41 protein-coding genes and 2 riboswitches (2 of these 43 cut by a window edge) are annotated in these 57,671 nt (G+C 71.8%); of the genes, 14 read left to right on the forward strand and 27 right to left on the reverse strand.

Annotated features, from left to right (window positions below; translation table 11 throughout):
- Positions 1–273 carry the end of a diguanylate cyclase domain-containing protein gene (locus tag ABD332_RS25120; RefSeq protein ID WP_344504549.1) on the forward strand. Its footprint begins 2,100 nt before the window's first position, so 273 of the gene's 2,373 nt are visible here — the last part of the coding sequence; its start codon lies beyond the left edge, outside the window; its stop codon occupies positions 271–273.
- A 1,184-nt stretch (positions 274–1,457) separates the two neighbouring features.
- Positions 1,458–4,115 carry a discoidin domain-containing protein gene (locus tag ABD332_RS25125; protein ID WP_344504550.1) on the forward strand — a complete coding sequence of 886 codons (2,658 nt, stop codon included), beginning with the start codon at positions 1,458–1,460 and terminating at the stop codon, positions 4,113–4,115.
- Between the two features lie 96 nt (positions 4,116–4,211).
- Here the strand turns inward: ABD332_RS25125 and ABD332_RS25130 are convergent, their stop codons facing one another.
- Positions 4,212–5,399, reverse strand: coding sequence for a polysaccharide lyase family 7 protein (locus tag ABD332_RS25130; RefSeq protein WP_344504551.1), 1,188 nt, complete (start codon positions 5,397–5,399; stop codon positions 4,212–4,214).
- Positions 5,400–5,734: 335 nt separating this feature from the next.
- Between ABD332_RS25130 and ABD332_RS25135 the strand changes: the two genes are divergently transcribed.
- Together ABD332_RS25135 and ABD332_RS25140 are read left to right on the forward strand one after the other, a co-directional pair.
- Positions 5,735–9,346 carry a CARDB domain-containing protein gene (locus ABD332_RS25135; RefSeq protein ID WP_344504552.1) on the forward strand — a complete coding sequence of 1,204 codons (3,612 nt, stop codon included), beginning with the start codon at positions 5,735–5,737 and terminating at the stop codon, positions 9,344–9,346.
- Positions 9,347–9,501: 155 nt separating this feature from the next.
- A complete protein-coding gene (locus tag ABD332_RS25140; protein WP_344504553.1) occupies positions 9,502–10,386 on the forward strand; it encodes an AMIN-like domain-containing (lipo)protein in 885 nt (294 codons plus the stop codon).
- A gap of 511 nt (positions 10,387–10,897) precedes the next feature.
- On the opposite strand, the gene ABD332_RS25145 is transcribed toward ABD332_RS25140, so the two are convergent.
- Positions 10,898–11,590: an FHA domain-containing protein gene (locus ABD332_RS25145; protein ID WP_344504554.1), complete on the reverse strand. Its 693-nt coding sequence runs from the start codon at positions 11,588–11,590 to the stop codon at positions 10,898–10,900.
- A 233-nt stretch (positions 11,591–11,823) separates the two neighbouring features.
- Here ABD332_RS25145 and ABD332_RS25150 point away from each other — a divergent pair, with 233 nt between their 5' ends.
- Positions 11,824–13,257: a cellulase family glycosylhydrolase gene (locus ABD332_RS25150; RefSeq protein ID WP_344504555.1), complete on the forward strand. Its 1,434-nt coding sequence runs from the start codon at positions 11,824–11,826 to the stop codon at positions 13,255–13,257.
- A gap of 53 nt (positions 13,258–13,310) precedes the next feature.
- On the opposite strand, the gene ABD332_RS25155 is transcribed toward ABD332_RS25150, so the two are convergent.
- The 5 genes from ABD332_RS25155 to gcvT all read right to left on the reverse strand — a co-directional run bounded on the left by ABD332_RS25155 (position 13,311) and on the right by gcvT (position 19,321).
- Positions 13,311–14,420, reverse strand: a complete 1,110-nt coding sequence (locus ABD332_RS25155; protein ID WP_344504556.1) for an amidohydrolase family protein — start codon at positions 14,418–14,420, stop codon at positions 13,311–13,313.
- Positions 14,421–14,522: 102 nt separating this feature from the next.
- Entirely contained in the window at positions 14,523–15,575 is a 1,053-nt protein-coding gene (locus tag ABD332_RS25160) for a lytic polysaccharide monooxygenase auxiliary activity family 9 protein (protein ID WP_344504557.1), read from the reverse strand.
- A 934-nt stretch (positions 15,576–16,509) separates the two neighbouring features.
- A complete protein-coding gene (locus ABD332_RS25165; RefSeq protein ID WP_344504806.1) occupies positions 16,510–17,856 on the reverse strand; it encodes an L-serine ammonia-lyase in 1,347 nt (448 codons plus the stop codon).
- 5 nt (positions 17,857–17,861) lie between these two features.
- Positions 17,862–18,254: a glycine cleavage system protein H gene (locus ABD332_RS25170; protein ID WP_344504558.1), complete on the reverse strand. Its 393-nt coding sequence runs from the start codon at positions 18,252–18,254 to the stop codon at positions 17,862–17,864.
- 5 nt (positions 18,255–18,259) lie between these two features.
- A complete protein-coding gene (gcvT, locus tag ABD332_RS25175; RefSeq protein ID WP_344504559.1) occupies positions 18,260–19,321 on the reverse strand; it encodes a glycine cleavage system aminomethyltransferase GcvT in 1,062 nt (353 codons plus the stop codon).
- A gap of 51 nt (positions 19,322–19,372) precedes the next feature.
- Positions 19,373–19,478: riboswitch (glycine riboswitch) on the reverse strand.
- Positions 19,479–19,572: riboswitch (glycine riboswitch) on the reverse strand.
- Positions 19,573–19,700: 128 nt separating this feature from the next.
- On the opposite strand from gcvT, the gene ABD332_RS25180 reads away from it, so the two are divergent.
- The gene (locus tag ABD332_RS25180; RefSeq protein ID WP_344504560.1) at positions 19,701–21,728 is read left to right on the forward strand and encodes an RNA polymerase sigma factor; all 2,028 of its coding nucleotides are present in this window, start codon (positions 19,701–19,703) and stop codon (positions 21,726–21,728) included.
- On the opposite strand, the gene ABD332_RS25185 is transcribed toward ABD332_RS25180, so the two are convergent.
- Positions 21,703–22,056 carry a hypothetical protein gene (locus tag ABD332_RS25185; RefSeq protein ID WP_344504561.1) on the reverse strand — a complete coding sequence of 118 codons (354 nt, stop codon included), beginning with the start codon at positions 22,054–22,056 and terminating at the stop codon, positions 21,703–21,705. The two genes, ABD332_RS25180 and ABD332_RS25185, sit on opposite strands and share 26 nt — an antisense overlap.
- A 15-nt stretch (positions 22,057–22,071) precedes the next feature.
- Between ABD332_RS25185 and ABD332_RS25190 the strand changes: the two genes are divergently transcribed.
- On the forward strand, positions 22,072–22,374 hold the full coding sequence (locus ABD332_RS25190) for a hypothetical protein (RefSeq protein WP_344504562.1): 303 nt from the start codon (positions 22,072–22,074) through the stop codon (positions 22,372–22,374).
- Between the two features lie 1,244 nt (positions 22,375–23,618).
- Here ABD332_RS25190 and ABD332_RS25195 read toward each other — a convergent pair.
- Positions 23,619–24,272, reverse strand: a complete 654-nt coding sequence (locus tag ABD332_RS25195; RefSeq protein WP_344504807.1) for a methyltransferase domain-containing protein — start codon at positions 24,270–24,272, stop codon at positions 23,619–23,621.
- Between the two features lie 214 nt (positions 24,273–24,486).
- On the opposite strand from ABD332_RS25195, the gene ABD332_RS25200 reads away from it, so the two are divergent.
- Positions 24,487–26,355: a DUF6311 domain-containing protein gene (locus ABD332_RS25200; protein WP_344504563.1), complete on the forward strand. Its 1,869-nt coding sequence runs from the start codon at positions 24,487–24,489 to the stop codon at positions 26,353–26,355.
- Here the strand turns inward: ABD332_RS25200 and ABD332_RS25205 are convergent.
- The 3 genes from ABD332_RS25205 to ABD332_RS25215 form a co-directional block, all read right to left on the reverse strand.
- Positions 26,352–27,707, reverse strand: coding sequence for a condensation domain-containing protein (locus ABD332_RS25205; protein WP_344504564.1), 1,356 nt, complete (start codon positions 27,705–27,707; stop codon positions 26,352–26,354). The genes ABD332_RS25200 and ABD332_RS25205 overlap by 4 nt on opposite strands.
- A 113-nt stretch (positions 27,708–27,820) precedes the next feature.
- Entirely contained in the window at positions 27,821–28,885 is a 1,065-nt protein-coding gene (locus ABD332_RS25210) for a hypothetical protein (protein ID WP_344504565.1), read from the reverse strand.
- Positions 28,882–29,406, reverse strand: coding sequence for an RNA polymerase sigma factor (locus ABD332_RS25215; RefSeq protein ID WP_344504566.1), 525 nt, complete (start codon positions 29,404–29,406; stop codon positions 28,882–28,884). Before ABD332_RS25215 ends, ABD332_RS25210 begins: the two co-directional genes overlap by 4 nt.
- Positions 29,407–29,491: 85 nt before the next feature.
- On the opposite strand from ABD332_RS25215, the gene ABD332_RS25220 reads away from it, so the two are divergent.
- Both ABD332_RS25220 and ABD332_RS25225 read left to right on the forward strand, forming a co-directional pair.
- Complete coding sequence (locus tag ABD332_RS25220; protein ID WP_344504567.1) at positions 29,492–30,865, forward strand: hypothetical protein; 1,374 nt, start codon at positions 29,492–29,494, stop codon at positions 30,863–30,865.
- The gene (locus ABD332_RS25225; protein ID WP_344504568.1) at positions 30,862–31,821 is read left to right on the forward strand and encodes an ARPP-1 family domain-containing protein; all 960 of its coding nucleotides are present in this window, start codon (positions 30,862–30,864) and stop codon (positions 31,819–31,821) included. Before ABD332_RS25220 ends, ABD332_RS25225 begins: the two co-directional genes overlap by 4 nt.
- Positions 31,822–32,135: 314 nt before the next feature.
- Here the strand turns inward: ABD332_RS25225 and ABD332_RS25230 are convergent, their stop codons facing one another.
- The 4 genes from ABD332_RS25230 to ABD332_RS25245 form a co-directional block, all read right to left on the reverse strand.
- The gene (locus ABD332_RS25230; RefSeq protein ID WP_344504569.1) at positions 32,136–34,088 is read right to left on the reverse strand and encodes a hypothetical protein; all 1,953 of its coding nucleotides are present in this window, start codon (positions 34,086–34,088) and stop codon (positions 32,136–32,138) included.
- Between the two features lie 84 nt (positions 34,089–34,172).
- Positions 34,173–34,595: a helix-turn-helix domain-containing protein gene (locus ABD332_RS25235; protein WP_344504570.1), complete on the reverse strand. Its 423-nt coding sequence runs from the start codon at positions 34,593–34,595 to the stop codon at positions 34,173–34,175.
- Positions 34,596–34,701: 106 nt separating this feature from the next.
- The gene (locus ABD332_RS25240) at positions 34,702–35,985 is read right to left on the reverse strand and encodes an MAB_1171c family putative transporter (RefSeq protein WP_344504571.1); all 1,284 of its coding nucleotides are present in this window, start codon (positions 35,983–35,985) and stop codon (positions 34,702–34,704) included.
- A complete protein-coding gene (locus ABD332_RS25245; RefSeq protein ID WP_344504572.1) occupies positions 35,975–36,505 on the reverse strand; it encodes a hypothetical protein in 531 nt (176 codons plus the stop codon). Before ABD332_RS25245 ends, ABD332_RS25240 begins: the two co-directional genes overlap by 11 nt.
- 181 nt (positions 36,506–36,686) lie before the next feature.
- Between ABD332_RS25245 and ABD332_RS25250 the strand changes: the two genes are divergently transcribed.
- Positions 36,687–38,105 (forward strand): lectin, encoded by a 1,419-nt coding sequence (locus ABD332_RS25250; protein WP_344504573.1) that lies wholly within the window; start codon positions 36,687–36,689, stop codon positions 38,103–38,105.
- A gap of 29 nt (positions 38,106–38,134) precedes the next feature.
- Here the strand turns inward: ABD332_RS25250 and ABD332_RS25255 are convergent, their stop codons facing one another.
- The 6 genes from ABD332_RS25255 to ABD332_RS25280 form a co-directional block, all read right to left on the reverse strand.
- The gene (locus tag ABD332_RS25255; RefSeq protein ID WP_425552280.1) at positions 38,135–39,151 is read right to left on the reverse strand and encodes a LacI family DNA-binding transcriptional regulator; all 1,017 of its coding nucleotides are present in this window, start codon (positions 39,149–39,151) and stop codon (positions 38,135–38,137) included.
- Between the two features lie 275 nt (positions 39,152–39,426).
- Positions 39,427–40,452 carry a LacI family DNA-binding transcriptional regulator gene (locus ABD332_RS25260; protein ID WP_425552281.1) on the reverse strand — a complete coding sequence of 342 codons (1,026 nt, stop codon included), beginning with the start codon at positions 40,450–40,452 and terminating at the stop codon, positions 39,427–39,429.
- Between the two features lie 19 nt (positions 40,453–40,471).
- Positions 40,472–41,287 carry a carbohydrate ABC transporter permease gene (locus tag ABD332_RS25265; protein ID WP_344504576.1) on the reverse strand — a complete coding sequence of 272 codons (816 nt, stop codon included), beginning with the start codon at positions 41,285–41,287 and terminating at the stop codon, positions 40,472–40,474.
- Positions 41,284–42,144, reverse strand: a complete 861-nt coding sequence (locus ABD332_RS25270; RefSeq protein WP_344504577.1) for a carbohydrate ABC transporter permease — start codon at positions 42,142–42,144, stop codon at positions 41,284–41,286. The genes ABD332_RS25265 and ABD332_RS25270 overlap by 4 nt, the downstream gene beginning before the upstream one ends.
- Positions 42,145–42,201: 57 nt before the next feature.
- Entirely contained in the window at positions 42,202–43,500 is a 1,299-nt protein-coding gene (locus tag ABD332_RS25275) for an ABC transporter substrate-binding protein (protein WP_344504578.1), read from the reverse strand.
- Between the two features lie 111 nt (positions 43,501–43,611).
- Positions 43,612–44,625, reverse strand: coding sequence for a LacI family DNA-binding transcriptional regulator (locus ABD332_RS25280; protein WP_344504579.1), 1,014 nt, complete (start codon positions 44,623–44,625; stop codon positions 43,612–43,614).
- A 122-nt stretch (positions 44,626–44,747) separates the two neighbouring features.
- On the opposite strand from ABD332_RS25280, the gene ABD332_RS25285 reads away from it, so the two are divergent.
- A complete protein-coding gene (locus ABD332_RS25285; RefSeq protein ID WP_344504580.1) occupies positions 44,748–47,096 on the forward strand; it encodes a glycoside hydrolase family 2 protein in 2,349 nt (782 codons plus the stop codon).
- Positions 47,093–48,004 (forward strand): ROK family protein, encoded by a 912-nt coding sequence (locus tag ABD332_RS25290; RefSeq protein WP_344504581.1) that lies wholly within the window; start codon positions 47,093–47,095, stop codon positions 48,002–48,004. The genes ABD332_RS25285 and ABD332_RS25290 overlap by 4 nt, the downstream gene beginning before the upstream one ends.
- 55 nt (positions 48,005–48,059) lie before the next feature.
- On the opposite strand, the gene ABD332_RS25295 is transcribed toward ABD332_RS25290, so the two are convergent.
- The 5 genes from ABD332_RS25295 to ABD332_RS25315 form a co-directional block, all read right to left on the reverse strand.
- A complete protein-coding gene (locus ABD332_RS25295; RefSeq protein ID WP_344504582.1) occupies positions 48,060–49,508 on the reverse strand; it encodes a hypothetical protein in 1,449 nt (482 codons plus the stop codon).
- A 40-nt stretch (positions 49,509–49,548) separates the two neighbouring features.
- Positions 49,549–50,658 carry a cellulose binding domain-containing protein gene (locus ABD332_RS25300; RefSeq protein WP_344504583.1) on the reverse strand — a complete coding sequence of 370 codons (1,110 nt, stop codon included), beginning with the start codon at positions 50,656–50,658 and terminating at the stop codon, positions 49,549–49,551.
- 83 nt (positions 50,659–50,741) lie between these two features.
- Entirely contained in the window at positions 50,742–52,328 is a 1,587-nt protein-coding gene (locus ABD332_RS25305) for a ThuA domain-containing protein (protein WP_344504584.1), read from the reverse strand.
- The gene (locus tag ABD332_RS25310; RefSeq protein ID WP_344504585.1) at positions 52,325–55,576 is read right to left on the reverse strand and encodes a carbohydrate-binding protein; all 3,252 of its coding nucleotides are present in this window, start codon (positions 55,574–55,576) and stop codon (positions 52,325–52,327) included. Before ABD332_RS25310 ends, ABD332_RS25305 begins: the two co-directional genes overlap by 4 nt.
- 192 nt (positions 55,577–55,768) lie before the next feature.
- Positions 55,769–56,407, reverse strand: coding sequence for a DUF4328 domain-containing protein (locus tag ABD332_RS25315; protein ID WP_344504586.1), 639 nt, complete (start codon positions 56,405–56,407; stop codon positions 55,769–55,771).
- A gap of 97 nt (positions 56,408–56,504) precedes the next feature.
- Here ABD332_RS25315 and ABD332_RS25320 point away from each other — a divergent pair, with 97 nt between their 5' ends.
- Positions 56,505–57,671, forward strand: the 5' portion of a protein-coding gene (locus tag ABD332_RS25320) for a glycosyl hydrolase family 18 protein (protein ID WP_344504587.1). 1,116 nt of this gene lie beyond the right edge of the window; the window shows 1,167 of its 2,283 coding nt (coding positions 1–1,167); its start codon is at positions 56,505–56,507; its stop codon lies beyond the right edge, outside the window.

Here is a 57,671-nt window from a genome sequence, read left to right on the forward strand (position 1 = left end):
TTTCCCGCAGACGTCCGCTTCGCCGCTGATGCTCCCTTTCGAGCAGATCACCCCTTTTCTCCGGGTAGCCCCTTCTCCGCGGACGACCTCGACCGCCGCCGCGATGCCCTCGTCGACGCCGTGGCCCGACTGGTCGCCGCAACGGGCGTAGAGACGGTGATCAGTGGCGTCAGCGACCCTGGCCAGGTGGCGCGCCTACGGCACCTCGGGTTCACGCTTGGCTCGGGCCCAGCCGTCACCGCGGTCGGCGACCTCCGCCTTTCGAGCCACTGACGCAGGCGCCTCGCGCCGGCGGTCGAGGCCATGCGGCGAGCGGAGGGGTACGCCCGTTGCGGCGGCCAGACGGGCCGCCGAAGCCACTCGGGCCCGGCCTGCACCACCCCCGAGCCCGGCCTGGCACTGCCGCGCCCGCCCGTGTCCGGAACCGCCGGCCTCGCCCGTGAACCGCCGGCCTCGCCCGTGTCCGGAGACTGCCGCGCCTGCCCGAGTCCGGCCAGCCTGCCCGCTGCCGCTGTCACCCGAGCCGCCGGCCTGAAACCACCCAGGTCACTGCCTCGAAGTCACCCACGCGCAGAGTCCGAGCCGACCGGGCCGCCGGCCTGAAATCGCTCAAGCCCGGCCCGAAGTCACCCGAGCCGCTGATCGAGGCCGCAGCTCGGGCTGCTGCCTCGGCGCCCTCCAAGGGCCGCCGACCCGCGGAACCTCCCGGCGCCTGCCGGAAGTCTCTTTGCGCCATTGATCCGGAGCTCTCCCGGCTGCTGACCCGACCACTCCGGAACCCTCCCGAGCCGCTGGTCCGACCGCGGGCCCGACCCGACCGCGGGCCCGACCCGACCGCGGGCCCGACCCGACCGCGGGCCCGACCCGACCGCGGGCCCGACCCGACCGCGGGCCCGACCGACCGTGGGGTCGCGATGTCGCGCGCGTGGCCCGCGCGGGCGTCGCGGGCGACCGGGCGGCTGGGTGGTGCGGGGGAGGCCTTGCTGCAAGCTGCTGCGACCACCCCATGGCGGAGGACGGCCGGAGGTTCTCGGTGGCGGCGTTCCTTCTTCAACACCGTAACGCATGCCTGCAAATCGTGACTACGGCGAGGAATGAGTCACGTGCGGAACGTAGCGGGCCAGTACAGGCGCCGCGAGCAGACGCAAACAGTCACCGGCAGTCACAAGAGAGCGCTCTCCAGTGATCGGCGCAGTGGGGGGAGGGTAATGGGCAGGTCGGAGGCATCACGCTTCGTACGGATCGAAAAATAAGTGGCGCGCGGGGTGGCTGACCTCTTGACAGGGCCGCTCGATCGGGCAACCCTCGTCCTTGGAGAGCGCTCTCCCACCCCGACTCCGGAGCCGCCGTTCACGGTCCCGGAGTGACACACCCCCCCCGGATGGCCGGACCGAGCACCACCGTACCCCTACGGTGGCGCTGCCGGCTGCCGCCCGCCCTGAAACCGGGAGCAATTGATGCTGACCGCCGCACGACCGGCGCGCCGCCGCCGCCGGAATCTGATCATCGCGTCCGCCGCCGCCATGCTCATGCTGGCGACGTACGCGGTGACCACGACCTTGACGGCCTCCGCGGCCGACACCCTCCTCTCGCAAGGCAAGACCGCGCTGTCGTCGTCCGACGAGAACGGCGGCACCCCCGCCTCCGCCGCGTTCGACGGCAACACGACCGGCACCCGCTGGTCGTCGGCCGCGTCCGACCCGCAGTGGCTGCGTGTCGACCTGGGCCAGACCGCGACGATCACGCAGATCAAGCTGTACTGGGAGACCGCGTACGCGACGGCGTTCAAGCTGCAGACCTCACCGGACGGCAACACCTGGACCGACATCAAGTCGGTGACCGGGGCGACCGGCGGAGCGCAGACCTACGACGTGACCGGCTCCGGCCGGTACGTGCGGATGTACGGCACCGCCCGCGCCACCGGCTACGGCTACTCGCTGTGGGAGTTCCAGGTCTACGGATCGTTCGGCGGCACCAACCCCGGCACCTGTAACACGACGGCGAACGCCGCGCAGGGCAAGCCCGCCACGGCGTCGAGCGCCGAGAACACGGGCGCCAACGCCGCCGGCGCGGCCGTGGACGGCAACACCGGCACCCGCTGGTCCAGCCAGTTCAGCGACCCGCAGTGGCTGGCCGTCGACCTCGGCAGCAGCCAGTCGATCTGCCAGGTGACGATCAACTGGGAGGCCGCGTACGGCAAGGACTTCCAGATCCAGACGTCGCCGGACGGCAGCACGTACACCACGATCAAGACCGTGACCGGCGGCACCGGCGGCATCCAGACCCTCGACGTGACCGGCACCGGTCGCTTCGTCCGGGTGTACGGCACCGCCCGCGCGACCGGCTACGGCTACTCGATCTGGGAGTTCATCGTCCGGACCGGCACCGGCCCGACGTCGAACACGCCGTCGCAGCCGACGTCCCCGTCCCCGTCGACGACCCCCTCGACGTCCACCGGCCCGATCCAGGGCGGCGGCGACCTCGGCGCCAACGTGATCGTCTTCGACCCGTCGCAGTCCAGCGCGACGATCCAGGCGAAGCTCGACCAGGTCTTCACGCAGCAGGAGACCGCGCAGTTCGGCCCCGGCCGCATCCAGTTCCTGTTCAAGCCCGGCACGTACAGCGGCCTCAACGCCCAGATCGGTTTCTACACCTCGATCAACGGCCTCGGCCAGAACCCGCAGGACGTCCGGATCAACGGTGACATCACCGTCGACGCCGGCTGGTTCGGGGGCAACGCGACGCAGAACTTCTGGCGCTCGGCGGAGAACCTGTCCGTGTACCCGGTCAACGGCATCGACCGGTGGGCCGTCGCGCAGGCCGCCCCGTTCCGCCGCATGGACATCCACGGCGGCATGACCCTCGCGTCGCCGAACTGCGGCTGGGCGTCCGGCGGCTACATCGCCGACTCCCGCGTCACGGGCAACATCAACCCCTGCTCGCAGCAGCAGTGGTTCACCCGTGACAGCACGATCGGCAGCTGGAACGGCTCGGTCTGGAACATGGTGTTCTCCGGCGTGCAGGGCGCCCCGGCGAACAGCTTCCCGAACCCGCCGTACACCACGATCAACCAGAGCCCGATCACACAGGAGAAGCCGTACCTGTACATGGACGCCTCCGGCGCGTACCGGGTGTTCGTGCCGTCGCTGCGCACCAACAGCAGCGGCGCCACCTGGATCAACGGCCAGACCCCGGGCACCTCGCTCGCGCTGACCCAGTTCTACGTCGCCAAGCCGGGCGTCACGGCCGCGACCCTCAACGCCGCCGTCGCGCAGGGCCTCAACCTGCTCTTCACCCCCGGCGTGTACCACCTGAACAGCACCGTCAACATCAACCGCGCCAACACCGTGGTCCTCGGCCTCGGGTACGCCACGATCGTCGCGGACAACGGCGCCCTGCCGATGGCCATCGGCGACGTCGACGGGGTCAAGATCGCCAGCCTGCTCTTCGACGCCGGCCCGACGAACTCCCCGGCGCTGCTGCAGGTCGGCCCGAACGGCGCCAGCGGCAACCACGCCACCGCCCCGAACCTCATCTCCGACGTGTTCCTGCGCGTCGGCGGCGCGGGCGCGGCCAAGGCGAGCGCGGCCCTGATCGTCAACAACAACAACACGATCATCGACCACATCTGGGCGTGGCGCGCGGACCACGGCGACGGCGCGGGCTGGACCTCCAACCCGTCCGACAACGGCCTCATCGTCAACGGCCAGAACGTCCTCGCCTACGGCCTGTTCGTCGAGCACTTCAACAAGTACAACGTGGTCTGGAACGGCAACGGCGGCCGCACGATCTTCTTCCAGAACGAGCTGCCGTACGACCCGCCGTCGGCCGCCGCCTGGTCCCACGACGGGATCGTCGGCTACGCCGCCTACAAGGTCGGCGCCAACGTCACCAGCCACGAGGGCTGGGGCATGGGCAGCTACTGCGTGTTCACCACGGACTCGTCGATCGCCGCCTACCACTCGTTCGAAGTGCCCAACACCCCGAACGTGAAGTTCCACAACATCATGACCGTGTCCCTGGGCAAGGGCTCCATCACCCACGTCATCAACGACACGGGCGCCCCCGCCCTCCCGTCCGCGGTGACCCCGTCCAACGTGATCAGCTACCCCTGATCACGACCTGATAGCAAGCAGGACCCGCACAGCACACCGAGGGCCGGTCTCCCGAACGGGGAGGCCGGCCCTCGGCCGTCGCGGCACGCCGGCAGATCAGGCGTGTGAGACGGTCAGGGCGTAGAACTTGACCTTCGCGCCGTTGGTGGTGCTGTCGGAGGAGGACTGGTTGTAGGAGCCGGCCTTGAAGTACATGCCGTACTGGTTGAACGACGACGGGATCGGGTAGCTGGTGGTGCTGCCGTTGACGGTCAGGTTGATCCGGTTGCCGCCGGAGATGGCGATGACGTAGGACCACTTGACGCCGAGCGGGACGTTGCCGACGAGGTGCAGGGTCTGGCCGCCGTCGGGGGAGTTCTCGGTGCCGAGGTAGATGTCGCCGTTGGGGCGGTAGTACAGCTCCAGCAGCGGCTTCGTCGACGGGCCGCCGGTGCCGAGGTGGACCTGGCCGACGCAGACGTTCTTCGTCACGTTCGGGATGCGCAGGGTCGCGCTCATGCGGTGCGACCCGGCGAGGCGCCAGTCCGCGGCGGTGCCGTTCGCGTTCATCTCGCGCAGCTCGGAGCGGGCGTAGTTGGAGTTCGGGGTGGTGACGCCCTTCTCCGGGGCCCAGAAGGTCATCGAGCCGTCGGTCTTGTCGGTGAAGAAGTACGCCGGGTTCGTGTACCCGTTCGGGCCGCGCAGCTGCGACGACGGGACGGTCGTGGGCGCGCCGGGGGAGCCGACGGGCAGCTGCAGCTGCCAGATCGACAGGTCGAAGTTGCCGCCGGGCGCGACCGCGGGGTTCAGGCCGCCGGAGGGCGGCGGCACGGTGCCGCCGGGCAGGGTCCACGTCTGGTTGGCGGCGCCGGTGCACGTCCAGATCTGCAGCCGGGTGCCGTTCGCCGAGCTCTGCCCGGTCGCGTCGAGGCACTTGCCGGAGCCGGCGTTGACCAGGGTGCCGTTCGAGGCGGTCCACTGCTGCGCCCCGGTGCCGTTGCAGTCGTACAGCTGGATGAGCGCGCCGTTCGCGGTCGACGCGGCGGTCACGTCGAGGCACTTGCCGAGCGCCTTGATGGTCGTGCCGTCGACGGTCCAGGTCTGGGCGGCGGTGCCGTTGCAGTCGTAGAGCTGGACCGCGGTGCCGTTGGCGGGGCTTGCCGCGGCCACGTCCACGCACTTGCCGCCGAGCCCCGTGATGGGTCCCGCGGTGGCGGCGTTGGCGTCGGTACCGCCGAGCGTCACGGCGAGAACCGCGGTGGTCGCCACCAGGAGGGCTGCGCCGGCGAGGGTGGGTCTGTTCATGGGGGTGTCCCTTGCGGAAGCGGGGATGGGGATTAGGCAAAGTGGTTAACAATAAACACTCCTATCAATGCCTTGTCAATGAACCGGTGTCGCGCATGTTGACGAACCGTCAGCCATCTGAAATCTTGGATGCCCAGCGACGCAAGAAATTTGCATAACCCGTCAAGATTTTGTGCGCCGCTGTGCAAGCCGCGTAGCAGTCGACCGCCACCGCCTGCTCCGTACACCTCACCGTCCGTCCCCGCCGCCGCGACCAGACAAGCTCCGACAGCCCGCTGGACGTCCTCCCGCGGGCTCGGTGCGTCGCGCCCCCCGCCCCGAGAGGCCAAGACGTCATGAGAACTCGAAAGACCAGGTGGCGGCTCTTTGCCGCGGTCCTGGCGACCGCGGTCATCGCCGCCACGATGCCCCCGGCCGCGCAGGCCGCCGGCGGGCCCAACCTCGCCCTCGGCAAGTCCGTACAGGCCAGCAGCTCCAACGGCCCGTACGGCACCGGCAACGTCAACGACAACAACGCCGGGTCGTACTGGGAGAGCACCAACAACGTGTTCCCGCAGTGGATCCAGGTCGACCTGGGCGCCAACACGGCCATCGACCAGGTGGTGCTGAAGCTGCCCTCGAACTGGGGCACCCGCACGCAGACCCTGGCCGTGCAGGGCAGCGTCAACGGCACCACGTTCAACGACCTGTCGCCGTCGGCCGGGCGGGTGTTCAACCAGTCCGCGCAGAACGTGGTGACCATCAACTTCACCGCGGCCAGCGTCCGGTACGTGCGGGTCACCATCTCCGCCAACACCGGCTGGCCCGCCGCGCAGCTGTCGGAGTTCGAGATCTACGGCGCCGCGGGCACCGTCCAGCCGCCGACCGCACCCGGCAACCTCGCCTACACCCAGCCCGCGTCGGGCCAGATCCGGCTCACGTGGACCGCGTCGACCTCGGCGGCGGGCATCGCCAGCTACCAGGTCTTCGCCAACGGCGCGCTGCGGGCGACGGTCGGCGGCAACGTCCTGGTGTACACCGACACGCAGCCGGACACGGCGACGGTCGAGTACTACGTGAAGGCGACCGACCCGGCGGGTAACACGTCGGCGGAGAGCAACCACGTCACCCGGACCGGGACCACCCCGCCGAACGGCACGAACCTGGCCCAGGGCAAGGCGATCGAGGCCAACTCCTCGGTGTTCTCGTTCGTGGCGACCAACGCCAACGACGGCAACGTCGGCTCCTACTGGGAGTCCAACGGCCTCCCCGGCATCCTGACGGTGAAGCTCGGCTCCAACGCCGACATCAGCTCCGTCGTCGTGAAGCTCAACCCCGACACCGCGTGGGGCCCGCGCACCCAGGCGATCCAGGTCCTCGGCCGCGAGCAGTCCGCGACCGGGTTCACGTCGCTGAAGGCCCGCGCCGACTACGGCTTCAGCCCGACCGGCAACCAGAACACGGTGTCGATCCCTGTCAGCGGCCGCGTCGCCGACCTGCAGCTGCAGATCTTCACCAACAACGGCGCCCCCGGCGGCCAGGTCGCCGAGCTCCAGGTCATCGGCACCCCGGCGCCGAACCCGGACCTCGTCGTCACCGCCCTCACGTGGTCGCCGTCGGCCCCGACCGAGGTCACCCCGGTCACGGTCTCCGCGACGGTGCGCAACGCCGGCACCGCCGCTTCCGCCGCCACCACGGTCAACGTCAACGTCGGCGGGGCCTCCGCCGGGACCGCCGCCGTCGGTGCGCTCGCCGCCGGCGCGTCCACGACCGTCACCGTCAACGCCGGCACCCGCGCCATGGGCAGCTACCCGGTGTCCGCGACCGTCGACCCCGCGAACACGGTCGCCGAGCAGGACGAGTCCAACAACGCGTTCACCGCCTCGTCGCAGCTCGTCGTCGCCCAGGCGCCCGGCCCGGACCTGCAGGTGCTGAGCGTGTCGTCGAACCCGGCGAACCCCGCGGTCGGCGCGGCCGTCAGCTTCACCGTCGCCGTCAACAACCGCGGTACCACCGCGTCCGGCGTCAACACGGTCACCCGCGTCACCGTCGGCGGCACCACGCTCAACGGCACCACGGGCTCGATCGCGGCCGGCGCCACCGCCAACGTCGCGATCAGCGGCACCTGGACCGCGACCAGCGGCGGCGCGACCATCACCGCGACCGCCGACGCCACCGGCGTGCTCACGGAGACCAACGAGAGCAACAACACCTTCACGCAGTCGATCGTCGTCGGGCGGGGCGCGGCGGTGCCGTACACCTCGTACGAGGCGGAGGCCGGCACCTACCAGGGCACCCTGGTGACCGCCGACTCGCTGCGCACGTTCGGGCACACCAACTTCGGCACCGAGTCCTCGGGCCGCGCGTCGGTGCGCCTCAACAGCCAGGGCAACTACGTCGAGATCACCTCGACCAACCAGGCGAACTCGATCGTCGTGCGCAACTCCGTCCCGGACTCCGCCTCCGGCGGCGGTCAGGACTACACGATCAGCCTGTACGCCAACAACGTCTTCGTCCAGAAGATCACGCTGTCCTCGAAGTACAGCTGGCTGTACGGCACGACGGACGACACCGAGTCGCTGTCGAACTCGCCGCAGGCCAACGCCCGCCGCCTGTTCGACGAGTCGCACGCGCTGCTGGCGTCGTCCTACCCGCCCGGCACCAAGTTCAAGCTGCAGCGCGACGCCGGTGACACCGCGTCCTTCTACTACATCGACCTGATCGACCTGGAGCAGGTCGCGCCGGCGCTCAGCCAGCCCGCCGGGTGCACGTCGATCACCACGTACGGTGCGGTCCCCAACGACGGCATCGACGACTCCGCCGCCATCCAGCGCGCCGTCAACGACGACATGAACGGCGTCATCAGCTGCGTCTGGATCCCGGCCGGCCAGTGGCGGCAGGAGCAGAAGATCCTGTCCGTCGACCCGACCCGCGGCCAGTACAACCAGAAGGGCATCCGCAACGTCACCATCCGCGGCGCCGGCATGTGGCACTCGCAGCTCTACACGCTCACCGAGCCGCAGAACGTCGTCGGCAACATCAACCACCCCCACGAGGGCAACGTCGGCTTCGACATCGACGACAGCACGCAGATCTCCGATCTCGCGATCTTCGGCGGTACGACCAACCGCGCCAACCGCGGTCACGGTCTGAACGGCCGGTTCGGGAAGAACACGAAGATCAGCAACGTGTGGATCGAGCACGTCAACGTCGGCGCGTGGGTCGGCCGCGACTACAGCGACACCCCCGCCTACTGGAACCCGGGCGACGGTCTCGAGTTCACCGGGATGCGCATCCGCGACACGTTCGCCGACGGCATCAACTTCTCCAACGGCACGAAGAACTCCCGCGTGTTCAACTCCTCGTTCCGTACCACCGGCGACGACTCGCTCGCCGTCTGGGCCAACCCGCGGGTGAAGGACGCGGCCGTCGACATCGCCCACGACAACCACTTCACCAACAACACCGTCCAGCTGCCGTGGCGCGCCAACGGCATCGCCATCTACGGCGGCTACGGCAACGGCATCGAGAACAACCTCGTCTCCGACACCATGAACTACCCCGGCATCATGCTGGCGACCGACCACTCCCCGCAGCCCTTCAGCGGCACCACGGTCATCGCCAACAACGGCCTCTACCGGTGCGGCGGCGTCTTCTGGAACGAGGACCAGGAGTTCGGCGCGATCACGCTCTTCCCGTCGTCGCTCGACATCGTCGGCGTCACCATCCGTGACACCGACATCTTCGACTCCACGTACGACGGCATCCAGTTCAAGAACGGCGGCGGCAACATGCCGAACGTCGCGATCACCAACGTGCGCATCGACAAGTCCAACAACGGCGCGGGCATCCTCGCCATGTCCGGCGCGCGCGGCAACGCCAACCTGACGAACGTGACCATCACCAATTCCGCCGACGGCAACATCGTCAAGGAGCCCGGCTCACAGTTCGTCATCACCGGCGGCTGATCATCCGTTCCGCTGCGGCGCGGGCCCGTCCTCTTCCGGGGGCGGGCCCGCGTTGCGTTTGTGTCGGCTGGGTGACCGTCTGTCAACCGCCTGGGTCGTTGGGCCGTCCGATGTACGCGGCACGGCGCCGCGTCCGTCCTGGAAGGAGCCCGCAGATGCTCCGCTTCTCGTTCTTCGCTCTGACCGTCGGGGTCGTCCTGCTGCTGCCGTCCGCGGCGGCCGCGGCCACCGACCTGCCCGCACCGACCGTCACCGGCACCGCCATCGGCCCCGCCTCCGGCGCCGGCCCCGTGACCCTCATCGGGGTCCGGACCGGCCGGCACGCCGCGTACGACCGGACCGTCTTCGACTTCACCGGTGGCACTCCCGCGTACCGCGTCGAATACGGCCGGCTCGAGCACCAGGCCCGCGACGAGGCGATCCAGCTCTCCGGCCCCGCCGACCTGGTGATCGTCTTCCAGGGCCTCGCCGGCGTCCGGGACACGGCCACCCGCAACCCGCGCCTGCCGACCCTGCTGCAGATCAAGTCGGGCGGCTTCTTCGAGGGGTACGCGAGTTTCGGCCTCGGCCTCGCCGACCGGGTTGGCTTCCGCGTCCTCATCCTGCACAACCCGGAGCGGATCGCCGTCGACGTCGCCCACCAGCCGTCGCAGCCCTTCGGCACGACCACCGTCGCGCGCACCGGCACCGCCCCCGATGCCGTGGTCGCCGCGGTGCGGTCGGGCCGCCACCCTGGCTACGACCGCCTGGTCTTCGACATGACCGGCCCCGACCTGCCGACGGTGTCCGTCTCGTACGCGTCCACCGGCCCGACGATCCGGCTCACCTTCACCGGCAACGGCTCACCCACGCAGTCGCCGCACGCGTCGTACACGGGCCCGGCCGATCACACGTTCGACCTGCCGTCCCTGCGCGCCCTGCACTTCACCATCATTGGCGCCGGCCTCATGACCGCCGACGTCACCACCGCCCACCGCAACGGCTTCCGGATCATGCTGCTCCAACACCCGACCCGCGTCGTCCTCGACGTCCGAACCTGACCGCGGCGGCCGGTGATGGCTGCCGGGGGCTCACGTTCTCCACGCCCATGATCGAAGGACGGGAACCGCCGCGCGGCTCCACGTCCTTGATCGAAGGACGGAACCGGCTGTCCGCGCGGCCAGGGCCGTCCTTGGATCACGACGGCGGGCGCAACATTCAACGCGATGGTCCCGGAGCGCCCGCTGCTCGTGATCGAAGTCGTCCGGTGGCTGTGTGGACGGCCGGGGTCGTCCTTGGATCAACCGCGACCGGGTGCTCGCTGCCAGGTCCGCCTTGGATCACGGGACGGTGGGCAACGGGCCGACGGGGGCAGGCGGGGGCAGGCAGTGGATGCGGCGCTCGGGCTGCCCCGCGTCTCGGCGCGGGCAGCGTGCCGCGCAGCGGCACATCGGGAGGGATACGGGGTGGGCGGGGCCGCCGGGCGTTCCTCTTGTCAGCGACCCTAGCACCACGCTGCAAATCGTCGGCGTGTCGTGTGAGGGCGGTATGACGGGGTGTGAAGAGAGGTGGTCAGGACGGGGGGTGCTCGACGCGGACGGAGAGGCGGGTCGTGCCGATGACGATCTCGTCGCCGGGGTTGACGGTGACGGTGGTGACCTTCTGGCCGTTGACCCGGGAGCCGTTGGCGGAGCCCAGGTCGGTCAGGGTGAGCCGGTTGCCGTCGAAGTCGAGGCGGGCGTGCTGGCGGGAGGCGCCCGTGTCGGCGAGGCGCAGGTCGGCCTGGTCGCCGCGGCCGATGACGGTGCTGCCGCGCTGGACGGCGTGGGCGTAGCCGTCGTCGGTGACGAGGCGGACGCCGCTGTCGGGGCCGCGCCGGGTGCGCTGGTCCGCGCCGGTGTACACCTGGGCGTCGACGCGGAAGAGGCCGGTCTCCAGGTTCTCGCCGCGGGACACCTCGACGAGGATGTCGCCGTAGACGGCCCAGCCCTGCTCGCCGATGTACTCGGCCTGCGACTGGGCGAGCTCGCGGGCGAGGGCGGCGGCGTACGCGGCCAGGCGCTCGTGGTCGGCGGGGGACAGGACGATCACATAGCGGTTCGGGACCAGGATCCGGCCGCCGGGGATGCTGGTCTTCCCGGCGTTCGCCTCGGTCTGCATCGCGTTGAGGATCTCCACCGGGTGGACGACACCCTTGAACACCTTGGCGAAGGCGCCCTCGACCAGACCCTCGAGACGCTTCTCAAACCGCTGCAGTCCGCTCACGCCGACACCTCCGCTCCGCTCCGGCGTCGCCGCGAGCCACCCTGCGCCTATGGTGAGCGGGCGTGCGGCCCGCTCACGCCTCAACGGTAGCGGGCATGAACGTTTCACGACCGTCGTGGTGCCGACAAGGCCGGCGCCAAGGGCGCTGAGCTGGGAAAAGGGCCAGGTCAGAGATGTCCCGGGACATCGGTGTAACTGGCGTCACCCGGAAGGAGCACCCAGGATCGCCGGTCATGAAGGTCTTGCACAAACGTGGACTCCTCGCGGTGGGCGCCGCCACCGCCCTCGCGGTCACCGGGATCATCGTCCTGCCCGCCGTCAACGCGTCCGCGGCCAGCGGCTGCCGTGTCGCGTACACGGTGAACCAGTGGCCGGGCGGGTTCACCGGCAACATCACGATCACCAACCTCGGCGACGCCGTGAACGGCTGGACGCTCGGCTTCACGTTCCCCGACGCGGGGCAGAAGGTCGGGCAGGGCTGGTCGGCGACGTTCAGCCAGAGCGGCGCCGCGGTCACCGCCCGCAGCCTGGACTACAACGGCGGCCTGGCGACCGGCGCGTCGACGAGCATCGGCTTCAACGGTACGTGGACCGCCGCCAACCCGACGCCGGCGACGTTCACGCTCAACGGCGTGACCTGCACCGGCGGGGTCACGAACAGCCCGACGCCGTCGAAGTCCCCGTCGAGCAGCCCGTCGCCGAGCACCAGCCCGAGCCCGAGCACGCCGCCGCAGGGTGGCACGCCGCTCGCGGCCAACGGGCAGCTGCACGTCTGCGGCGTCAACCTCTGCAACCAGAACAACAAGGCGATCCAGCTGCGGGGCATGAGCACCCACGGCATCCAGTGGTTCGCCTCCTGCGTCACCAACGCCTCCGTGGCCGCGCTTGCCGACGACTGGAAGGCCGACCTGCTGCGGATCGCGATGTACGTGCAGGAGCAGGGCTACGAGACGAACCCGGCCGGGTTCACCAACCAGGTCAACCAGTACGTCGACCTGGCCGAGTCCAAGGGCATGTACGCGATCATCGACTTCCACACGCTGACGCCGGGTGACCCGAACTACAACCTGGACCGGGCCAAGACGTTCTTCGCCTCGGTCGCGCAGCGCAACGCGAACAAGAAGAACGTCATCTACGAGATCGCCAACGAGCCCAACAACGTGTCGTGGCAGGGGATCAAGTCCTACGCGGAGCAGGTCATCCCGGTCATCCGGGCGGCCGACCCCGACGCGGTCGTGATCGTCGGCACCCGCGGCTGGTCGTCGCTCGGCGTGTCCGACGGCACCGACGAGTCCGAGATCGTGTCGAACCCGGTGAACGCGCAGAACATCATGTACACGTTCCACTTCTACGCCGCGTCGCACCTGGACAACTACCGCAACGTGGTGTCGCGGGCGGCCGGCCGGCTGCCGCTCTTCGTGACCGAGTTCGGCACGGTCACCTACACCGGCGGCGGCAACGTCGACCTCAACAGCAGCGCCGCGTGGCTGGACCTGCTCGACTCGAAGAAGATCAGCTACGCGAACTGGACGTACTCGGACGCGAACGAGAGCAGCGCCGCGTTCAAGCCGGGCACCTGCTCGGCGGGCAGCTGGACGAACCCGAACCAGCTGACCACCTCCGGCGCCTTCCTCCGCGGCCGGATCCGCACCGCCGACAACTTCTGATCCACCCGCGAAACAGGGGGCGGGACGCGCGCGCGTCCCGCCCCCGACGCACGTCAGACCAGCAGGGCGAAGTCCCGCTTCACCACGCGGCCGTCCACCAGCACGGTCCGCACGTCCGACGCGGTCACGCACGAGACGACCGCGCCCGCCCGGTCGCCCCGCAGGTGGCCGAGCCCGTCCAGGAGCAGCAGGTCGGCGCGTCCGCCCGCTTCGACGGTACCGACGACGCCGGCGAGACCCACGGCCCTGGCGCCGTCGAGTGTCGCCGCGAGCAGCAGGTCCCCGGACGGCGGCACCGACGCGGAACCCGTCGCCAGCCGGGCCGTGCGCAGCGTGTCCCGCAGCGGCTCGAACAGGTCCGGCGGGTTGTTGATCACGACGTCGACGCCGAACGCGGGCCGCGCGCCGGCCTCCGCCAGCCGCCCGTACACGGACCCGCCGTGCCCCATCACCGCCTCCACCGTCGGCGTCACCACGACGGCCGTGCCCGACTCGGCGAGCAGCTTCGCGTCGTCGGCGGTGACCGCGTTGAGGTGCACGAGCTGCAGGTGCGGGCCGAGCAGCCCCTCGTCGTGCAGCCGCCGCACGCACGGGCCGGCGACGTGCGCCGCGACCATCACGCCGAGCTCCCGGCCCCGCCTGATCGCGGCGGCGGCGGTGTCCCAGTCGCCGTACTCGGGGCCGAGGATCGACAGCGCGCCCGTGACCCGGCCGGTGGCGCGCCCGAGTGAGGCGGGGTCGCAGAACCCGACCACGGCGCGGATGCCGGACGTCTCGAACGCCTCGACCACCGCGTCGGTGTGCTCGGGGGAGTGGGTCGCGTTGCTGTAGTCGAAGACCGTGGTGACGCCCGCGTTGAGTGCCGCGCGGGCGCCGAGGAGCGTCGCCCGGCCGGCGTCGGCGGGGGACATCGCGGCCAGGGCGGCGCCGAGCACCTCCACGAAGTACCGGGACATGGGCATGTCGGCGCCGGCGCCGCGTAGCGGCGCCTGCCACACGTGCCGGTGCGCGTCGACGAACCCCGCGGTCACGGTGAGCCCCGTCGCGTCGATGACCTCACACGACGGATCGGCCTGGGCGGCGAGCGAAGGACCGACGGCCGTGATCACGCCGCCGGTACAGAGAACGTCGGTGCCCGGCAACTCCGGACCGTTGCCGGGCACGACGTGAGCGTTCTGAATGAGCACCTGACGATGCACGTACACCTCCGAGAAAAGCTTTCATGAAAGCTATCTCGAAAGTCATGTGCTCCGCAAGGCGCGGGGTCAGGTGGCGGTGCAGGTCACCGCCGGTGCCGAGTTGGTGCTGTTCCAGGAGCCGTTGAAGCCGAAGCTCGTGGACTGCCCGGCGCCCAGCTTGCCGTTGTAGCTCACGTTCGTGGCCGTCGAGACGGCCCCGCTGGACGTGATCGCCGCGTTCCAGAACGAGGTGATCGTCTGGCCGTTGGCCCAGGTCAGGCGGACCGTCCAGCCGTTGGTCCCGGCCGCGCCGGCGGTGACGGTCACGTTGGCGCCGAAGCCGCCGCTCCACTCGCTGGTCTTGGCGTAGCTCGCCGAGCAGCCGCCCGGCGGCACCGAGACCGACGCCGACGGTGACGTCGACGGCGACCGCGAGGCCGACGGCGACGTGGAAGGCGACCGCGACGGCGACGCGCTGTTCGAAGGCCCGGGCCCACCGGTGAAGATCACGTCACTGCAGAAGTAGTACGACTGGTCCAGGTGGCTGGCCTGCCAGATCGTGTACATGACGTGCCGGCCGGTCCGGCTCCCGGCGTTGACCTGCGCCTGGTACTGCGGCGCCGGCGCGTACCGCCCGGTGCTGTTGACCAGCTCGAGGCTCGCCCACGTCAGCGGCTGCGTGGTCGGGTCGAACCCCTGCTTGGTGATGTAGACGCGCAGGTAGTCGGCGCCGTGCTGGGCGGCGTCGGTGAGGGTCAGCGTGAAGTTGTTCGGCTTCGTCGCGGCGACCCACGCCCCGACGGTGTCCATGGAGGCGTACCGGCCGTTCTGTGTACGCCCACCGCTGCACAGCTGACCGTCGGGGATGGCGGCCTGGTGGTTGCCGGCGACGCCCTCACGGTAGAGGCCGTTCCAGTTCCACATCGTGTCCGGGTTGGCCTGCCAGGCCTGGGCGCACATCGGGTCGGTCTGGGACATGTTCGGGTTCTGGAAGTCGCTGCCCCACCTGGCCCAGCAGCCGTAGTTGCGCGACGGCGGGTCGGTGACCGAGCCGTGCGCGGCGGCGGGACTCTGCGCGACGACGACCGCGGCCACCGCGGCGGCCAGGGTGGCGACCGCGCCGATGGCGAACGGTCTCATACGGGCTGAAAGTTGCACTGGGAACTCCGTCACGTCGATGCGAGTTGCATGCATGGCGACGCCTGCGGCGCAGCTCAGATGCTGTCCGCGGCGCTGTGCGGCTCCCACCTACATGATACCCGCGCCATGGATCACCGCGAATGGACAGGTCCCCGATCGCCCATGCGCGGCTCTCCGTGCACCGACGGGACCGCCAACGTCGACGCCGCCGCGCGCGGCCCTCCACGCACCAGCAGGAAACCCTCACCGACCGCGCGACGCCACCCGCCGTGGGCGCACAAACTCCACCGGACCACGGAACCCGCGATGTTCGCCGCTCCCACGGAGCCCGGAGCTCATCGCCCTCGCGACGCCTGTCATTCCACAGCGGCCGAACGCTCCCGCCCCACTCCTCCCGCCGCCCCGCGCTCCGTTCCGCTCTGGGTCACGCACCTCTCTGCGCTGCATCGCTCTTCGTTGCGCGCCCGCACAGACGTTGGTCAATGCCCTGGTTTGCGGTATCAATCCAATAGACGTTGCGCGATCTACCCCCCAAGCGATCACTGAAACCGGAGCGGATCGCGCAGCGTCGATCGCGAAAAGGGGCTATTCAGGGCATTGACCAACGTCGGTGGGAGGGTTGCGCGGCGCGCCAGCCCGAACAGTTGGAGCGGCGGGGCGGGGACGCGTAGCGGGGCGAGCGGGCAAGGCAGCGCGAGGGGCAAGGACGGAGCGAGGATGCGTAGGCAGCGCGAGGGGCAAGGACAGAGCGAAAGAGGTGCAGGCAGAACGAGGGCAACGACAGGCGAGAACACGAGGAGGGGCCGGGATGGTGCGCGCACGCGCAATTCCAGCCACGCGCGCCGCGCGGGCTGTGCGCCGCTCGCGGCGCATTGGGGTGCGGGTGAGAATCCCCGCCGGGCCCCGCCGCGTCAGCGGTGGGGGGAATTACAGCTCAGCACTCGATGACGGTGACGGCCAGGCCGCCGCGGGCGGTTTCCTTGTACTTCACTGACATGTCGCGGCCGGTGTCGCGCATGGTGCGGATCGCCTTGTCGAGGGTGACCTTGTGGCTGCCGTCGCCGTTCAGGGCGAGACGGGCGGCGTTGATGGCCTTCACGCTGGCGATGGCGTTGCGTTCGATGCAGGGGATCTGGACGAGGCCGCCCACCGGGTCGCAGGTGAGGCCCAGGTTGTGCTCCAGGCCGATCTCGGCCGCGTTCTCCACCTGGGCGGGGGTGCCGCCGAGGACCTCGCACAGGCCGGCGGCGGCCATCGCGCACGCCGAGCCCACCTCGCCCTGGCAGCCCACCTCCGCGCCGGAGATGGAGGCGTTGCCCTTGATGAGGATGCCGATGGCGGCGGCGGTGAGGAGGAAGCGGGCGACGCCGTCGTCGGTGGCGCCGGGGACGAAGCGCGTGTAGTAGTGCAGGACGGCGGGGATGATGCCGGCGGCGCCGTTGGTCGGGGCGGTGACGATGCGGCCGCCGGAGGCGTTCTCCTCGTTGACGGCGAGGGCGTAGAGGTTCACCCAGTCGAGGACCTTCAGCGGGTCGGCGCCGTCGGCGGAGGCCTTCAGGTCGCGGTACAGTGCCGGCGCCCGCCGCGGCACGCGCAGCCCGCCGGGCAGGACGCCGTCGCGGGAGCAGCCACGGTCGACGCACGCCTGCATGACGGACCACAGGTGCAGCAGCCCGGCCCGGGTCTCGGCGTCGGGGCGCCAGGCGCGTTCGTTGGCGTACATGACGGCGCTCACCGGCAGGTCCAGCGAGGCGCACAGGGCCAGCAGCTCGCCGCCGGTCGCGAACGGATGCGGCAGCCGCGTGGTGTCGGGCACGATGCCGGTGTCGCCGACCACGAAACCGCCGCCGACGGAGAAGTACGTCCGCTCGAGCAGCGGCGCGCCGTCGGCGGAGAAGGCGGCGAACCGCATGCCGTTCGGGTGCTCGGGCAGCGACTTGCGCCGGTGCAGGACGACGTCGTCGTCGACGGAGAACGCGACGGCACGGCCGGTGGCGAGGCGGAGCAGGCCGGTGCGGCGGACGTCGTCGACGCGTTCGTCGGCGGTGTCGGTGTCGACGGTCGCCGGGTCCTCCCCGAGCAGGCCGAGGACGACGGCCTTCGCGGAGCCGTGGCCGTGGCCGGTGGCGCCGAGCGAGCCGAAGAGCTCCGCCCGCACCCGGGCGACCGGCAGCCCGTCCAGCGCCGACGCGAAGCGGCGGGCGGCGCGCATCGGGCCGACGGTGTGCGACGACGACGGGCCGATGCCGACGGAGTACAGGTCGAACGCGCTCAGCGCCAACGGGCTCACCCGACCAGGGCGGCGTAGGCGGCGGCGTCGAGCAGCTCGGGGGCGGCGCCCGTGAGGCGGAGCGTGAAGAGCCAGCCGCGCCGGTACGGGTCGTCGTTGACCGCTCCCGGTTCGGTGGCGATGAGCGGGTTGACCGAGACGACGACGCCGTCGGCGGGCGCGACGAGGTCGCTGACGGACTTCGTCGACTCGATCTCCCCGCACGGCTCGCCGGCGGTGACCAGCGTGCCGACCTCGGGCAGCTGCACGTAGACGATGTCGCCGAGCGCGGACGCGGCGAACGCGGTGATGCCGACGACGCCGTCGGAGAACCACTCGTGGTCACGCGTGTAGGACAGGTGCGACGGGATCGCGGACATGGCGCTCATCTCCGGCTGGTTCGACGACATGACGTTCACTTCGGCGGTGCGACGTAGAAGGGCAGTTGCACGACGGTGGCGTCGACGCTCGCGCCGCGGACGTCGACGGCGAGCCGGGTCCCGGGCTCGGCGAGGGCGGGCGGCACGTACGCCATCGCGACGGGATGGCCGAGGGTCGGCGACAGCGCGCCGCTGGTGACGGTGCCGGCCATCGCGCCGGTCGCCGGGTCGAGCACCTGGTAGCCGGCGCGCGGCGCCCGTCGGGATCCGGTGACGAGCCCGGCCAGGACCTCGACCGGCGCCGAGTCGCGCTGGCGGCGCAGGGCGGCGGCGCCGACGAAGTCGCGTTTGGAGAAGTCGACGAGGCGGGCGAGGCCGGCCTGCAGCGGGGTCCGCCGGACGGACAGCTCGTGCCCGTACAGCGCCATCCCCGCCTCGAGGCGCAGCGTGTCGCGGCAGGCCAGCCCCGCCGGCGTCGGGCCGCGGTCGAGCAGCGCCCGCCACACGGCGACGGCGTCATCCGGGCGGCAGTAGACCTCGAAGCCGTCCTCGCCGGTGTACCCGGTCCGCGCCAGCAGCACGTCCCGCCCGGCGAGCGGGAACGGGCGGATCGCGTAGTACCGCAGCGGCCCCGGGTCGAGGATCGACGCCGCCGAAGGCCCCTGCACGGCGATCAGCGCCCAGTCGGCGGACGTGTCGCGGACGGTGACGTGGAAACCGTCGGCGTGCTCGCGGAGCATCGCGAAGACGACGGCGGTGTTGGCGGCGTTCGCGACCACCAGGTAGCGCCGGTCCGCGAGGCGGTAGACGACGAGGTCGTCGAGGACCCCGCCGGTGTCGTGGCACAGCATCGTGTACCGGGCGCGCCCCACCTCGATCGCCGACAGCCTGCCGACGAGCGCGTAGTCGAGGAACCGGCCCGCGTCGGCGCCGGTGACCTCGAGCTGGCCCATGTGCGACAGGTCGAACAACCCGGCGGCGCGCCGCACCGCGTGGTGCTCGGCGAGGTCCCCCTGGTAGCGCAGCGGCATGCGCCAGCCGGCGAAGGAGGTGAAGGTGGCGCCGAGATCGCGGTGCACGTCGAAGAGCGGTGTCACGGAGGCTCCCTGGGTCCGGATGCCGTCGCGGACGGCACCCCTGCTGGGTGACCTCCCCGCTCTGTCATCGGAGCCTGAGAGCTTCGCCGCCCGCGACGAGCGGGACGGTTTGCACCGTGGGCGCAGGACACGGATCGTCCTGACTTTCCAGAGTCGCCTGACCGCGGCGGTACCGATGCCTGAGAGATTCTGGGGAGAACGTTGCTCCTTCGGCGCCTCGGACTGACCGAGGGCTCTCCCGTCGCGGGTCGTGCAGCGCGATATGCGGTTGTGGTCAGGACCGTAAGTCCCGCCGCACCGCCCCGTCAAGCCCGGAAAGTGTTATGACACGAGACCGGAGGGGGTCCGCCAGAGGGTGAACGAACAGACGGGAACGACAGTGGCACAGTCCGACGAGGTCCTCGTGGCGGCGGCCCGCGACGGTGACCGGGCCGCCGTGGAGGCCCTCGCCGCGCGCTACCTGCCGCTGGTCTACTCCGTCGTCGGCCGCGGCGCCGACCGGGACCTCGACGTCGACGACATCGTCCAGGACGCGATGGTCCGCGTCGTGACGGGGGTTTCGACGGTACGGCACGCCGGGCGTTTCCGGTCGTGGGTGGTGACGATCGCCCTGCGGCAGCTCGCCGACGCCCGCGCGGAGGCCCGCCGGGCCAGGCTGACCCGCGGCGAGGACCAGCCGGACGGCCTGCCCGACACCGCCGACCCGTCGGCGGACTTCGTCGGCCTCGCCGTGCTGCGGCAGGTCCTGGACGTCGAGCAGCGGGGGATCGCGGAGGCGGCCCGCTGGCTGGACCCGGCGCACCGCACGGTGCTGTCGCTGTGGTGGCTGGAGGCCGGCGGTCACCTGGCCCGCGCCGAGGTCGCCGACGCCCTCGACCTGCCGGCCGCGCACGCCGGGGTGCGGGTGCAGCGGATGCGCGAGCAGCTCGACGTGGCCCGTTCGGTGGTCCGCGCCCTGGACGCGTCGCCCGGCTGCCCGGCGCTGCGCGAGGTCGTGGCCGGCTGGGACGGCGAGCCGGACCCGTTGTGGCGCAAGCGGATCGCCCGGCACGTCCGCGACTGTCCACAGTGCACGGAGCGGTCCCGCCGGCTCCCGGCGGCGGAGGGCCTCCTCGCCGGCCTGCCGCTCCTGGCGCCCCCACCGAAGGCGGCCGCCGGCGGGTGGGCGCTCAAGGCCTTCGCGCTGGCCGGCGGGGCCGCGGCCCTGGCGCTCGCGCTCGTGATCGGCGTGACGGTGTGGCGGCAGCCCGACGAGCCGCGGCGGGAGGTGCCGGCCGCCCGGCCGCCCGCGACCGCCCAGGCGCCCGCGCCGTCCTCGCCCGCAGCTTCCCCGGCCGCACCGTCCCCGTCCGTGCCGCCGTTCTTCGCCACCGTGCCCGCGGTGCCGGAGGTGGCCGAGTTCGCGCCCGCGGGTGCGGTGCGGCAACAGCAGCGGGTGGCGGGCCGCGACAACGGGCAGAGCACCCGGTACGGCGACCGGTCCGTCTGGATCTTCGACGACACCACGCTCAAGGACCCGTTCGGCTTCCTGTCCAACAGCGGCGCCGCCACGAAGGACCTCGACGCGTCCGACGGCATCGACCTCACCTCCGGCAGCCCCGTCGCCGTCGACGCGTCGAAGCCGCCGGTCGAGCTGATCGTCCGTAGCGGGGCCGAGCTGGAGTATGAGCGGACCCACCCGGCCCGGTTCGCGTTCTGGCCCGGTCCTGTCGTCGCGGACCCCGCCCGCGGCCGGATCCTCGTGTTCTACGGCAAGCTGTGCCGCGCCGCCGACCCGTGCACCGGCCCCATCGGCAAGGGCCTCGGCACCGGCATCGCCGCGATCGACATGGGCACCGGCGCCGTCACCCGCCTCACCGCCGTCAACGGCCCCGCGGTCACCAGCCTCGAAGGCACCGACCCGACGATGTTCTTCCCCGACGGCGCGGGGTTCAGCTCCGCCGCCGTCACCGTCGGCGACGTGCTCTACGCGTACGGCGTCTGCACGTACCAAGGCTGCAAACTCGGCAAGGTCGGCCTCGCCGACGTGACGGACCGTCGCAAGTGGACGTTCTGGACGGGCGGCGGCTGGACGGCCGACCCCGCGGCCGGGGCGTTCACGATCGCCGCCGGCGCGGCCGGGCAGACCGTCCTCTACGCCCCGGCGCTGAAGGCGTGGATCAACACGTTCATGCCGAACGGCAGCAACGACGTCATGTTCCAGGTCGGCGGCGCCCTGTTCGGCCCGTGGTCGAAGCCGGTGAAGGCGGCGCCCGTCCCGGCGGGCGGCGACGCGGCCAACTACGCGCTGTTCGCGCATCCGGAGTACGCCCGCCAGGACGGTCTCGTGCAGTACCTGACCTACTTCAACCCCGCGAGCGGGGAGCAGCGGATCGCCCGCATCAGGTTCCAGCCGGGCCGAACGTGAGCCTGATGAGGCGCTGTTCGCCGCTGTCTGGGTGGAAGTACGACAGGTACTGGACGAGCCCGTCACGCCGCGCGTACTCGGGGTGGCCGAACAGCGCGTAGTCGGTGGCCTTCCCGCCGGCGGTCGTCATCGCCTTCACCGGCTTCGACCAGGGCCCGAACTGCACCTTGTTCGCCTGCTCGTACGCCTTCTCCGCGGCGGACCTCGGGATCAGCTCCACCGGCGCCTTCGACGCGTCGACGGTGACCGGGTTGTTCGACGTGAGGTCGATGCCGTCTCCGCGTCGAGGTCCTTCGTGGCCGCGCCGCTGTTGGACAGGAAACCCCACGGCTCCTTGAGCGTCGTGTCGTCGAAGATCCAGACGGACCGGTCGCCGTACCGGGTGCTCTGCCCGTTGTCGCGGCCCGCCACCCGCTGCTGCTGCCGTACCGCACCCACCGCCACGGCCTCGCTCACCTCCGGCACCGCGGGCACGGCGGCGAAGAACGGCGGCGGTGCGTTCCCCGCGGCCGCCGTCGCCGGCGCACCCCCGGACGCCCCGCGCGACGCCGCGGCGGTGCTGGACGGACTGTTCGACGGTGCGGCGCCCCCGGCGCCGGCCCCAGCGCCGCCCCCGGCGCCGGCGGACGGAGCCGTGCCGGTCTGACTCCGGCCCTGGGTCTGGGTCTGGCCCTGGGGTTCGCACCCCGACCCGGCGAGCAGCACGACGGCCGCAACCCCGGCCGCGGACAGATGGCGCAGGTTCACTTCATCCCCTTCGGTTCGATGGTCCGGATCCACAGACCCGCGCGCCCTACGACCCGTAACACTTTTTCCTCCGCACCACCCACGACACCGCCACCCCTCGCCGCGCAGGGACGTCCATTCCGGGATCGACCTCGTTGGTCGGTCTGGCGTGTCCCCGCGCGTCACCCTCGCGCAGACGTTGGTCAATGCCCGGAGATGTCCATGTCCGAGGTCGACTTTGCTGGTCGGTCCGGTGTGTCCCCTCGCGCGTCACCCTCGCGCAGACGTTGGTCAATGCCCGGAGATGTCCGATCTCCGAGATCGACGCTGTGCGATCTACCCCTCAATTGGAGATCATCTTGGGGGTGGATCGCGCAATGTCTATTGCGCAAAAGCCGCAAACGCGGGCATTGACCAATGTCTGTGTTGGGGCGCGGGGGAGGTTGGGCGGGTGGAGTGGGGTTGCTGTGAGGGAGTTGCGGGCGTCGGTGGGGGTGCCGGTATTGGTGAGCGCGGCGCGCAGGTCGGGGCGGTGGTGCAGCGGTTGCGGATCCGGGGCGTGGGCGGCTGGGCCTGAGTTGACGTCGGGGGCGTGTGGGGTGGCCGGGCCTGGGTTGCGGCTGACGCTGGGGTGTGGGGGCCGCCGGGCTGAGGTTGGGGGTGTGTGGGTGGCTGAACTTTGGTTGCGGCTGAGGTTGGGGCGCTGGGCGGTGGTGCGAGAGCTGTGGATCGAGCGACTGGCCCGCTCTGGGGGAATTGGGCCGGCTGGGCGGGGGAAGCGGCGCAGGCTGGACGGCGGTGTGCGTCGCGTTGCGTGACGACCTGGCTGACGAGGGCTGCGTCCGGAGACCTCGCCGCGTCCGGCTGTCCGGCCGCGGCCTTGTCAGGGCAGTGTGCGGGTCGCCGGTGCCCGGGGGTTCTGATGGGCCTGCGGTCGGGTTTCTTTCGCCGGGGTTGCCGCGGTTTTGTGCACCATGTGAAGCCCGGGCTTGGAGCGCCGGGGGCGTGGTGGTTCCGGGTGGCGGCGCGAAAGTTTCCCGGCTGACGGTTGGCCGAACGGCGGGGCGTGGCGGTGGGGCAGGTGGACCTTACGGAGAGGTGCCTGACCGACACCGCCGGCGACGCTGGGTGGCTGGGGTCCGGGTGGTGGTGGCGGCGAAACTTTCAGGAGGGGCGGCGGGCGATCGCGATCACGGACTGGCCGAACGGTGGGGTGACGAAGCGTTCGGCGAAGCGGGTCATCGGGGCGACCGTCGAGTCGTAGAACTTGACCATCATGCCGGGGCCTGGCTTCTGGCGCAGGAGGCAGGTGGAGACGTAGTAGCCGATCAGGCCGAGCGAGTTGGCGTAGTGCAGCTTCTCGATCTCCAGGTCGGCGGCGAGCAGCACCTCACGCATGGTCTTCTTGGTGTACCGGCGGACGTGGCCGGTGGCGATGTCGGCGGGGCCCATCGCGAAGGGGAACGCCGGCACCACGATGATCACGTGGCCGCCGGGGCGGACCAGGGAGCGCATGGTGCGCAGGGCGCCCAGGTGGTCCTCGATGTGCTCCAGGACGTTGTACGACACGGCGGCGCTGTGCTCGGCGGTGATGTCGCTGGGCAGCATGAGCTCGCGGATCGACACCTCGCGGTTGGCCGAGAAGCGCTCCTTGAGCGCGAGCAGCCGGTCCGGGTCGGCCTCCGTGACCGTCATGCGCGGAGCGTGCTCCAGCCACTCCGCCGCATAGTCGCCCAGGCCCGCGCTGACCTCGATCGGGTCGTCGCCCAGGTACGGCGTCGCGAACGCGACGAACCACTTGCGGTGGTTCTTCGCCATCGCGAGGCCCTCGAGCACCTCGGACTGGATGAGCTGGTCACCGAGGATCTCCGAACTGCGATCCCGATCGCCTCCAGGCGGCACGGCGTTCTCCTCGGTAGCTCGGCGATCCAACGGTCTGATCATGTTATCCGGAATTGGCGTAGTTTATCGGCGTCGATGCCGGGAGGCCAGTGCGTGCGTCACGGGCCCCTGGACAGCTATGGTCTCACCCGTGAAAACCGGCGGAAAGAACGCGCTTGTCGTCGTGAGCTACGTGGTCTTCTCCGTCGTGCTCTTCCACCATCTGTGGGCGGCACCCCAGACCCGGATGCTGGCCGACAACAACCAGGACCAGGTCTTCTTCGAGTGGGTGCTCACGCACGCCGCGCGGCTGTTCACCCATGGTGACACCCCGTTCTTCACCGACCAGCTCAACGCCCCGCTGGGCGTGAACCTGATGGCCAACACGTCCATCCTGGGCCTCGCCCTCCCGCTCGCCCCGATCACGCTGCTGTTCGGGGCGCCGGTCACGTTCGCCGTCATCAGCACGATCGCGCCGGCCGGCACCGCCATCGCCTGGTTCTTCATGCTGCTGCGCTGCGGCGTGGTCCGGACCCGGACGGCAGCCTACCTGGGAGCGCTCTTCTGCGGCTTCGGCCCCGCGATGATCTCGCAGACGACCGGTCACCCCAACATCGCCGGCCAGTTCATGATCCCCCTGATCCTGTGGGCCGTGTTCCGGATGCGCGAGCCGGGCGACACGGTCCGCAAGGGTCTCGTGCTCGCCGCGCTCGTCGTGTACCAGTGCTTCATCAACGAAGAGGTCCTGTTCCTCGCGGCGTTCGCGTTGCTGGTGTTCCTGCTGGTGTTCCTGCGGCCCGGCGAGATGCTCCCGGCCGCGCGGGCGGCACTGCCGGCGCTCGGCGTCACCGCCCTCGTGGCGGGGGTCGTCATGGCGTACCCGCTCTGGCACCAGTTCACCGGCCCGCAGGCGTACCACGGGCTGCCCGACTTCGTGCACGGCTTCAGCGCCGACCTCTACGGGTTCTCGAACTTCAGCCGCCGCTCCATCCTCGGTGACATCCCGCGCATCGAGAAGCTCGGCGGCCCGACGGAGGAGAACACGTTCTTCGGCTGGCCGCTGCTGCTGCTCCTGCCCGCCGCCGCGGCCTCCCTCTGGCGGCACCGGGGTGCCCGGGCGCTGTTCGTCACCGCGGTCGTGTTCTCGCTGCTGTCGCTCGGCCCGATCGTGCGGTACAAGGGCGAGGAGACCACCTGGCACGGCCCGTGGCGCTACCTGGTCGACCTGCCGCTGTTCGACTCGGTGGTGCCGACCCGGGTCGCGCTCGTGGTGACCCCGCTCGTGGGCGTGCTGCTGGCGATCCTCGTCGACCGGTTCGTGGTGCCGCCGCCGGTCACCCGGCCGGAGCCGGTCGAGGAGGCCGCGTTCGCCTCGGAGGCGCCGGCCACTGACGCCGTCGCGGACACCGACGGCACGGACGAGGGCAAGGCCAGAGACAAGGCCGGAGACAAGGCCAGGGACACCTTCCAGGACGACGACGAGGAGCCGCTGCCGTACGCGGGCCGCTGGCTGTGGGCCGCCGCCCTCGCGATGGCGCTGCTGCCGCTCGTACCGACGCCGCAACCGACGAACGACCGGCCGCTGGCGCCCGTGTTCTTCAGCAGCGGCATGTGGCGCGAGCACGTGCCGGACCAGGCCACCGTCGTCGTCATCCCCGGCGGCTGGTGGGAGGGCCTCGACGCGATGCGCTGGGCCGTCGACTCGGACATCGACTTCAAGATCGCCGGCGGCTACTTCCTCGCCCCCGACCCGAACGACCCCGAGCACAAGGCCATGTTCGGCCCGACGTACCCGCCGACGTGGAGCCTGCTGGGCCAGGTCGGCAACGACGGCGTCGTGCCCCAGCTCGGCCCCGAGCACGTCGCCCAGGCCCGCACCGACCTCGCGTACTGGAAGGCGGACCGCATCATCCTCGCCGACAGCCACGGCAACAGCGACGCCGTGCGCCAGACCGCCGACCAGCTCTTCGGCCCCGGCGAGCACATCGCCGACGTGTGGGTCTGGAAGGTGCAGCACTAGGCGTCGAGCGCCCGGGTGTCGAGCGCCTGGGTGACGATCAGCTCCTCGATGCCGTAGAGGAACGTGGTCATGTCGTCGCGGGGCATGAGGGCGCTGTCGGCGGTCATGGCCAGCTCCAGCGCGCCGGGGGCGTCCTGGGCGTCCAGGGCGAACGACACGCCCCGGCGCGGCTCGTGCTCCACCGGCCAGGTGAGCGTGGTGCGGGTGAGGGCCTCGCGCAGCGGTGCCGGCGCGGGGGCGGCGAAGCCCAGCGCCGGCATCAGCCCCCGCTGGTCGTTGACGAAGCACGAGTGGTCGCAGGTGCTGTCGAGGGCGGCGACGTCACGGTCGAGGGCGAGCTTGTCGTAGTACGCATGGCGCTGCGCGGACATGGCGGCGCCGAACGTGCGGCGCACGAGGTCCGGGAACGCGACCCGGGTGCCGGTGAGGTGGAACAGTCCTTCCTGGGCGATCGTGGTGACCCCGTCCGCCATGCCCGGCAGGAACCGGTTGTTGACGACGACCTGGAAGACGGCCTCGTCGACGCCGGTGATGCGGGTGGCGGAGGCGGCGGCCGCGGCGAGGACGACCGAGGCGGGGGTGACGGACAGGTCGGCCGCGACCCGGTCCAGCGCCAGGCCGAGCGCGGGGGAGTTGAGCACCGCGTTCGGGAACGTGGCCGCCGGCGCGGTGCCGGCCCGGGCCGGGAACATGCTCGCCGGGCCGCTGCCGAGCTTCGACAGCCACGAGCGGCGGGCGGCCGCGTCGCGCCGGCGGCCCCGGTCGGAGGTCTGGAACGCCGCCTCCTCGAGTGGCTGCAGCAGGTCCCGTCGCGGCAGCGTCCCGTGTACGAGCGTCGCGAAGTCCGCGAGGAGGTTGCGCAGACCCCATCCGTCGGAGGCGGTGTGCGACAGGAAGAACACGACGTAGCGGATACCGCCGCCGGCGTGGACGACGCCGACCCGCAGCGGCCACTCCCGGGTCGCGTCGAACGGGACGGCGAGCAGCTCGTCGCGCAGCGCGTACGCGGCCTCGGTGACCGCCTCCCCGGCGGCGAACCGGGTCACGAGCGGGATGCCGCCCGAGGCGTGCACGACCTGGTCGAGGCGGCCGTCGTGGGCCGAGCGCAGCCGCGTCCGCAGCGACTCGTGCAGCAGCACCAGCGACCGCACCGCGGCCTCGACGCGGTCGGCGGGGACCGGCGACGGGAGCGGCATGCCGCCGGAGACGTTGTACCGGGCGGCGTCGGTGCCGAGGTTGCGCACCACGTCCCAGATCGCCTGCTGCCCCCACGTGGCCGGCCCCGACCCGGCCCGCCCGCCGCTGAACGTGACCTCCGACCGCCGGTCCGCCTGGATCTCCACCACTGCCATGCCGCACTCCCACCGTGTAGCCCGCCGAATACCCGAGTGTTGTGCACCGCGGCGGCCGTGTCGACGGCGCCGCGAAGCTGTATATGCAGGGGTCCGTACGGTTCCCGGGCCGCTCACAGGCAGTACGTGCGGACCTTGACGACCGGCAGCCCCAGCGGGCCGGCGACGCTCGTGGCGTCCTGCTCGGTGGCGAAGTACACGACCGTGTAGGAGGTCGCCGGCAGGCCGCCGAGCGCCGCCGCGGACCCCACGTCGCAGCCGGTCGGCACGACCGAGGCGCGATACCCGAGCCGGCCGAGGTCGCCGGCCTTCTCGGTGACCGGTCCGCCCTCGACGCCGGCGACCACCGCCCATGCCTCGCCCCCGTTCACCGGCTTCGTGGCCCGCACCGTCGACGCCGGCGGGGCGCAGGTCGCCTTGTACGGGCACATCCGGCCGACGAGTTCCTGGGTCAGGAGCGTCTCCCACCTGTCGGCGCCGAGGCCGTCGAGCACGGCGATCGCGGTGCCGACCCGGACCACCACGAACCTGTACGGCTCCCCGGTGTGCTCACCGGCGCCGTCGCGCGGCAGCGCCACGGTGACGGTCAGCGCCTCGGCGCCGAGCGGCGGACTCGCCACGGGCTGCAGCACCTCCGCGTCCCCGAAGCCGCTGCACTGCCGCATCCGCGGGCGGAGGTCCCGCATGACGGCCTTGGCGGCGTCCTCGTCCGCGTACACGTACAGGGACTGGGTGGCCTGGACCCGCTGCGCCTCCTTCCCGAAGAACAGCGCGAGGGACCGGCGGGCGGCCGGCGCGCCGAAGCAGCCCACGTTGTAGTCGTGGTTGTCGATGGCCTGCTCGGCGCCCGCGTTGCCCGTGTCGCCCGTGTCGCCCAGGCCGCCCGCCTCGCCCACCAGGAAGCCCGGCGGGACGCGTTCGGGGCGGTTGCCGGTCGGGGTCGGCGCCGCCGGTACCGACGCCGAAACCGCAGGCAGGATCGGCGCGGCCTGCCGGTCGGGGTCGTGCAGGACCGACCACCCGCCGGTGAGGACCGCGAGGACGGTCAGTCCGGCGACCACCACGCGCCCCGCGCGGCGGCGCCGCCCCAGGGTGGCGATCCGAGCCGCCGGCGGCGCGACCGCGGCCGCGTCGACGTGCTGCCGGAGCTTCGAGAACGCGTCGTCGACGCCGGTCATGGTTGCCTCACATCCTGCGGGTCGGCGGCCGGGTCGGCGGCTGGGTCGGCAACGGTCAGCATCGCGGCGAGCGCCTGCCGGCCGCGGGCCAGGCGCGCCTTCACCGTGTTCTCCGGTGCGCCCTCCATCCGGGCGATCTCCGCGACCGCGAACCCGCCGAGGTGGTACAGCACGAGGGCGCGGCGCTGCGGCTCGGGCAGCCGGCGCAGCGCGGCCACGAGGTCCAGCGTCGCCGGGTCCGGCTCGGGCACCGGCGCCGGCGGGCCGTGCCGGGTCCAGCCCGCGAACGCGGTCCGGGCCCGCCGCCACCTGCTGATGACGAGGTTGTGCCCGACCCGGCCGATCCAGGCCCGCGGGTCGTCGTACGCGCTGATCCGCCGCCACCGCGACCAGGCCCGCACGTACACCTCCTGCGCCACGTCCTGCGCCTCGCCGAGGTCGCCCGTGTACGCGACGAGCTGCGCGACGAGCCCCCGGTAGGTGTCCCGGTAGAACTCCGCGAACGTGTCGGCGTCTGCCATGCCCAGGAACACGCCGCCGGCGGGCGCCCGGTTGCATACGGAAAAGCATTCGTTCCAGTGATTTTCCGCGTGCCACCGTACGGGCATGAACGACTTCGTGCGGCACCTCCAGCGGCACGACACGGCGCTGCGGGTCCCGCGCGCCGGAGCCGTGCTGTTCGACGACGAGGCGGTGCACGCCTCGGCGTACCTCGCCGACCCGCAGCGGTACGCGCTGACCGCCCTCACCCCGGGGATCCTCGCCCCGCAGCGGGCCCGTCTGCTGCTGCAGCTGCTCCTCGCCTCCCGGGCCGGGCTCGGCGACGCCGTCCGCGACACCCTCGCCCGGGTGACCCGCGTGCTGGCGCTCGGGCTGGCACCCGCCGACGTGCTGACCGTGCTGCTCGCCGTCCGGCGCCGCCGCGCCAACCACAAGCACGTCACCCGGACCGCGCTCACCGTGCTGCTCGAGCACCCGCGGGCCGCCGAGATCGTGGCCGCGCGGCGGGCCGTCGTCCAGGACTGCTTCGAGCACGCCCTCGGCCGCGGCACCGCCCGTGCCGTGCTCGACGCGGTGCGCCGTGGCTCCGCGCCGCGGCACCGCCTGCTGCGGTCCGTGCCGTCCGCCGGTGCCGTCGCGTCGCTGGTGCCGCTGGTGTACGAGCACCGCGCCGGCACTTCGCTCGTGCCGCTCCCGGCGACGGGTGGCGGTCTCGACCTGCGCACGGAGCGGCCGGCGACCGTGACCGCCACCAACCGGGGCGACCTGGCGGCGACGCTCGTACACCTGCTGCGCGGCGGGCCGAGCGACGACCTACGGCCGGCGGTCGAGCGCTACACCGACGCGGCCGTCGCCGGGCTGCCGCGCTACGAGGGCACGGTCGCGCTGGTGCTGGACGACTCGGCGTCGATGCGCGGGTACGGGGAGCGCGAGTGGGCCGTGGCGTCGCAGGTCGCCGCGCTGCGGCTGGTCCTGCAGCGGGTCTGCGCGCGGCTCGTGGTGGTGCCGGTCGGCGGTTCCTCGTCGGGCTTCTCGTCCGGCCTTTCGTCGGGCGTCTCGGCCGGCGTCTCGTCGGGCTTTTTGTCGGGCGGGTTCGGTGGGGCTACCGATCTTGCCGCCGGGGTGCTGGACGCGTTGTCCGGTGTGGATGCGCCGGACGTCGTCGTGGTCGCCTCCGACGGGTACGAGAACGTGTACCCGGGCGACCTGGCGTGGGTCACCGCGGCGCTGCCGGGTGCGGGGGTGCGCACGCCGGTCGTGTTCTGCCAGGCCACGTACGGCCCCGCCGACGACCTGACGCTGCGCCGGCCCGCACCCGCACTGCCGCAGCTGCCGTTCTGGCACACCGATGACCTGGCGCCGCTCGTACTGTGGCTGCTGTCCCATGTGGACGGTGCCGCCGCGGACCGGTGGATCGTCGCGGAGCTGCGCCGCCGTCTGTCGGTCTTCGAGTCTGTCGTGGAAGGAGGCTCGTCGTGAACCTGCCAGTCCCGGCCGGGGTGGACACCGCCGGCTACCGGCTCGGCCCGCCGCAGCGGGCGGGCGCGCTGACCATGGTGCCGGTCTTCGGGCCGTCCTACCCGGGCATCGCACCGCCGCGCAGCGGGTTGAAGCTCAGCCGGGTCGTCACGTACGGCCAGGTCGAGCTGACCAACCCGTCGGCTTCCGGGGTGGCCGTCGTGCCGCTGCACGTCGGCTACATCCAGGACGCGGCGCAGAACCACGCCCTGTGCCGGTCGGCGTTCATCGCGGCCGGGCAGACGCTGCGCTTCGACGACGCGTGCTGCGTGCAGGAGAGCCAGGGCGGCTACCTGTCCGAGCGCGACCAGTGGTTCTTCATCCTGCCGGTCGAGCTGCGCGCGGCGGCGCTGGGGCTGCGGGGGACCAACCAGTACAGCAAGCTGTGGGGCGACATCGCGCGGTTCAACGGCCGGTACGGCCTGCCCGCCCGCGGCCACCTCGAGCAGGTGCTGACCCGCAGGCGTGCGGTGCTCACCCAGTACCAGAGCCGCCTGGAGCTGCTGGACGGCCAGCTCGGCGCCCTCTTCTTCGTCGGCGACACCCTCGCCGGCGTGGAGATCGCGCCGGACCCCGTCTACTTCGCGGAGGTCTGGATGGCGCTGGTCTGCTTCGCCTACGGCCCGGCCGCGTGGTTCGCCTCCGCCGCTGTTGCCGCTGCCGCTGGTCCTGGTGCCGCTTGCGAGGCCGGCTCGCTGGACGACATCCGGGCCGCCCTGCACCGGCGCCGGCAGTCCGTGGCGGACGAGGTGAGCGAGTGGCTGTCGCGCGCCGCATGGCAACCGGACTCGGTCGTCGAGGACGAGCGCTACCTCGACCTGCGTCTGTCCACTGTGTCCGGCCCAGCCGCCGCCGGCCAGGTCGTGACGGACGGCTCCCGTCTCGTGTACGCGTCCCTGTTCGCCACGGCCCTGTAATTCGGTTGGCGCCACGCCGCGGATCCGGTTGAATCACAGGTGTTGCGGGACTGCGCCAGGCCTCGCCGACAGGCCCCCCGATTCCAAGTCGGGGCACAAGTCGCTTAGAGAGCGGCCTATTTATGTCGGCACGGCGCTGGCCACACGCACCGCACCGCCTCCCAGGCGCCACTCCCGGACCTCCGGGGGTGGCGCCTTCCGGCTTCCCCCACCCCACGACTTCTGCCGCCTGTGCAACGGCCCGGAGCTGCGTAGTGGCTGCTCCGGGCCGGTGGTTGGAACTTCGGGTCGGGCGTGGGGCCGACCGCAGGGTCCTAGCGGGTGGCGTCCGACTGGTCGCGGGCGTCGCGCTGGGTGGGGACCGGGTGGTCCGAGGAGTGGCGGGCGTAGCCGTTGCCGGCGGTGGGGCGGTCGGCGTCCTGGGCCTCGTGTGCGGCGGACCTCGGCTCGAACAGGCTGCGTGGCCTGGTCTCGCCGCGGCCGTTGGGGGCGAGCGGGGCGTGCTCACCGGAGCGGCTGTCGCCGTCGGTGTCGCTCCCGGCGCCGTTGCCGTTTAGGCCGCCGTTGCCGTTGACGCCGTTGGGGGTGCCGAGCGACGCGTGCTCGCCGGATGCGCTGTCGTCGGCCGGGTCGGCGTCGTCGGCTTCGGTGTCCTGAGACGCGGGGTCGGCGCCGTTCGTGGGGATTCCGGCGAGCGGGCGGCCGGCGAGGGGGTGGCCGGTGCCGGTGATGGGCTGGCCGGTGAGCGGGTGGACCGCGACGGGCTGGCCGGTCAGCGGGTTCACGGCGACCGGCTGGGTCGCCGGCTGGCCGGCCACGGGCTGTGGCTGACCGGAAGGCTGACCGGAAGGCTGACCGGAGGCGGGCTGCGGCGCGGACCCGGCCGACGGCTGGCCGCCGCCCGGCTCCTGCTCGGCCAGGCGCTGCTGCTCGGCGAGGCGCTGCTGGTCGGCGGCGCGTTCCGCGGGGGTGCGGACCGGGATCTTCGTGTACTCGCCGGTCTCGCCACCCGCGGCGGCGGCCATGACGGCGGCCGCGGCCAGGTCGGCGACCCGCTTCGCCTCACGCTGGACGCGGGCGCGGACCTCCTTGGCGTGCCGCTCCGCGCCCTCGGCGGCCGAGCGGGCCTCCTCGAGGCGGGCCATCTCCTCGGCCAGGTCCTGGCGGGTCTCCTTCAGGCGCTGCTGGAACTGCTGGACCTCACGCTCGGTGGTCGCACCCTCGCGGCGGGTCTGGGCGAGGCGCTGCTGGTTGGACTCGAGCTCGGCCTGCAGCTGGGACAGCGCCTGCCGGCGGGCCTGGATCTCGCGCTGGACGGTGGCGAGCTGGTGCTGGGCGGCGGTGTTCTGCTCGTCGCCGCGGCGGCGCAGCTCGGTGACGTGCTGCTCGGCCTCGGCCTTGACGGCGGCGCACTGCTCGTCGACGCCGGCCCGCTGGCGCACCAGCTCCTCCTCGACCGTCTCGCGGTGGTCGGCGATCTCCTTCTCGGTCGTCTCGCGGTGGTCGGCGATCTCCTTCTCGGCCTGCGCCTTCCACTGGGCCAGCTCCTGCTGGGTCTGCTTGCGGGCGGCCTCGATCTCCTGCTGGATCTTGAGGTGGGCCGCCTCCAGGAGGGCCTTCGCCTGGGCCTGGGTGTGCTTGATCTGGGCGGCGCTCTGCTCGTTGATCCTGGCGGCCTCCTGCTCGGCGCGCTGCTGCGCGGCCTCACTGTTGGCCCGGAGCCGCTCGGCGACCTCACGGATCTCGGCGAGCTCGGCCTGCGCGGCCGCGCGGCGCTCCTCGTACGCCTGCTGCTCCTCGGTGCGGCGCTGCGCCAGCTCGTCCTCGAGGTCCTGCAGGGTCTTCGCGGCCAGCTCACGGGCGTCGGCGAGGACCTTCTCGGCCTCGGCCTGGTGCTTCGTGGCCCGCTCCTGGGTGGTGCTGGTGATCTGGTTGGCCTGCTTCTCGGCGAGCGCGAGGATGTCGTCGACCATCGGCCCGAGGTGCCGGAACGAGGCCTTGTCGACCTGCGCCGGCCGGTCCCTGACCTCGTTCAGCTCCTGCTGGAGCTGCTGGCGCTGTGCCTGCATCGACCGCAGCCGGGTGTCGAGGTCCTGCCGGTCGGCGTCGATCCGCCGGCGCTCCTGCGCGAGCTGGGCCAGCTCGCGGTCCCGCTTTGCGAGGTACTGGTCGACCTGTCCCTGGTCATACCCGCGAAGCGCGACCTTGAAGGCCGGCCGCGCGCCGGAATCCTCGCGAGCCGTCGCCAGCTCTCCGCCCTGGGACATGTGCCAACCCTCCATACCATCGCGAGCGCGATCCGCCGCCACGCTACCGTCGCCTGCCCTCGGGCCAACACCCCGCCCGGCGTGTCAGTTTCGCACCACATCGGCGGGCGGAGGATCGTCCGGAAGGCCCTCGATCCTGCGCGCGTGCTCGATCATGCCGTGGATCGCCTCGAGGGTCGGCCCCGACAGCCCGGCCGCGCGCAGCGCCATGGTGCGCACCGCGTTGTCCCGCAGCGCGGCGAGCAGCTCCAGCTGCTCGTCGATGCGCCGCGCGGCCTCGTCGTCGAGGAAGTATGCGGCGTTGACCCCGAAGAACTCGGCGAGTGCCTCGAGGTGCCGTTTGGTCGGGTTGTCCCGTGCTCCTTTGCGCAGTTGCCAGATGTACGTGTGGGAGATCATCACTCCGCGTGCCCGGATGGCGGCGGCGACCTCCTCGTAGCTGTACTCGCCGCGACCCGGCGGGTGGACCGTGCTGAAGAGACGGTCGAGCTTCTCCGCGAGGGTCACATGGCCTCCTGGGACGTAGACGCTTGACAATCGCACCCCTGCGATGGAAATCTCCATCATAAGCTCAGATTTATGGACGATGTCGCCCCATAAACTGAAGTTGACGTCATCCTTCCGGGTGGGACGGATCGTGGCCGGCGAAGGCAACGGGGGTGGCCACGACGCCCTGCGCGGCCGCGACGCGGTACCGCCGCGAGAGGCCGAGCAGCGCCCGGACTTCGGCGTCGACATCGGGCCCGCCGGCCGACTGGGAGGCGTTCGGCGGGCCGGGGGCCTGCCCTGCGGTGTGCACCGGAGCATGCACAGGTGCCGGCCCCTGAGCTGGTGCCGGGCCGCTGCCGGGGGGCAAGCCCGGCGCCACCGCACCGTCACCGGCCGTCACGGATCCGCCGGAGTCATCCATGGAACCGCGGGAGCGCAGGACCGCGGCCCGCAGGGCGGTGGCGTCGGCGTCGGTGTCGCCCGCGCGGCCGGTGAGGAGCCACTGGGCGTCACGGATCTCGATGATCCGGCGGTACAGGCGAAGCTCGACGCTGCGAAGAGCGACCAACTCGCCGAGGCGGCCGGGTGGGTCGCCGAGCACGACACCGGGCGCGGCGGTCGCCAGGTCCCGCCACAGCGGGCGCAGTCGCTGCAGGGCCACGTAGCGTGACGTCCAGCGCCGCAGGCCGCCCATCGCGGGCAGGGCGGCGCCGGTGCCGAAGAACAGCAGCATCATGGCCAGCAGCATGCGGGAGACGCTCTGCGCGGCGGGATGGTCGAGGGCGCGGCTGCCGGCGGCGTGGCTGATCTGGTAGATGACGCGGTTCGCCATGAACAGCAGCCCGACCACGGCGCCGGCGCTGAGCAGCCACATCCCGATCCGCAGCCGCCACGGCGCGGCACCCCGGCCGGCGGGGCGGAAGAGGACCAGCGCGCAGATCAGCCCGACGGTCAGCCCGAGCTGCGTCAGCGTGGCGTACGCGGTGACCAGCGGCGTCCCGGCCTGCTCGTAGACGAAGTCGTAGCGCTCGGGGCGGCGCGGGGCGAGCAGGAACAGCACGGTCATCGCCACGGCCGTCACGCTCAGCAGCACGTACGCGGCGCGGCGGAGCTTGGCGAAGCGGGCCGGGTCCGGGGACAGCAGCCCGACGAGGTGGACCATGCCGGCGGACGCGGCGACGGTCGCGAGGTTCTTCAACGGCACCGAGATGTCCGGCACGTGCAGCACGGTGTCGGTCGCGTACGAGATCTCCCGCCGGTTGAACGTGAACGACACCGTCGCCAGCAGCACGACGAGCCGGATGGCCTTGCCCCGCGGGGTCTGCGGCGTCGCGAACCGCCAGATCGTGAACGCCCAGAACGTGGTCAGGACCAGGATCTCGACGAAGTCGACGGCGTCACCGGCCACGGCGCTCGACCAGGAACGGCTCGGCGAGGGCGTCGTACAGGTTGCCCAGGGCGGGGTCGGCGGGCGGCCGGGCGGCGGCCGTGGTGGCGGCCCGCTCGTTGAGCATCGTGGCGATCATCTCCGCGACCTGTTCCTGTGGCGCGCTGTACGACGAGCGGTGCAGCACCCTGGCGACGGTCGCCGGGTCCAGGTCGGGCAGCAGCAGCGCGGTCACGTCATCGGGCTCCGGCTCGGGCGCGACGTGGTCGCACAGGATGTGGCCGATCTCGTGCAGGATGATGTGCTGCTGGTGCAGCCAGCCGGCGCCGGCCGCGTAGAAGACGTGGTCGGCCTTGTCGGTCGCCAGCCACAGCCCGCACGCGGTGCCGTCGACACCCGCGGCTGGCAGCTGGTGCAGGTGCAGGTCGCGCCCGCGCGCGGCGGCCACCGACGCGCAGAACGCCCGCAGGTCGAACGGGTCCGGGACGTCGAGCCCGGCCAGCATCCGCTTGACCTGTTTCTCCAGCGTTCGCAGCCGCATCCACGCTCCAGCCGACCATCGGTGCTCATTCGGGTCTCACCATAGGCCCCCGGTCGGACCGGCAGGTGGCTCCGGCGTCCGACGTCACTTTCATTTGTTCACCTCTATTGACAGCGTTCGAGGAGTCGTCGTACGTTGCCTGCACTTACTCGGTTCAGTAAACCTTCTTCAAGGAGCCCCCGTGCGAAGAGCCTGGATCGTGGTCGCCACCGCCCTGGCGACCGCAGTGACCGCCGTCGTCGCCGTGGTAGCCCAGCCGCGGCCCCAGTCCGCCGAAGCGTTCCCCGCGTCGTCACGCAGCGCGCTGATCGGCTACCTGAGCGGGATCAGCGGGCAGTACACCGTCACCGGCCAGCACAACCGTGAACCCAACACCGACCCGACCAAGTGGACCAGGGTCGCCCAGCAGCTCACCGGCCAGACGCCGGGCCTGTGGGGCGGCGACTTCCTGTTCCAGTCCGCCGACGTGTCGTCCCGCCAGACGATGGTCAGCGAGGCGATCCGGCAGTGGCAGGGCGGCTCGCTCGTCGCGCTGACCTGGCACATGTGCCCGCCGACCATGGGCTCGACCTGCGGCTGGGACAGCGCCGGCGTGCTCAGCCACCTGAGCGACACCCAGTGGAGCCAGCTGGTCACCGACGGTACGTCGCTGAACACCGCCTTCAAGAACCGCCTCAACGAGGCCGTGCCCTACCTGCGGCAGCTGCAGAACGCCGGCGTGCCGGTGCTCTTCCGCCCGGTCCACGAGATGAACGAGGGCTGGTCGTGGTGGGGCGGCCGGCCGGGCGCGAACGGCAGCCGCAAGCTCTTCCAGATCGTGCACGACTTTTACGCCGCCCAGAGCCTCACCAACCTCGTGTGGGTGTGGAACGTCAAGGACGTCAACATGGGCTCGATCGCCGACTACTGGCCGGGCCCGTCCTATGTGGACCTGGCGACGCTCGACATGTGGGTGAAGTACGCGCCGAGCACCTCGGACTACCAGGCGATGCTGAACATCGCCGGCGGCAAGCCGATCGCCCTCGCCGAGGTCGGCCAGGTGCCGAGCGTCGCGCTGCTGCAGGCGCAGCCGCGGTGGACGTACTTCATGGTGTGGGCGGAGTACCTCACGGACCCGGCGTACAACAACAACGCGGCCGTGCAGAACACGTACTTCAACAGCCGGGTCCTGGTCCGGGGCGAGTTCACCGTGCCCGGCTCCGGCGGCGGGGGCGGCTCGGGGACCGGCCAGATCACCGGCCTCGCCGGCAAGTGCCTCGACGTGGCCGCGGCCGGCACCGCCAACGGCACCAAGGTCCAGCTGTACACGTGCAACGGCACCGGCGCGCAGCAGTGGACGGTCGGGACCGACGGCACGATCCGGGCCCTCGGCAAGTGCCTCGACGTCGCCGGCGGCACCAACGCGGACGGCACGAAGGTCCAGCTCTGGGACTGCGTCGGCAACGACCACCAGCGGTGGAGCCGGGTGGGGCAGACCCTGGTCAACCCGGCGACCGGCCGGTGCCTGGACGCGACGGGGCAGTCCAGCGCCGACGGCACCCAGATCCAGATCTGGACCTGCAACGGCCAGACCAACCAGCGATGGACCCTGCCGGCGTGAGTTTGCCGGTGTACCGTCCCCGCGGTCGCTCAGGCGGCGGCGGGGGCGGTGCTGTCCCGGATGGCCAGGGTGGGGTTGGTGTACCGGACGCTGCGCGGCGGCCGCCCGTCGACGCACTCCAGCAGGAGCCTGGCCGCGCGGGCACCGTAGTCGGCGATGTTGCGGCGCAGGACGGTCAGTGCCGGGTGGACCACCTCGCACAGCGGCGAGTCCTCCCACGCGAGCATCGACACCTCGTGCGGCACGCGGACACCCATCTCCGCCGCGACGCCGAGCCCGGCAAGCGCCATCACGTCGCTGTCGTAGACGATCGCGGTCGGCCGCTGCTTGCCGCTGAGGATCCGCCGGGTCGCCTGCGCGGCGGCGTCGCCCGTGTAGTCCGCGGCGACCACCGTCACCGTCATGGCGGTGCCCCTCGTCGTCGCCGCGATCGCGTCGGTACGCGCCTGCGTGTGCAACATGTCCGGCGGCCCGCTGACCCGCGTGACCCGCCGGTGCCCGAGCGACGCGAGGTACCCGACGACCTTCCCGGCCGAGGCCGCCTCGTCGGTCCACAGGTTGGCCAGGCCCGGGATCTCCCCGGTGCCGCCGACCACCACCGCCGGCAGGTCGAGCGCGAGCACGGCCGGCACCCGCGGGTCGTCGCGCTGCAGGTCGCACAGCACCACCCCGTCGACCCGCCGCTCGGCGTGCCACCTGCGGTGGACGGCGATCTCCTCCTCGGCGTTCGCCACGAACTGCAGGGCCAGCCCGAACCCGCGCGCCGACAGCTCCACCTGGATGCCGCTGATCAGCTGCCGCCGGAACACCTCGATGCTGAACGCCGCCGACGTACGCCGCAGCGTCAGCCCCACCGCGTCGGACGACGCCCCATGCATCGCCACCGCCGGCCGGTGCACCGCGAACCCGAGCTCCGCCGCCACGTCCTGGATCTGCCTGCGCAGGTCCTCGGACACCCCGGGCCGCCCGTTCAGCGCATACGACACCGCGACCCTCGACACCCCGACACGCTGAGCGATGTCACTCATCGTCGGCCGCCGCCCCATCCGCAGCATCCTAGCCGCTCCCACCCTCACGACCCATGATCCGGTAAAGCTTGTGTACCCAGGGGTGCACAAGGTCTTCCGGATCATGAGGTGGCCGCGGCGGCCGGCCACCGGGTGCGGCGCGCACGCGCAATCCGGCCGCGCGGAGCGCTGGCTGTGCGAGCGCAGCGAGCATTGGGGGTCCGGGGTGAGAATCCCCCGGCGGGCCCCGCCGCGGCAGCGGTGGGGAGGTGAGCTACAGCGCAGCTGAAGGCGGGAAACAGTGGGTGACAGCGCTATTGCGGAGCAACTGGCGAGCAGCTGTCGCGGAGAAGGAGGCGGGGGGTGGTGTCCTGGAAGTCGGTGGCGGGGGCGCCGTCGAGGTGGGCGAGGAGGGTGCGGGCGGCGTTGGCGCCGTAGGCGAGCACGTCGCGGGCCAGGGCGCTCAGCGCCGGGTACGCCATCTCGCACAGCTGCGAGTCGTCGCCCGCGATGATGGACAGGTTGCCGGGGACATCGAGGCCCAGCTTGCGGGCGACGTGCAGGCCCGCGGTCGCCATGATGTCGTTGTCGTAGGTGATGGCGGTCGGCGGGCGGGCCGAGGTGAGCAGCTGCTCGGTGGCCCAGGCGCCGGCCTCCCAGGTGTAGTCGGTGTCGATGACCTCGGCGCTCTCCAGGCGGTGCCGCGTGGCGGCGGCGCGGAAGGCCAGGGTGCGGATGCGGGTGTGTTCGAGCGCCGCGAGCCCGGCCACGCGGGCGATCCGCCGGTGGCCGATGGCGGCGAGGTACGCGAGCGCCTCGGTGAGCGCGGCGGCGTCGTCGCTCCAGACGGCGGGGATCGAGGAGCCGGGGCGCGGGTGGCCGACGAGGACGGCGGGCAGCCCCATCGACGACAGCGCGGCGATCCGGGTGTCGTCGGCCCACAGGTCGGTGAGGATGGTGGCGTCGATACGGCGGGCCGCCCACAGGCCGCGCAGGGCCTCGATCGCCCGGTCGTGGTCGGCGACGACCTGCAGGACGAGGGCGGTGCCGGTCGCCGACAGCTCGGTCTCCAGGCCGGCGATGAACTTCATGTAGAAGGGCTCGACGCCGAGGGTGGCCGCGTCGCGGGCGACGACCAGGCCGATCGCCTCGGCGCGGGACACCGACAGGCCGCGGGCGGCGGCGCTGGGCTGCCAGCCCATCTCGGCGGCGATGGCGAGGATCCGCTCGCGGGTGCGGGCGGACACGCCGGGCCGGTCGTTGAGCGCGAACGACACGGCCCCGATCGAGACCCCCGCGGCCTCGGCGATGTCGTTGATGGTCGGCCGTCGCGTCACCAACCCATTCTCCAACAACACGTCATTTCGTGGCTCCGGAGGTGAAGCCGTTGTAGATGAACCGCTGCAGGAACAGGAACAGCAGCAGCGTCGGCACGATGACCAGGATCGCGCCGGCGGAGATGGTCTCCCAGTGTGCCCCGAACGGGCCCTTGAAGCGGAACAGCGACGTGGAGATCGTCCCGAGGCCTTCCGACGGCATGTAGAGGAACGGGATGTAGAAGTCGTTGTAGACGAAGATGCCCTTGATGATGACGACGGTGGCGATCGCGGGGCGCAGCAGCGGCAGGATGACGCTGCGGTAGATGCGGAAGGTGGAGGCGCCGTCGAGGCGCGCCGCCTCGTCCAGCGACACGGGGATGCCGCGCATGAACTGGACGAAGATGTAGATCGCGACGATGTCGGTCCCCAGGTACAGCAGGATCGGCGCCCACCGGCTGTCGAAGGCACCCAGCGCGTCCACGACCTGGAAGGTGGTCACCTGGGTGGTGACACCCGGCACCAGGGTCGCGACGAGGAAGGCGCCGACGACGACCTTCTTGAAGCGGAAGGTGAAGCGGTCGATGGCGTAGGCGGCGAGGGTGCCGACGAACACGGTGCCGACGACGGAGACGACCAGGATGAGCGCGGTGTTGGCGAAGGCGGTCAGCATCCGCCCGTTGGTGAACGCGGTGGCGTAGTTGGAGAGGTTCGTCCAGTCGTGCGGCAGGGCGAGGGGGTCGCCGCCGCCCACCATCTCCTCCGGCGTCTTCAGCGAGGTGAGGAACACCGACACGAGCGGCAGCAGCACGACGACGGAGGCGACGACGAGCGAGAGATACTTGAAGGCCTTGGTCATGTCAGGTCGGTCCTCTCCTCTGGTACCAGACGCCGCTGCACCCACGTGACCAGCAGCACGATCAGGAGCAGCACGACCGCGGCCGCCGAGGCGAGCCCGAACTTGTTGAACTGGAAGGCGAGCTTCACGGTCTGGATGACGAAGGTCTTGCTGTCGCCCGCGCCGCCGGTCATCACGAACGGGATCTCGAACACCGACAGCGACCCGGACACGGCCAGGATCACGCTGAGGCTGAGGATCGGCTTGATGCCGGGCGCGACGATGTGCCGGAACACGTGCCAGCGGTTGGCGCCGTCGAGCTCGGCGGCCTCGTGCAGCTCCGGCGGGATCGCCTGGATCGCGCCGAGGAAGAGCACGAAGTTCAGCCCCAGGAAGCGCCACACGGACACCCCGCTCAGCGACACGTTGACCAGGTCGGGGTCGCCGAGCCAGAGCAGCTCGTGGTGCACGCCGAACAGCGCGAGCACCGCGTCGAGGGTCCCGCCGGGGCGGAAGAAGTACAGGAACACGAACGAGACCGCGACGCCGTTGATGAGGTATGGGAAGAACAGGATCCCCTTGAACAGGTTCCGCAGCCGCAGCTTGAAGCTGAGGATGAACGCGAAGTACATCGCGACCGCGGTCTGCACGAAGGCGGCCAGCAGGTAGTACACGCTGACGACGAAGACGCTGAACAGCTCCGGGCGGGTGAAGAGCTGCACGTAGTTGTCCACGCCGACGAACGCGGGGTCGGGGTCGAGGCCGTCCCAGTCGGTGAAGCTGTAGGTGACCATGCTGGCGACGGGGATGTACGTGAAGACGACCAGCAGCGCGAGGGCGGGCAGCAGGTAGAGCCAGGGGAGGAGTCGGGATCTCACGGCGCTCCGAACACAGCAGAAGGGTGGCGCCGCCCGAAGGCGACGCCACGACAGACGTCAGAGGTTCTTCGCGGCCTCGGTCCACCGCTTCGACAGGTCGGCGAGGACCCCGCGCAGGTCGCCGGGTGCGGCGCCGCGGGCGGTGTCGACCAGCTTCTGCCGGTAGTCGGGCTTGCTGATGCCGACCTCGGAGGCGTTGTCGACCTTGGTGAGCTTCGCGGACTCGGCCTGCGACAGCTCGATGAACTTGACGCCGGCGGCGGTGAACGGCTGCATCGCCGGCGGCAGCGGGGCGCCCTTGACGGCGGAGATCGCCTGGTTGACGGTGGCGCTGTCGGACTTGTCGATGAACCAGTCGAACCAGGCCCGGGCGGCCGCCTTGTTCTTCGAGTGGCTGTTGATCGCGTACTGGTAGTCGGGCGCGACGACGGAGCAGAACTTGCCGTCCACCTGCTTCGGGAACGGCATGTAGCCGATGACCGACGGGTCCTTGCCGGCCTTCTTCGCGGCGTCCTGCATCTGCGCGATCGCCCACGAGCCGAGCCACATCGTCGCGATCTTGCCGGTGGCGATCTGCCCCTTCGAGTCCTCCCAGTTGGTGGTGGTCGGGTCGGCCTCGGAGAGCTTGTTCTTCACGATGTCGAACAGCAGCGTGTCGCCGGTGGCGAGGTCGGCGCCGGCGGCCCACGGGTCGCCCTTGACCAGGTTGTCGTTGGCCTTCGGGTCGCAGCTGACCGAGCCGACGACCTGCGACCAGGAGCTCAGCGGCCACCCGTCGTGGTAGTTGGTGTAGTACGGGGTGGCCGCGGTCTTCGACCTGATCGCCTGCAGCGCGGTGATGAACTCGGCGGGCGTGGTCGGCCACGTCGTGACGCCGGCCTGGGCCCAGACGTCCTTGTTGTAGACGAAGCCGTTGACGTAGGCGAAGCCGGCGACGCCGTAGACCTTGTCGCCGACCTTGGCCTTGTCGGTGAAGCTGTACTTCGCGCTCAGGTCGGCGGCGGAGCCCAGCGGCGCGAAGTACTTCGGGTAGTCGTCGGTGACGACGGTGTTGGGGATCAGCAGGACGTCACCGTAGTTCTCGGTGTTCATCCGGATCTTGACTTCGCCCTCGTAGTCGGTGACGCCCTCGAACTTGACGGTGACCTTGGGGTACAGCTGCTTGAACTGGTCGGCGTACTTCTGCATGGTGCCGTCGGTGACGAGGTCGGTGCGGTTGGTCAGCACGGTGATCTCGCCGGAGACGGCGGCGGGGTCGGTGGGGGAGACGGCGTCGGCGGACTGCTTCGGGTCGGACCCGCTGCCGCACGCCGCGAGGGAGAGGGCAAGCGCGACCGCAAGTGTTCGGCGGAACATGGGCGCTCCATTCGAGGGGTGTCTAAAGCGTTTTAGTTCGAGCGAACGCAGGATGACACCGTTGTCAGGCGAATGGGAAGAGCCCTTAACCGATCCGTGACCTGAGCGGCGTCAGCGGGGCGGGGCGGTGCTGCCGCGTGGGGTCAGGTGCGCCGGGGCGCCGTGTGCGCTGGTCACGGGCTCGCCGGCGATCGCCGCGAGGAGGGTGCGGGCGGCCAGTTCGCCGTACGCGCCGATGTCGCGGGTCAGCGCCGTCAGCGGCGGGTGCAGCAGCCGGCAGATCGGCGAGTCGTCCCAGGCCACGATCGACAGCTCGGCCGGCACGGAGATGCCCAGCTCGCGGGCCGCGGTCAGCCCCGCGACGGCCATCACGTCGTTGTCGTAGAGCAGCGCGGTCGGCGGGTGCGCCCCGCCGAGCAGCTTGCGGGTCGCCCGCGCGGCCGCCTCGCCGGTGTAGTCCGCCGGGACGGTCACCGCGTCGGCGATCCCGAGCCGGGCGCACACGCCGGCGAACGCGGCCGTGCGGATCGCGGTGTGCGCCAGCTGCGGGATGCCGCCGACCCGGGCGATCCGGCGGTGCCCGAGCGCCGCCAGGTACTCCACCGCCTCCACCATGGACTGCTCGTCGTCGCTCCACACGCTGGTCAGCGACCCGCTGACGCCGGGCGGGCCGATCACGACCGCGGGCAGGCCGAGCTCCTGCAGGGTGCTCACCCGCGGGTCGCCGACGTTGACGTCGCAGACCAGCACGCCGTCGACGCGCCCCTCGCTGAACCACCGCCGGTAGAACGCCAGCTCCTCGTCGCGCCCCGGCGCCATCTGCAGCAGCAGCGCGTAGGACTGCCGTGACAGCTCCAGCTCCAGGCCGCTGATCAGCTCCATGAAGAACGGCTCGACGCCGAGGGTGCTCGGCGGCCGGCGCAGCGTCAGGCCGACGACCCGGGTCTTCGCGCCGGCCAGGGCCCGGGCGTTGCTGTCGGCGTGGAACTGCAGGCGCTCGGCGACGGCCAGGATGCGCTCCCGGGTGGCCGCGGACACGCCCGGCCGGCCGTTCAGCGCGTACGAGACGGCCCCCTTGGACACGCCCGCCTCCCGGGCGATGTCGGCGATGGTCGGTCGTTTCACCTGCAACCGCCTTTCTCGGTTCACCGATGCTAGCCGCTCGCGGCCCCTCGTTGACAGGTCGCGACGACCGCCGTTACCGTCAATCTTCACTTACTCGGTTCACTAACGCGACGAGGTTGAGCATGTACCGCGCGCTGCACGACAACTGGACGCTGTCCGGGCCCGACCATGCCGGCGTCCCCGCCACCGTGCCCGGCTGCGTGCACACCGACCTGCTGCGGGCCGGGCTGATCGACGACCCGTACGTCGACGACAACGAGCACCTGCTCGGCTGGATCGGCCGGACGGACTGGGCCTACACCACCACCTTCCGGTGGGCGCCGGACGGCCACGACCGCGTCGACCTGGTCTTCGACGGCCTCGACACGGTCGCCGAGGTCGAGCTCAACGGCACCGTCCTCGGCCGGACCGCCAACATGCACCGCCGCTACCGGTTCGACGCCACGGCCCACCTGCGCGAGGGCGGCAACGTCCTGCGGGTCACGTTCACCGCCCCGTACGCGTACGCCGAGGCGGAGGAGGCGCGGCTCGGCGCCCGCCCCGGGCCGTACGACGAGCCGTACCAGTTCATCCGCAAGATGGCCTGCAACTTCGGCTGGGACTGGGGGCCGACCCTCGTCACGTCCGGCATCTGGCGGCCCGTCGGCCTGCACTCGTGGTCCGGCGCGCGGCTCGCCGCCGTCCGCCCCCAGGTCCGCGCCGACGGCGTCGACGTCACGGTCGAGATCGAGCGCGCCCGCACGGCGGAAGCCGTCGCCGTCACCGCGACCATCGACGGCACCGGCGTCGAGGTCAAGGTCCCCGAGGGCGCGACCACGGCCACCCTCTCGCTCGACGTCGCCGACCCGCGGCCGTGGTGGCCGCTCGGCTACGGCGAGCAGCACCGCTACGAGCTGACCGTCACCGCCGCCGACGACACCTGGTCCCGGATGGTCGGGCTGCGCACCGTCACCATCGACCCGGACGCCTTCCGGATCGTCGTCAACGGCACCCCCGTCTTCGTCCGCGGGTTCAACTGGATCCCTGACGACTGCTTCCCCGCCCGTACCGACGCCGCGACCCTCGAAACGAGGTTCGGGCAGGCGGTCGGGGCGGGCGCCAACCTGCTGCGGGTGTGGGGCGGCGGGGTCTACGAGTCCGACGCCTTCTACGACCTCGCCGACCGGCTCGGCCTGCTCGTCTGGCAGGACTTCCCGTTCGCGTGCGCCGCCTACCCCGACGACCTCGCCGCCGAGGTGGAGGCCGAGGCCCGCGACAACGTCGAGCGCCTCATGCCGCACCCGAGCCTCGTGCTGTGGTGCGGCAACAACGAGAACATCGAGGGCTATCAGCACTGGGGCTGGCAGTCCTCGCTGGGCGACCTGACCTGGGGTGCGTCGCTCTACCACTCGGTGCTGCCGGGCGTGGTCGCCGCGCTGGACCCGGGCCGTCCGTACTGGCCGGGCAGCCCCTACTCCGGCGCGCCCGACCGCGACGTGAAGGACCCGAGCACCGGCACCGTGCACATCTGGACGGTCTGGGGCAGCGACGACTACACGCGGTATGCGGACTACACCCCACGGTTCGTGGCGGAGTTCGGGTTCCAGGGGCCGCCGGTGTACGCGACGCTGCGGGCGGCCGTGTCGGACGACCCGCTCACGCCGGACTCGCCGGGGGTGCTCCACCACCAGAAGGCCGCGGGCGGCAACGAGAAGCTGCTGCGCGGCCTGGGCGCGCACCTGCCCGCGCCGGCGACCTTCGACGACTGGCACTACCTGACGCAGCTCAACCAGGCCCGCGCCGTGTCGTTCGGGGTCCAACGGTTTCGCTCGCTCATGCCGTACTGCATGGGCACGGTCATCTGGCAGCTCAACGACTGCTGGCCGGTCACCTCCTGGGCGGCCGTCGACGGCGCCGGCCGGCGCAAGCCGCTCTGGTACGAACTGCGCCGCGCCTACGCCCCGCGCCTGCTCACGTTCCAGGGCTCCGCGCTGGCGCTCGTCAACGACGACGCGGCACCGTGGACGGGCACGCTGGAGCTGTCCCGGCGCTCGCTGTCCGGCGCCGTGCTCGCCTCGTCGTCCGTGCCGGTGACGGTGCCGCCGCGGGCGGTCCTCGAGGTCCCGCTGCCGCCGGAGCTGTCCACGGCGGGTGACCCGCGGCGGGAGCTGGTCGTGGCCTCCGCGGGGCCGGCCCGGGCGATCCGGTTCTTCGAGGAGGACCCCGCGGTGGACTACCCGGTCGCGGCATTCACCGGTACGGTCGCCGCGGTGCCGGGCGGGTACGAGGTGACGGTCACGGCGACCACGGTCCTGCGGGAGCTGGCGCTGTTCCCCGACCGGCTCGACCCGGCCGCGGCGGTCGACGACCTGCTCGTCACGCTGCTGCCGGGGGAGTCCGCGACCTTCACCGTCACCACCGGCCTGGAACTTGCCGCGGCCGACCTGCTCAGCCACCCGGTGCTGCGCTGCGTCAACGAGGCCCGGCCGTGACCGCCGTGCTCGCCGTCGACGTCGGCGGCACGAAGTTCGCGGCGGCCGTGGTCTCCGCCGGCGGCGTCATCCAGGACCGCCTTGAGGTGCCGCTCGCCGGCCAGGACCCCACGTCGGTCCTGCGCCACCTGGTCACGGCCCTGGCGGGCGGCGGGGTGGCGGCGGTGGGCGTCGGCACCGCCGGCCCCCTCGACCGGGTCCGCGGCACCGTCAGCCCCGTGAACATCCCCGCCTGGCGCGACTTCCCGCTCACCGGCACCCTGTCCACCTGGCTCCCGGACGTCCCGGTCACCATGGCCGGCGACGCCCAGTGTGTCGCCCTCGGCGAGTGGTGGCGCGCCCCCGTCGGCGGCTCCCTGCAGGGCTCCCTGCTGGGCATCGTGGTGTCGACCGGCATCGGCGGCGGTCTCGTCATCGACGGCCGCCCGTGGCTCGGCACGACCGGCAACGCCGGCCACATCGGCCACATCACCGTCGACCCGTCCGGCGCCCCCTGCCCCTGCGGCGCCACCGGCTGCGTCGAGACCATCGCCAGCGGCCCCGCCATGGTCCGCTGGGCCCTCGCCAACGGCTGGGAACCCGGTCACGCCGCCGACGCGCGGGCGCTCGCCGGGGACGCGCGGCGGGGCGTGCCGGTGGCGGTCGCCGCGTTCGACCGGGCGGCGGGCGCCCTGGCGACGGCCCTGCTGACCACCGCCGCCCTCTGCGACATCGACCGGGTCGTCATCGGCGGCGGCGTGGCCGCGGCGGGCGACGTCCTGCTCGCCCCGATTCGCCGCGCCCTCGCCGACCGGGACGGCATGGCGTTCCTGCGCCGCCTCCGCGTCGAGGCCAGCACCCTCGGCCGCGACGGCGGCCTCTACGGCGCCGCCGCCCTCGCCCTCGGCACCCTCACCGTCCCCGCCTGACCCCACCATGATCCGGAAGACCTGTTGCCGCCAGGGCGACGAAACGTCTTCCGGATCATCGGGGAGCGCCCGCGGCGAGGAGACGGCCGGCGGTGGCGGGTGGGAGGCGGGGGTTGCGGGCGGCGGCCTCGGCGACGCGGGGGTCGGGGTCGTCGAGGAGGGCGAGGACGGCCGGGACCGGCAGGGCGGGGTTGGCCGCGACGTACGCCCGGGTGGTGTCGTCGGCGTGGCGGGTGAGGGTCTCGGCGACGGCCGGCGGCAGGTTCGGGGCGGTCGCGGCGACGCGGCGCAGGTCGGTGTCCTCGCCCAGGGCCATGGCCGCCAGGGCGCCGGCCGGCATGGCGGGGTGGCGGGCCAGGTCCCAGCGGGCGTGGCCGGTGCTGCGGACGAGGTCGGGCAGGATGTGGCCGGGGACGTCTGGGTGGTGCTCGGCCAGCAGCAGCCGGACGCTGTGGTCCTCGTCGGCGGCCAGCACCGCGACGGCCTCGGCGGGCAGGTCGGACGAGAACGCCACGGCCCGGCGGCACCACACGAACGGCGACCGGGCGTGCGCGGCGCGGACCGCCGGCGACGCGTGCGCGGGCCGCAGCCAGTCGGCGACGTGATAGGTCTGCGGCTCGACGCCCGAGCTGATCCGCCGGCGCTCCGCGTCGGGCAGGTCTGGCCGGAGCATCACCGCCACGCGCACGTCCTCGTCCGGGTCGTCGGCGAGGGCGAGCACCGCGGCGAGCGGCACCCGCGGGTTCCCGGCCACCGCCTCGCGGACCGCCGGGTCGGCGTCCCCCACCAGCCCGGCGACGTCGACCCCCACCCCACGCGCCGGCCCTGCGCCGCCGGCCGCCGTCCCGCCCGCCGCCGGGTCGGTGGCGGGCGGCGGGAGCGCGTGCCGGGCGGCGTCCTCCCGGGTGGCGAGGTCGGCGAGCAGGCCGGGCAGCAGGTCCGCCGGCAACGCCGATGAGAACGCCGATGAGACGGCCGCCCGGCGCACCGCCGGGTCGGGGTCGGTGAGCAGCTGCCGCAGGACCGGCTCCGGCGGCGACGGCCAGGACCGGGCCAGGGCCTCCCGCACCCCGGCGGACGGGTCGGTGGCGAGCCACAGCCTGGCCGGTTCGGACAGGTCCCGCCGCCGGGCGAGCGCCAGCCGGACCGGGACGGCGGCGTCGGCGGCGAGCGCGAGCTGCGCGTCCCCCGGCAGCGGCAGGTCGACCGCCGGCCGGTGGTCGGTGCTGTGGCCGCGGGCGAGCGCGACCCGCACCGCCTCGTCCGGGTCGGTGGAGAGCACCCGCCACGCGTGCGGCGCGGCGGACGGGTTGCCGGCGAGCGCCCGCCGCAGCTGCGGGTCGGGGTGCCGGGCGAGCGCCGACGCCGCGGGGGCCGGCAGGTCCGCCCGGCGGGCGAGCGCGTCCAGCACCGCGGCGTCGGCGGCGGTGAGCAGGGGTGCCAGCAGCAGAGGATCCAGGCCGGGGTTGGCGGCCAACCCCCGCAGGATCGCCGGTCGGGTCACCGGCACACCCTGTCACACGACGGTCAGCGGAACACGACGGTCAGCGGAAGACGCAGGTGATCGGGGGAATGCCCGGCGTACCGCTGCCGATGAAGCCGAACGTGGCGGTGGCGCCCGGTGCGAGCGCGCCGTTCCAGGCGGCGTTGTCCGCGGTCACGGCGCTGCCGGTCTGGGTGACGGTGGCGCCCCAGGACTGCGTGATCCGTTCGCCGCCGCTGTACGTGTACCGCGCCGTCCACCCAGCCACACCCGACGTGCCGCCGTTGCGGACGGTGACCTCGCCCTGGAAGCCGCCCTGCCACTGGCCGACCACCTTGTACGTGGCCGAGCACCCCGGCACCGGCGGGACGCTGTCGGAGGGCAGCACGGACCGCGACGGCGAAGGGGAGACCGACCGGGACGGTGACGGCGACACGGACCGCGACGGCGACGCCGAGCCGGACGGCAGGGTGCCGTTCAGCGCCCGCACGACCGCGGGCAGCCAGCGGTCCGCGATCTTGCGGTCGCCGGAGGCGTTGGGGTGCACGCCGTCGCCGGTGTCGGTGGCCGTGCTGAACCCGGTCCACTGGTCCACCACGGTCACCGGCGACGCGGCGGTGGTCTTGCCCGCGGCCCAGCCGGGGATGGCCGCGTTCAGCGCCACCACCCGCTGCGCGCACTCGGCGCAGCTGGGCGGGTTCATCGGGATGATCTGGGCGACGAGGACCCGCATCGCCGGGTTGCTGGCCCGCATCTGGTCGACGAGCTTGCCGTACGCGGCGAGGATCGTGTCGGTGGACCGGTTGCTCCACACGTCGTTGGTGCCGAAGTGCATGAGCACCACGTCGGGCCGGCTCGCCGTGAGCCACGCGGGCAGCTGGTTCTGGTCGGCGACGGCCGTGACGAGCGCCCCGCCGTGCCCTTCGCCGTCCCCGTCGTACGGGACCGCACAGCCCTGCGGCGGCTGGGTCCCCACGAAGTCGATGTTCGTGTTCCCGCCGTTCTGCAGGTCGTTCCACAGCAACGCCCGCCAGCACCCGGGATTGCCGGTGATCGAGTCGCCGAGCGGCATGATCCGCACCGCCGCGGCACTGGCCGGCCCGGCCGGCAACGTCAGGAACAGCACCGCACCGACGACGGCCGCGGTGAGAAGCGCGAGAAGGGTCCGCATCCGCGCAGTAGAGCAGGCTCGTTCGACACCGCTCAATGCCCGGGACCGCTCGCGCAGGTCCCGGGCACCGGCGGTTGTGAAACCTACACGGCGTACGCCTCGACCTCGTAGAGGCGGGCGGCGGCGTCGGTGTTGTTCGTCGGGGTGATGACGTTGACCCGCAGGTGGCGGGTGCTGGCCGGGGTGAACGTGGTGGTGGTGACGTTCGCCGTGTTGCCGCGGACCTGGGCCACGGTGGTCCAGGTGGTGCCGTCGGTGCTGGTCTGCACGTCGAAGTCGCGGGTGTTGAAGGCGGTGTTCTCGCCGCCCGCGCCGGCGTGCCGGATCACGACCCGGCCCACGCTCGTCACCGAGCCCAGGTCGACCCGCCACCACTTCGACGTGCCGAGGGAGCACCACTTGTCGGCGTTGCCGCCGTTGACGGTGCCGTTGACTGCTTTCGCCGGGCCTTCGGTGGAAGCGCACTGGCTGTCGGCGGTGGCGGTCTTGTTCAGCGCGAGGTTCGTCGCCGGGGGCGTGGATCCGCCGGTGAGGGCGAAGTCGTCGACGTCGAAGAGGCCGCCGCTGCCGGTACCGACGAATACCAGGAACAGCGCGCCACTGCCTGCGGTCAGGGTGGTGGTGACGTCGACGAACGTGCCGTAGCCGCCGGTGTTGCCGACGTTGACGGAGCCCAGCAGCGGGCCGGTCTGCGAGCCGGAGCGGATCTGGATGGTGCCGCCGGTGCCGCCGGACGCGACCCGCGCCGTGAAGCCCGTCTTGCCCGACACGTTGACGCCGGCGTAGCCGACCCAGTCGCCGCCGTCGATGTAGCCGACGCGGTTGCCGCCGTGTGCCGCGCCATCGCCGACGACCTGGACGCCGGACTGGGAGGTGAAGGACTCCGCCTCGACCCGGCCGGTGGGCGGCTGGGTGCTGCCGGGCGAGCAGTCGGCGGCCACCTTGCCGCCGGCGTAGCGGATGCCGCCGAGCAGGTGGGCCCGGAACGCGGCGTCCGAATAGGACTCCTGGGTGTGGCCGGCGCCGGTGTAGAAGGACCGTCCACTCTGGATCGTCTTGCACCAGGCGAACGGGTGGTCCGCGCCCATCGTGCCGCCGGAGTACGTGGTCTCGTCGAGGGTGGCGAGGACGTGGGCGGTCGAGCGGGGGTTGGTGCGGTAGTTGTACAGCTCGTCGGTGCGGACCCAGGTGGCGCCGAGGTGCGCGGTCGCCGGGTGGGTGCGGTCCTCGATCTTCATCGTGGCCTGCTGGATCGCCGGGTGGGAGGAGAACCAGGCACCGACGAGGTCGCCGTAGAACGGCCAGTCGTACTCGGTGTCGGCGGCGGCGTGAACCCCGACGTACCCGCCGCCGCCACGGATGTAGGACTCGAACGCGGTCTGCTGCGTCGCGTTGAGGACGTCGCCGGTGGTGCTGAGGAAGACGACGGCCTCGTACTGGGCGAGGTTCGCCGTGGTGAACGCGTTCGCGTCCTCGGTGGCGGTGACGGTGAAGCCGTTCGCCGCGCCGAGCTGCTGGATGGCGGTGATGCCGGCCGGGATGGAGTCGTGCCGGAACCCGGCCGTCTTGGAGAACACGAGGACGTCGAACGCGGTGTCGGCGAAGGCGGGTGCCGGCGCGGCGGCCAGGAGTGTCGCGGTGACCGCGGCGAGCGCGAGGAGCTTTCTCATGACGCGTAGACCTCGACTTCGTAGAGGCGGGCGGCGGTGTCGGCGTTGCTGGTGGGTGCGATGACGTTGACCCGCACGTACCGCACGCCGGCGGCGGCGAACGTGGAGGTGGTGACGTTGCCGGTGTTGCCCCGCACCTGGGACACGGTCGTCCAGGTGGTGCCGTCGGTGCTGGTCTGCACGTCGAAGTCGCGGGTGTTGAAGGCGGCGTTCTCCCCGCCCGCGCCGGCGTGCCGGATCACGACCCGGCCCACGCTCGTGACCGAGCCCAGGTCGACCCGCCACCACTTCGACGTGCCGAGGGAGCACCACTTGTCGGCGTTGCCGCCGTTGACGGTGCCGTTCACCGCCTTCGCCGGACCCTCCGTGGCGGCGCACTGGCTGTCGGCGGTGGCGGTCTTGTTCAGCGCGAGGTTCGTCGCCGGGGGCGTGGACCCGCCGGTCAGCAGGAAGTCGTCGACGTCGAAGAGACCGCCGGTGCCCGTACCGACGAACACCAGGAACAGCGCGCCACTGCCTGCGGTCAGGGTGGTGGTGACGTCGACGAACGTGCCGTAGCCGCCGGTGTTGCCGACGTTGACGGAGCCCAGCAGCGGGCCGGTCTGCGAGCCGGAGCGGATCTGGATGGTGCCGCCGGTGCCGCCGGACGCGACCCGCGCCGTGAAGCCCGTCTTGCCCGACACGTTGACGCCGGCGTAGCCGACCCAGTCGCCGCCGTCGATGTAGCCGACGCGGTTGCCGCCGTGCGCGTTGCCGTCGGCGACGACCTGCACGCCGTTCTGGGAGGTGTACGACTCGGCCTCGACCCGGCCGGCCGGCGGCTGCGTGCCACCGGTGTTGACGGTGAACGCGTCCAGGTCGAACAGCGCGCCGGCACCGCCGGTGAACACCAGGTACAGCTGCCCGGCGGTGGCGGGCGCGCCGGAGACGGTGCCGGTGACGTCGACGAACGTGTCCCAGCTGCCGGTCACCGGGACGGTGGTCGAGCCGAGCAGCGTGCCGGTCGGTGACCCGGCGCGCAGCGACAGAGTGCCGCCGGCGCCGCCCGAGGAGACGCGCGCGGTGAACGAGGTGGCGTTGTTCAGCAGGTACGGGCTGAACGCGATCCAGTCGCCGTTCTCGATCTGCCCGACGGTCTTGCCGCCCTCGGCGCCGGCCTTGTCGAAGGTCTGCACGCCCTGCTGGGTGGCGAAGTGCTCGGCCTGCCGGTGCCGCGGCTGCAACGTGTGCTGCGTGTGCGTGGTGATCCCGCCGTTGTCGGTGTACTCCGCGTCGAAGACGGCGAAGATGTTCGCGGCCGCGTCGTGCTCGCCGTCGAGCGGGATGGTGATCGAGCCGGTGCAGCCGGTCTGCGACGTGATCTGGTGGCCGTGGGTGTCGTGGCCGAGGATGTACGTCATCCGCACCCGTCCACAGTCGACGGTGCCGTCCTCGGGGTCGGTGACGGTGATCTGGTACGGCACGGTGTCGCCGAACGAGACGAGCGAACCGTTGGCGGGCGCCACGATCCGCACGACGGGCGCGGTGTTGCCGGCGGAGACGCGGACGCTGGCGCTGCCGGTGGCGCCCTGCGGGTCGCGGACGGTCAGCGTGGCGGTGTAGGTGCCGGCCGTCGCGTAGGTCTTCGTCGGGTTGGCGGCGGTGGACGTGGTGCCGTCGCCGAACGCCCAGCTGTAGGTCAGCGCCTGGCCCTCGGGGTCGTTGCTGCCGGCCGAGCTGAAGTTCACGGTCAGCGGCGCCGGGCCCGAGGTCGGGTTCGCGGCGGCGACCGCGACGGGCGCCCGGTTGCCGCCGCCGGTGTACTCGATGCGGTACAGCGCCGAGTTGGCGTCGCCGTTGCCGAAGCCGGCGCCGTAGTCCAGGACGTACAGCGCGCCGTCGGGGCCGAACGCCTGGTCCATGATCTGCATGCCCGACCACGGGAAGTTCGCGATCGCGCCGGGGGAACCGTCGCCGTTGACGTCGATCGCCTTGATCCAGCGGCGGCCGAACTCGCCGGCGAAGAAGTGCCCGTCGAGGTCGGCGGGGAACTTGACGGCCGACGGGTTCGCCGGGTCGTAGCGGTACACGGGGCCGGCCATCGGCGACTCGGAGCCGCTGCCGAACTCGGGCGGGCTGCCGGCGTCACCGGCGTAGCGGATCCAGGCGGGCTTCGCGGCGGGCAGCGTGCCCTGGCCCGTGTTGCGGAACGAGTTGTTCGTCGGCCCGCCCGCGCAGTTGTACTTGGGGCCCGTGCTGTTGGTGGCGAAGTTCCACTCGTTGTAGGTCTCGGTGCTGGTGTTCGTGCCGGTGCAGTACGGCCAGCCGTAGTTGCCGGGCGACGTGATCCGGTCGAACTCGACCTGCCCCGACGGGCCGCGGTTGGGGTCGGTGGTGCCGGCGTCGGGGCCGTAGTCGCCGACGTAGACGGCGCCGGTGGCCTTGTCGACGCTCATCCGGAACGGGTTGCGCAGCCCCATCGCGTAGATCTCGGGCCGGGTGTTCGCGGTGCCCTGCGGGAACAGGTTGCCGCTCGGGATGCTGTACGAGCCGTCGGTGTTGACCTTGATCCGCAGGATCTTGCCCCGCAGGTCGTTGGTGTTCGCCGCCGACCGCTGCGCGTCGTAGGCCGGGTTGCGGTCGGTGCGCTCGTCGATGGGCGCGTAGCCGGCGGAGTCGAACGGGTTGGAGTCGTCGCCGGTCGACAGGTACAGGTTGCCGGCCGCGTCGAAGTCGATGTCGCCGCCGACGTGGCAGCACATGCCCCGGTCGGTGCCGACCTCGAGGACCGTGCGCTCGCTCGCGGTGTTGAGCGTGTTGTCGGTGTTGAGCGTGAAGCGCGACAGCCGGTTGACGCCCTTCCACGGCGTCCAGTCCGCGCCCGCGGCCGGCGCGTCGCCGCCCGGGGTGTTCAGCGGCGGCGCGTAGTACAGGTAGATCTGCCGGTTGGTGGCGAAGCCGGGATCGGCGGCCACGCCCTGCAGGCCTTCCTCGTCGTGGGTGTAGACGGGCAGCGTCCCGATCACCGAGGTGTTGCCGGCGGCGTCGGTGCGCCGGAGCGTCCCGTTGCGCGCGGTGTGCAGCACCGACCGGTCGGGCAGCACGGCGATCGACATCGGCTCGCCGAGCTCGTTGATCCCCTTGGCGAGCTCGACCTGCTGGAACAGGGCCGGATTGATGGAGGTGTGGGCGTGCGCGGGGGTGGGCAGGGCCACCGCGGCGCTGCTGATCAGCAACGCCGCCGCGGCTCTTCTGAATGCGGGGTGCATCGGCGGGTGTCCTTCCCGAAGGGTCGGGGGGTCACGCGATGCCGGCGCAGGTGCTTGGCGGGCGCGCCGGCGGCAGGTGCGCGGGCCGCCGAAGCCCCACACATCCACACGTCGCGATGGTTGGTGAGCCGACGTTACTAACTCGCGCCGATGGATGCAAGAAATCAACGCGTCCGCCGGCAGAAATTTCCGTCAGCTCGTCGGAATGTTGTCCTGCCACGTCGACACCTTGCGGATGAGCAGCGCCAGGAGGACCGCGGCGACGATCCCGGCGACGCCGGAGACGACGGCGAAGAACGGCGGGCTGTAGACGATGACCTCGCCGCTGGCGTACTTCGAGGTCTCGGTGTAGCCGATGAAGCTGATCAGCAGCGCGACCCACCAGGCGTTGACGATCCGGTCGGAGGGCCACGTCCCGTCGGGCGCGCTACGGCGGTGGATCTCCGCGACGACCCGGTTGGGGATGACGAGGCCGGCGAACGGGACGAACCAGCCGCCGATCGTCCAGCCCTTCTTCCACTCGACGCTGCGGTCGCCGCGCCGGTCGAAGTTGTCCCGGGCGAGGTACAGCCAGACGATGACCAGCACCAGGACCAGCAGCCTGGCCGCGCCGAGGATCCCGGAGGCGGTGTCGCCGGAGACGTACGTGCTGACGCCGAAGTTGGACGCGAAGGCCACCTCGCGGCCCGCGTCCTCGGCGGGCGCGTCGGCGCCCTTCAGGGACTCGGCGATGGTGAACGCGTGCGCCAGGCCGGCGAGGGCCAGCCCGCCGACGGCGAGCATGCCGGGGACGGCCAGGCGATGGGGTGTCGCGGTGCGAATATCGCTCATGCCTCGAACACCTTAAATGCTTTAAGCAAATCGATATTCTTGACTTTCTGCAGGTCCCGCGAGGACTATTAGGAAACTTTCCTAATAGGAGGCACGAGTGCACCCCACCAGGCTCTTCGCAGCCATCCTGCTCACCGTCTCCGCCGCGGTAGCGATACCCGGCACCGCGCACGCCGCTCCCGCGGGGCTCACCGCCGCGTTCTCCGCCGCGGACTACGGCACCTACTGGGTCGACAAGTACACAGTCAGCAACCCGACCAGTGCCTCGATCACCGGGTGGACCCTCGAGTTCGACGTGCCGGCCGGGCTGAACGTCGGCACCGGGTACAACGGCACCGTCACGCGGACCGGCAACCACGTCACGGTCGTGAACGCGCACTACAACGGGACCGTGGCGGCCGGACGCAACACCGAGCCGTACAGTTTCTGGTTCATCGCCACCGGCACCAACGCGGAACCACTGAACTGCCGCATCAACGGCAACAAGTGCGACGGTAGCCCGGACCGCGCCCCGAACGCGCCCGCCGGCCTGTCCGTCACCGGCCGCACGACGAAGACCGTGTCGCTGGCGTGGACCGCCCCCGCGGCGACCGACTTCCCGATCGCGGGCTACGACGTCTACCGCGGCTCTACGGTGGTTGCTTCCTCCACTGGTCCGTCGGCCGTGGTCACCGGGCTCACGCCGAACACCGCGTACAGCTTCACGGTGCGGGCCCGCGACACCCGCGGCAACGTGTCCGCCGACAGCGCCGCCGTCTCCGCGACCACGCTCAACCCGGCCAACGACACCACCGCGCCGCCGGCCCCGGGCAACCTGCGCAGCACGGCGAAGACCTCGGTCAGCGTCACGCTCGCCTGGAACGCGGTCACCGACCCGAGCGGCATCGCCGGCTACGACGTCTACCGCGGCGGCACGCTCGTCACGACCGCCACCGGGACGACGGCGACGGTGACCGGACTGGCGCCGCTGACGGCCTACACGTTCACGGTGAAGGCCCGCGACACCTACGACAACGCCTCACCCGCCAGCGCGGCCGTCACCGTCACCACGGACGACGCGGTCGGCGGCGGCAACTACGCCAAGGTCGGCTACTTCGTGCAGTGGGGCATCTACGGCCGCCAGTACTTCGTGAAGAACCTCGACACGTCCGGCGCGGCGGCGAAGCTCACCCACCTCAACTACGCGTTCGCCAACCTCGACCCGGTCAACCTGACCTGCCTGCAGGGCGTCACCCGCGGCACCACCGCCAACCCGCAGGACCCC

It is taken from the genome of Dactylosporangium maewongense, from assembly GCF_039531485.1.
Taxonomy (GTDB): Bacteria; Actinomycetota; Actinomycetes; order Mycobacteriales; family Micromonosporaceae; genus Dactylosporangium; species Dactylosporangium maewongense.

Bases quoted from the DNA above. Each gene is read 5' to 3' on its own strand.
- ABD332_RS25210 (WP_344504565.1), bottom strand. From the start codon at position 28,885: ATGACCGGCGTCGACGACGCGTTCTCGAAGCTCCGGCAGCACGTCGAC.
- ABD332_RS25245 (WP_344504572.1), bottom strand. From the start codon at position 36,505: ATGCGGCTGCGAACGCTGGAGAAACAGGTCAAGCGGATGCTGGCCGGG.
- ABD332_RS25195 (WP_344504807.1), bottom strand. From the start codon at position 24,272: ATGGCGAAGAACCACCGCAAGTGGTTCGTCGCGTTCGCGACGCCGTAC.
- ABD332_RS25130 (WP_344504551.1), bottom strand. From the start codon at position 5,399: ATGAACAGACCCACCCTCGCCGGCGCAGCCCTCCTGGTGGCGACCACC.
- ABD332_RS25160 (WP_344504557.1), bottom strand. From the start codon at position 15,575: ATGAGACCGTTCGCCATCGGCGCGGTCGCCACCCTGGCCGCCGCGGTG.
- ABD332_RS25265 (WP_344504576.1), bottom strand. From the start codon at position 41,287: ATGACCAAGGCCTTCAAGTATCTCTCGCTCGTCGTCGCCTCCGTCGTC.
- ABD332_RS25285 (WP_344504580.1), top strand. From the start codon at position 44,748: ATGTACCGCGCGCTGCACGACAACTGGACGCTGTCCGGGCCCGACCAT.
- ABD332_RS25220 (WP_344504567.1), top strand. From the start codon at position 29,492: ATGAACGACTTCGTGCGGCACCTCCAGCGGCACGACACGGCGCTGCGG.
- ABD332_RS25310 (WP_344504585.1), bottom strand. From the start codon at position 55,576: ATGCACCCCGCATTCAGAAGAGCCGCGGCGGCGTTGCTGATCAGCAGC.
- ABD332_RS25170 (WP_344504558.1), bottom strand. From the start codon at position 18,254: ATGTCGTCGAACCAGCCGGAGATGAGCGCCATGTCCGCGATCCCGTCG.
- ABD332_RS25140 (WP_344504553.1), top strand. From the start codon at position 9,502: ATGCTCCGCTTCTCGTTCTTCGCTCTGACCGTCGGGGTCGTCCTGCTG.
- ABD332_RS25300 (WP_344504583.1), bottom strand. From the start codon at position 50,658: ATGCGGACCCTTCTCGCGCTTCTCACCGCGGCCGTCGTCGGTGCGGTG.
- ABD332_RS25305 (WP_344504584.1), bottom strand. From the start codon at position 52,328: ATGAGAAAGCTCCTCGCGCTCGCCGCGGTCACCGCGACACTCCTGGCC.
- ABD332_RS25230 (WP_344504569.1), bottom strand. From the start codon at position 34,088: ATGTCCCAGGGCGGAGAGCTGGCGACGGCTCGCGAGGATTCCGGCGCG.
- ABD332_RS25205 (WP_344504564.1), bottom strand. From the start codon at position 27,707: ATGGCAGTGGTGGAGATCCAGGCGGACCGGCGGTCGGAGGTCACGTTC.
- ABD332_RS25150 (WP_344504555.1), top strand. From the start codon at position 11,824: ATGAAGGTCTTGCACAAACGTGGACTCCTCGCGGTGGGCGCCGCCACC.
- ABD332_RS25315 (WP_344504586.1), bottom strand. From the start codon at position 56,407: ATGAGCGATATTCGCACCGCGACACCCCATCGCCTGGCCGTCCCCGGC.
- ABD332_RS25275 (WP_344504578.1), bottom strand. From the start codon at position 43,500: ATGTTCCGCCGAACACTTGCGGTCGCGCTTGCCCTCTCCCTCGCGGCG.
- ABD332_RS25215 (WP_344504566.1), bottom strand. From the start codon at position 29,406: ATGGCAGACGCCGACACGTTCGCGGAGTTCTACCGGGACACCTACCGG.
- ABD332_RS25135 (WP_344504552.1), top strand. From the start codon at position 5,735: ATGAGAACTCGAAAGACCAGGTGGCGGCTCTTTGCCGCGGTCCTGGCG.
- ABD332_RS25125 (WP_344504550.1), top strand. From the start codon at position 1,458: ATGCTGACCGCCGCACGACCGGCGCGCCGCCGCCGCCGGAATCTGATC.
- ABD332_RS25255 (WP_425552280.1), bottom strand. From the start codon at position 39,151: ATGGGGCGGCGGCCGACGATGAGTGACATCGCTCAGCGTGTCGGGGTG.